The 57,671-nt window shown below is 46.8% G+C and carries 45 protein-coding genes and 3 pseudogenes (1 of these 48 running past the window's edge); 23 read left to right on the top strand and 25 right to left on the bottom strand.

Annotated features, from left to right (window positions below):
• On the top strand, window positions 1-126 hold the 3' end of the coding sequence (locus K7I13_RS13235; RefSeq protein ID WP_255946436.1) for an ABC transporter permease. The gene continues 786 nt to the left of window position 1, outside the view; the window shows 126 of its 912 coding nt (coding positions 787-912); its start codon lies beyond the left edge, outside the window; it ends in the stop codon at window positions 124-126.
• Window positions 113-907, top strand: coding sequence for an ABC transporter ATP-binding protein (locus K7I13_RS13230; protein WP_255946435.1), 795 nt, complete (start codon window positions 113-115; stop codon window positions 905-907). The genes K7I13_RS13235 and K7I13_RS13230 overlap by 14 nt, the downstream gene beginning before the upstream one ends.
• A gap of 193 nt (window positions 908-1,100) precedes the next feature.
• Here the strand turns inward: K7I13_RS13230 and K7I13_RS13225 are convergent, their stop codons facing one another.
• The gene (locus K7I13_RS13225) at window positions 1,101-1,475 is read right to left on the bottom strand and encodes a hypothetical protein (RefSeq protein ID WP_255946434.1); all 375 of its coding nucleotides are present in this window, start codon (window positions 1,473-1,475) and stop codon (window positions 1,101-1,103) included.
• A 288-nt stretch (window positions 1,476-1,763) separates the two neighbouring features.
• Between K7I13_RS13225 and K7I13_RS13220 the strand changes: the two genes are divergently transcribed.
• From K7I13_RS13220 to K7I13_RS13210, 3 genes are all read left to right on the top strand, one after another.
• Window positions 1,764-2,435, top strand: a complete 672-nt coding sequence (locus K7I13_RS13220) for a hypothetical protein (RefSeq protein WP_255946433.1) — start codon at window positions 1,764-1,766, stop codon at window positions 2,433-2,435.
• A 309-nt stretch (window positions 2,436-2,744) separates the two neighbouring features.
• The gene (locus K7I13_RS13215) at window positions 2,745-3,014 is read left to right on the top strand and encodes a radical SAM family protein (protein WP_255946431.1); all 270 of its coding nucleotides are present in this window, start codon (window positions 2,745-2,747) and stop codon (window positions 3,012-3,014) included.
• Window positions 3,011-4,018 carry an SPL family radical SAM protein gene (locus K7I13_RS13210; RefSeq protein ID WP_255946429.1) on the top strand — a complete coding sequence of 336 codons (1,008 nt, stop codon included), beginning with the start codon at window positions 3,011-3,013 and terminating at the stop codon, window positions 4,016-4,018. The genes K7I13_RS13215 and K7I13_RS13210 overlap by 4 nt, the downstream gene beginning before the upstream one ends.
• A gap of 84 nt (window positions 4,019-4,102) precedes the next feature.
• Here K7I13_RS13210 and lon read toward each other — a convergent pair whose 3' ends face one another.
• Window positions 4,103-6,493, bottom strand: a complete 2,391-nt coding sequence (gene lon, locus K7I13_RS13205) for an endopeptidase La (protein WP_255946427.1) — start codon at window positions 6,491-6,493, stop codon at window positions 4,103-4,105.
• A gap of 202 nt (window positions 6,494-6,695) precedes the next feature.
• Here lon and K7I13_RS13200 point away from each other — a divergent pair, with 202 nt between their 5' ends.
• Window positions 6,696-7,196, top strand: coding sequence for a deoxycytidylate deaminase (locus K7I13_RS13200; protein ID WP_255946425.1), 501 nt, complete (start codon window positions 6,696-6,698; stop codon window positions 7,194-7,196).
• A gap of 225 nt (window positions 7,197-7,421) precedes the next feature.
• Here K7I13_RS13200 and K7I13_RS13195 read toward each other — a convergent pair whose 3' ends face one another.
• The 3 genes from K7I13_RS13195 to thrC all read right to left on the bottom strand — a co-directional run bounded on the left by K7I13_RS13195 (window position 7,422) and on the right by thrC (window position 11,068).
• Window positions 7,422-7,838 carry a hypothetical protein gene (locus K7I13_RS13195; RefSeq protein ID WP_255946423.1) on the bottom strand — a complete coding sequence of 139 codons (417 nt, stop codon included), beginning with the start codon at window positions 7,836-7,838 and terminating at the stop codon, window positions 7,422-7,424.
• A 355-nt stretch (window positions 7,839-8,193) separates the two neighbouring features.
• Window positions 8,194-9,309, bottom strand: coding sequence for a patatin-like phospholipase family protein (locus K7I13_RS13190; protein ID WP_255946421.1), 1,116 nt, complete (start codon window positions 9,307-9,309; stop codon window positions 8,194-8,196).
• Window positions 9,310-9,646: 337 nt separating this feature from the next.
• Entirely contained in the window at window positions 9,647-11,068 is a 1,422-nt protein-coding gene (thrC, locus tag K7I13_RS13185) for a threonine synthase (protein WP_255949334.1), read from the bottom strand.
• A 65-nt stretch (window positions 11,069-11,133) separates the two neighbouring features.
• On the opposite strand from thrC, the gene deoC reads away from it, so the two are divergent.
• The 3 genes and pseudogenes from deoC to K7I13_RS13170 form a co-directional block, all read left to right on the top strand.
• Entirely contained in the window at window positions 11,134-11,823 is a 690-nt protein-coding gene (deoC, locus tag K7I13_RS13180; RefSeq protein WP_255946420.1) for a deoxyribose-phosphate aldolase, read from the top strand.
• A gap of 223 nt (window positions 11,824-12,046) precedes the next feature.
• Window positions 12,047-12,556 (top strand): hypothetical protein, encoded by a 510-nt coding sequence (locus K7I13_RS13175; protein WP_255946419.1) that lies wholly within the window; start codon window positions 12,047-12,049, stop codon window positions 12,554-12,556.
• A pseudogene (locus K7I13_RS13170) lies at window positions 12,508-13,503 on the top strand (CotH kinase family protein); the annotation flags it as partial. The gene K7I13_RS13175 and the pseudogene K7I13_RS13170, both read left to right, overlap by 49 nt.
• Before the next feature lie 117 nt (window positions 13,504-13,620).
• On the opposite strand, the gene K7I13_RS15955 reads toward K7I13_RS13170, so the two are convergent.
• From K7I13_RS15955 to purA, 3 genes are all read right to left on the bottom strand, one after another.
• Window positions 13,621-13,746 (bottom strand): hypothetical protein, encoded by a 126-nt coding sequence (locus tag K7I13_RS15955; RefSeq protein WP_439647445.1) that lies wholly within the window; start codon window positions 13,744-13,746, stop codon window positions 13,621-13,623.
• Between the two features lie 29 nt (window positions 13,747-13,775).
• Complete coding sequence (locus tag K7I13_RS13165) at window positions 13,776-15,332, bottom strand: AMP-binding protein (RefSeq protein ID WP_439647444.1); 1,557 nt, start codon at window positions 15,330-15,332, stop codon at window positions 13,776-13,778.
• A 337-nt stretch (window positions 15,333-15,669) separates the two neighbouring features.
• Window positions 15,670-16,893, bottom strand: a complete 1,224-nt coding sequence (gene purA / locus K7I13_RS13160) for an adenylosuccinate synthase (protein WP_255946418.1) — start codon at window positions 16,891-16,893, stop codon at window positions 15,670-15,672.
• Window positions 16,894-17,117: 224 nt separating this feature from the next.
• On the opposite strand from purA, the gene murJ reads away from it, so the two are divergent.
• A complete protein-coding gene (murJ, locus tag K7I13_RS13155) occupies window positions 17,118-18,722 on the top strand; it encodes a murein biosynthesis integral membrane protein MurJ (protein ID WP_255946417.1) in 1,605 nt (534 codons plus the stop codon).
• On the opposite strand, the gene K7I13_RS13150 is transcribed toward murJ, so the two are convergent.
• Window positions 18,719-20,098 carry an MFS transporter gene (locus K7I13_RS13150; RefSeq protein WP_255946416.1) on the bottom strand — a complete coding sequence of 460 codons (1,380 nt, stop codon included), beginning with the start codon at window positions 20,096-20,098 and terminating at the stop codon, window positions 18,719-18,721. The two genes, murJ and K7I13_RS13150, sit on opposite strands and share 4 nt — an antisense overlap.
• 82 nt (window positions 20,099-20,180) lie before the next feature.
• Here K7I13_RS13150 and K7I13_RS13145 point away from each other — a divergent pair, with 82 nt between their 5' ends.
• Entirely contained in the window at window positions 20,181-21,299 is a 1,119-nt protein-coding gene (locus tag K7I13_RS13145; protein WP_255946415.1) for a M24 family metallopeptidase, read from the top strand.
• Window positions 21,300-21,496: 197 nt separating this feature from the next.
• On the opposite strand, the gene K7I13_RS13140 is transcribed toward K7I13_RS13145, so the two are convergent.
• From K7I13_RS13140 to K7I13_RS13105, 8 genes are all read right to left on the bottom strand, one after another.
• Window positions 21,497-22,186, bottom strand: coding sequence for a hypothetical protein (locus tag K7I13_RS13140; RefSeq protein ID WP_255946414.1), 690 nt, complete (start codon window positions 22,184-22,186; stop codon window positions 21,497-21,499).
• Window positions 22,187-22,320: 134 nt separating this feature from the next.
• Window positions 22,321-23,892, bottom strand: a complete 1,572-nt coding sequence (locus K7I13_RS13135) for an alpha-amylase family glycosyl hydrolase (protein ID WP_255946413.1) — start codon at window positions 23,890-23,892, stop codon at window positions 22,321-22,323.
• 142 nt (window positions 23,893-24,034) lie between these two features.
• Complete coding sequence (locus K7I13_RS13130; protein ID WP_439647443.1) at window positions 24,035-24,175, bottom strand: DUF1667 domain-containing protein; 141 nt, start codon at window positions 24,173-24,175, stop codon at window positions 24,035-24,037.
• A 98-nt stretch (window positions 24,176-24,273) separates the two neighbouring features.
• A complete protein-coding gene (locus K7I13_RS13125; protein WP_255946411.1) occupies window positions 24,274-24,417 on the bottom strand; it encodes a hypothetical protein in 144 nt (47 codons plus the stop codon).
• The gene (locus tag K7I13_RS13120) at window positions 24,414-25,703 is read right to left on the bottom strand and encodes an NAD(P)/FAD-dependent oxidoreductase (protein ID WP_255946410.1); all 1,290 of its coding nucleotides are present in this window, start codon (window positions 25,701-25,703) and stop codon (window positions 24,414-24,416) included. The genes K7I13_RS13125 and K7I13_RS13120 overlap by 4 nt, the downstream gene beginning before the upstream one ends.
• Complete coding sequence (locus tag K7I13_RS13115; RefSeq protein WP_255946409.1) at window positions 25,700-27,133, bottom strand: NAD(P)/FAD-dependent oxidoreductase; 1,434 nt, start codon at window positions 27,131-27,133, stop codon at window positions 25,700-25,702. Before K7I13_RS13115 ends, K7I13_RS13120 begins: the two co-directional genes overlap by 4 nt.
• Before the next feature lie 945 nt (window positions 27,134-28,078).
• Window positions 28,079-29,884, bottom strand: a complete 1,806-nt coding sequence (locus tag K7I13_RS13110; RefSeq protein ID WP_255946408.1) for a tetratricopeptide repeat protein — start codon at window positions 29,882-29,884, stop codon at window positions 28,079-28,081.
• 387 nt (window positions 29,885-30,271) lie between these two features.
• The gene (locus K7I13_RS13105; RefSeq protein ID WP_255946407.1) at window positions 30,272-31,807 is read right to left on the bottom strand and encodes a LamG-like jellyroll fold domain-containing protein; all 1,536 of its coding nucleotides are present in this window, start codon (window positions 31,805-31,807) and stop codon (window positions 30,272-30,274) included.
• A 33-nt stretch (window positions 31,808-31,840) separates the two neighbouring features.
• Here K7I13_RS13105 and uvrC point away from each other — a divergent pair, with 33 nt between their 5' ends.
• From uvrC to K7I13_RS13090, 3 genes are read left to right on the top strand one after another with little or no spacing between them, the layout of a single operon-like run.
• Window positions 31,841-33,862: an excinuclease ABC subunit UvrC gene (uvrC, locus tag K7I13_RS13100; RefSeq protein WP_255946406.1), complete on the top strand. Its 2,022-nt coding sequence runs from the start codon at window positions 31,841-31,843 to the stop codon at window positions 33,860-33,862.
• Complete coding sequence (locus tag K7I13_RS13095) at window positions 33,840-34,049, top strand: hypothetical protein (RefSeq protein WP_255946404.1); 210 nt, start codon at window positions 33,840-33,842, stop codon at window positions 34,047-34,049. Before uvrC ends, K7I13_RS13095 begins: the two co-directional genes overlap by 23 nt.
• Entirely contained in the window at window positions 34,049-35,737 is a 1,689-nt protein-coding gene (locus K7I13_RS13090) for a capsule assembly Wzi family protein (RefSeq protein WP_255946402.1), read from the top strand. Before K7I13_RS13095 ends, K7I13_RS13090 begins: the two co-directional genes overlap by 1 nt.
• Here the strand turns inward: K7I13_RS13090 and holA are convergent.
• The 6 genes from holA to rpoN all read right to left on the bottom strand — a co-directional run bounded on the left by holA (window position 35,728) and on the right by rpoN (window position 41,232).
• A complete protein-coding gene (gene holA / locus K7I13_RS13085) occupies window positions 35,728-36,726 on the bottom strand; it encodes a DNA polymerase III subunit delta (RefSeq protein ID WP_255946400.1) in 999 nt (332 codons plus the stop codon). The genes K7I13_RS13090 and holA overlap by 10 nt on opposite strands.
• Window positions 36,726-37,898: a hypothetical protein gene (locus tag K7I13_RS13080; protein ID WP_255946399.1), complete on the bottom strand. Its 1,173-nt coding sequence runs from the start codon at window positions 37,896-37,898 to the stop codon at window positions 36,726-36,728. The genes holA and K7I13_RS13080 overlap by 1 nt, the downstream gene beginning before the upstream one ends.
• On the bottom strand, window positions 37,895-38,161 hold the full coding sequence (locus K7I13_RS13075) for an HPr family phosphocarrier protein (protein WP_255946398.1): 267 nt from the start codon (window positions 38,159-38,161) through the stop codon (window positions 37,895-37,897). Before K7I13_RS13075 ends, K7I13_RS13080 begins: the two co-directional genes overlap by 4 nt.
• Before the next feature lie 42 nt (window positions 38,162-38,203).
• Window positions 38,204-39,193, bottom strand: coding sequence for an HPr(Ser) kinase/phosphatase (hprK, locus tag K7I13_RS13070; protein ID WP_255946397.1), 990 nt, complete (start codon window positions 39,191-39,193; stop codon window positions 38,204-38,206).
• Between the two features lie 103 nt (window positions 39,194-39,296).
• Window positions 39,297-39,590, bottom strand: a complete 294-nt coding sequence (locus tag K7I13_RS13065) for an HPF/RaiA family ribosome-associated protein (protein WP_255946396.1) — start codon at window positions 39,588-39,590, stop codon at window positions 39,297-39,299.
• A gap of 220 nt (window positions 39,591-39,810) precedes the next feature.
• On the bottom strand, window positions 39,811-41,232 hold the full coding sequence (gene rpoN / locus K7I13_RS13060; RefSeq protein WP_255946395.1) for an RNA polymerase factor sigma-54: 1,422 nt from the start codon (window positions 41,230-41,232) through the stop codon (window positions 39,811-39,813).
• Between the two features lie 141 nt (window positions 41,233-41,373).
• On the opposite strand from rpoN, the gene K7I13_RS13055 reads away from it, so the two are divergent.
• The 9 genes and pseudogenes from K7I13_RS13055 (at window position 41,374) to malQ (ending at window position 55,358) form a co-directional block, all read left to right on the top strand.
• Window positions 41,374-42,708: a DUF1015 domain-containing protein gene (locus K7I13_RS13055; RefSeq protein ID WP_255946394.1), complete on the top strand. Its 1,335-nt coding sequence runs from the start codon at window positions 41,374-41,376 to the stop codon at window positions 42,706-42,708.
• 320 nt (window positions 42,709-43,028) lie between these two features.
• Complete coding sequence (locus K7I13_RS13050; RefSeq protein ID WP_255946393.1) at window positions 43,029-44,615, top strand: peptide ABC transporter substrate-binding protein; 1,587 nt, start codon at window positions 43,029-43,031, stop codon at window positions 44,613-44,615.
• A gap of 128 nt (window positions 44,616-44,743) precedes the next feature.
• Window positions 44,744-47,578 carry a DNA polymerase I gene (gene polA / locus K7I13_RS13045; protein WP_255946392.1) on the top strand — a complete coding sequence of 945 codons (2,835 nt, stop codon included), beginning with the start codon at window positions 44,744-44,746 and terminating at the stop codon, window positions 47,576-47,578.
• Window positions 47,575-48,018 carry a dephospho-CoA kinase gene (locus tag K7I13_RS13040; RefSeq protein ID WP_255946391.1) on the top strand — a complete coding sequence of 148 codons (444 nt, stop codon included), beginning with the start codon at window positions 47,575-47,577 and terminating at the stop codon, window positions 48,016-48,018. Before polA ends, K7I13_RS13040 begins: the two co-directional genes overlap by 4 nt.
• A 198-nt stretch (window positions 48,019-48,216) precedes the next feature.
• Complete coding sequence (locus K7I13_RS13035) at window positions 48,217-49,005, top strand: SPOR domain-containing protein (protein ID WP_255946390.1); 789 nt, start codon at window positions 48,217-48,219, stop codon at window positions 49,003-49,005.
• Between the two features lie 192 nt (window positions 49,006-49,197).
• Window positions 49,198-50,328 (top strand): hypothetical protein, encoded by a 1,131-nt coding sequence (locus tag K7I13_RS13030; protein WP_255946388.1) that lies wholly within the window; start codon window positions 49,198-49,200, stop codon window positions 50,326-50,328.
• 433 nt (window positions 50,329-50,761) lie between these two features.
• A complete protein-coding gene (fusA, locus tag K7I13_RS13025; protein ID WP_255946386.1) occupies window positions 50,762-52,849 on the top strand; it encodes an elongation factor G in 2,088 nt (695 codons plus the stop codon).
• A gap of 10 nt (window positions 52,850-52,859) precedes the next feature.
• Entirely contained in the window at window positions 52,860-53,543 is a 684-nt protein-coding gene (locus tag K7I13_RS13020) for a hypothetical protein (RefSeq protein ID WP_255946365.1), read from the top strand.
• A gap of 259 nt (window positions 53,544-53,802) precedes the next feature.
• Window positions 53,803-55,358 (top strand): annotated as a pseudogene (malQ, locus tag K7I13_RS13015) (4-alpha-glucanotransferase).
• 85 nt (window positions 55,359-55,443) lie between these two features.
• Here the strand turns inward: malQ and K7I13_RS13010 are convergent.
• Window positions 55,444-56,172: a potassium channel family protein gene (locus K7I13_RS13010; protein ID WP_255946363.1), complete on the bottom strand. Its 729-nt coding sequence runs from the start codon at window positions 56,170-56,172 to the stop codon at window positions 55,444-55,446.
• A 9-nt stretch (window positions 56,173-56,181) separates the two neighbouring features.
• A pseudogene (locus K7I13_RS13005) lies at window positions 56,182-57,425 on the bottom strand (TrkH family potassium uptake protein).
• Window positions 57,426-57,671: the final 246 nt, after the last annotated feature.

Genomic DNA, 57,671 nt, shown 5'->3' with positions numbered 1-57,671 from the left:
ATTAACCTGACCGCGAATGATCTGAAACTTATTACCGGGGTGCTGATAATCATCTGCCTTATCGTTTCGCAATACGGACACCGGCTTCTGTCAAAAAAGAGGAATAGTTCAAATGCTGAAAACTGAAAATATTTCACTGGTATTCAATTACGGAACTCAGGATGAAAACACAGCCCTGAAAAATATATCGCTCACTATAAACACCGGAGATTTTGTCACAGTCATTGGTTCAAACGGCGCAGGAAAAACCAGCCTCTACAATATTATCGCAGGGACATACAAGCCGACATCGGGGCAGATTTTTCTGAAAGAAAAAGACATAACCCGGATGCCTGAATACAAAAGGGCCCGGTATATTGGAAGGATATATCAGAATCCGCTTTCAGGGACGGCAGGAAAAATGTCGGTTGAAGATAATATGGTAATCTGCCACCGGAAGGGATACAAGGGACTCGGGATAAGTTTGAACAATACCCTGCGGGCGTATTTCAGGGAACGCCTTGCCGAACTTGATATGGGCCTCGAAAACCGCCTGCAGGATAATGTTGAACTGCTCTCGGGCGGACAGAGGCAGGCCCTTACCCTGCTTATGGCAGTCCTTTCCGAGCCGGACATTCTTCTGCTTGACGAACACACCGCGGCCCTGGACCCGCGGAACGCGGAAATCGTCATGAATCTGACCCGGCGGTTCGCCGAACGCTACGGGCTGACGGTCATGATGATAACCCATAACATGAGTCAGGCAATAGAATACGGCAACAGGCTGCTTATGATGGATTCGGGAGAAATCATATTTGACATTAATGAAGAGGAAAAGAAAAAGCTGAGCATTGATGAAATTGTAAAACGGTTCCGCACCCTGAAAAAGAAGGAACTCGTGAATGACGAACTGCTGCTTAACCTCTGACTCCTGTATATGGATGGGGCAAAATAACAGGCCCGGCATCACCATTTAAAAGTTGAGGCCTGTATACCAAGTGCAATCCTGTAATATTGGGGATCGGCAAAAACAACTGAAAATGAAGCATAGAACAAACTGATGCTCACTTTGGCGCCGATTTCAGGCCCGCTGAAATTATAATACTCCGATTGTACTGTGCTTATGTAGTACCCCCAAAAGCTTCAAGTCCGAAAATGCCCAAATCATAGCGGAGCAGTCCGTAAACGGGAATATCTATCAGCGTTTCGGAATCATCACCGGTCCCGGAAGTAATCATATTAAAGCCGAGCTGAACGCCGGCAGTCAGATTGTGCAGCAGCCTGATTCTTCCGCCTACATGCACCGATCCCCGCAAGGTCGATAAAAAAGTGACCACTTTATCCTCGCCGTGATTAGCGGCACCTTCTCTTTCTTCACCCATCAGGCCGAATGAAAGTCCCGCCCCAAGGTCCAAGCCAAACCTGGCTTTTTCCGCGGCAACCACGCCGGACCCTATCATCAAAAGAAAAAAAGACATCAAACAGAGTTTTTTCATTTATTCTCCTCTCCGGACATTTTTCTGTCAATCCGGAACACCTTCAAACCTGTATAAACAACCGCTCGTTTCATTTGCTGCAATGCGGAACAGCATAACAATATTATATAATTTTACTCCGAAAAAACAAATAACGGGTGTAAATTATTTAATTTACACTAATCCTGAATTTGTGCAGAGGATTTCCCGCGGGGAGGTTCAGCTGCATTATCCCCTATTTGACTTTTATTTTTCCCGGCAATATATTTTCTAGTATGGGTTTTCCCATTTTATTCACTGGAGGAAAAAATGAATAAAACAAAACTGCTTTTAAGCACATTTATAGGCCTTACTTTTCTGGCAATCCTCTCTTCCTGCGGAGGACAGACGGTTAAACTGGATGCCCGGAAAAATGTTGTAACAGAAGATCCCGCCGACTATCTGAGCTGGACCTTCAACGGTCAGACATTTAAAGACCAGTATGACGCGGCTTCAGGAGCGAGCAAGTCGGCGTCAACAGCCCGGTTTGATACGGTCCGTTTCGATACGGAAGCGACCAAACAGCCTGCCCTGCCTATGTCATTGCGCAACCTGCTTCTTTTCCCGCTGGCGCCGCCTGAGGTAATGGAAGCTGACGCCCTGACCGTTACCCAGAACGGGAAAGCCCTTCAGGTCCGCTTTGTACACCGGGGAACAGCTTATGAGCTGACCACCGATTCAGACGGAAAATTCGATGTTCTCACCGGCGCAAAGACGGCCTCACGCATTGCGGAGAATATCGGAGGGGAATTTGTACTGCTGCCTGAATATGTAAAAGACGGCGGAAATACGGAAAACATGGCCGACCTTGACTGGAACAAGATAGCACTGATTCCCGATACCTATAATACCGCGGCGTCCCGCTGGTATGAAGGAAAACTTGATTTCGGTTTCGCAAACAATATTCTGACCATCAAGGGAACTCTGAACGAAAAAAAATAATATCCGTTTTCTGCTGAAAATCTTTCAGGTCCGGAAAACCGGAAAGATTTTCAGCAAAGACTCTTTTTCCCGCGGGTAATTCAATTTTCAATATACAAACAAAATCTATTGTGGTTCCCATGCTGGAATAATTCCGAAAAAACGTTACAATAAAATACCTCGCAGCAGAACAGCGAGGTGTTTCGTTCTCCCATGAAATTGGTCTCGGGTTTAACACCATGGAACCTATAAAAATTAAAGTTTTTATAGGTTTTAATAAAAAACGCAGCAGCGCAGCGAGGTATTAAACCCTCGCCTCGAATAAAACGGATGAGCCTTCAGTCTTATAAAACTATTGAAGCAAAAACCGGCATAACCCGGTCAATGCTGCCCGAATCGTTTTTAATTTCCCTGTACCGGGTACTCGCTCCTTACCGGGGCTGTGCCCACGGATGCCGTTACTGTGACGGCCGGGCGGAAAAATATTATGTGGAAGGCGATTTTGAACGGGATATCTGCGTCCGCGCCAATCTGCCTGAACAGGTGTCCGCAGACATGGAAAAAAAGTTACAGCCCGTGAATACGGCGCTCTGTGCATGAGCTCGGGAGTAACTGACATTTACCAGCCCCTCGAGAAAGAACTGAAACTGACAAGAAAAGCACTTGAGCTTCTTGCCCCGGCAGGAGTGCCGATAGTCCTTCTTACAAAAAACGATCTCATTGTCCGCGACTTTGATATACTTGCAGAGTTTCCCCATGTTCTTGTCGGCGTTACCCTGACAACCGCCAATCCGGAAAAGGCCGCTGTTCTTGAACCGGGAGCCTCTCCGCCGCAGGAAAGACTCGAAATTATCAGGAAGGCAAAGCAGAGGGGATTTTCCAGCGGAATATATGCAATGCCCCTCTGTCCGGGAATTACGGGCACGCCGGAAGAAACGGAGCGCCTTTTTTCTGCGGCAAGGGAGGCCGGCGCTGATTTTATATATCCGGGCGGACTGACTCTCAGGCCGGGCTGCCAGAAAGATCTTTTTGTTGAAACAGTAAAACATAATTACCCTGACGTACTGTCCCTGTATGACATGGTATACAGGGAAAACAGGCAGTCGGGCATTCCGCTTCCGGCATATGAGTATCCTCTCATACTAGGCCGGAATAAAATGCTGGAAGAGATGGGAATGCCCCAAATGGTGCCTCACCGTGTATACCGCGATCTGCTTGCCCCGCCGGACAGCCTTTTCGTGCTGCTCATTCACATGGAAAATTTATATTCGCTCCATAAAACAGACACGGCCCCGCTGAAAAAGGCAACAGGCCGCTATGCGGAATGGCTGAAAACCGAGCGGACGGCGCTCAGGCGGAAAAAATATCTCCCGGACGGAAACGGTCCGTTTCCGCTTACCGGTATTCTTACCTCAAAACTTGAACAGGCCTGCGCAGCTTATTATAACACTTATAACAAGACTTATTATAAGTGTTATAATAAGCCGGAAAACAGTATTTCGATTGCGGATATTCTCGGGAATGAAAAACTCGCAGCCTTTGTTTCGGAAATTATTCTGGAAAATAAATATCTTGATTATACAACGCTTACACTCCGGACCTGACGAAATCTGTTTCAGACCGAATGAAAACCGGCGGGAATATTTCCCGCCGGTAATTTTTTGTGTTATTCCGCTCAGCGGGCCGTATTATTTCCTGCCTGTTCCGGCCTTTTTTGCCGGCCCCTTTTTCGCGGAAAAGGTTAACTCGACAACCTCTTCCATCCGCGTAACCGGATGAAAGGTTATACCCTTTCTGACGTGTTCGGGAATGTCATCAAGGTCCCTTAGATTAGCCTTTGGAATTATAATCTCCTTTGTCCCGTTTCTCCGCGCGGCAATGGTTTTTTCCTTGAGCCCACCTATGGGAAGGACCTGTCCGGTCAGGGAAAGCTCGCCGGTCATGGCAAGAGCAGGTTTGATCGGCCTGTTTTTCATTAATGACAAAAGAGCTGTCGCCATCGTAATACCCGCGGAAGGACCGTCTTTTGGGGTCGCGCCTTCAGGTATATGGAGATGAATCTGCTTTGTTTCATACCAGGCCGCGTCAATTTCACCGGACGAAGTCATATAATGTTTTACCCAGGACCATGCGATTGACGCAGACTCCTTCATAACATCGCCCATTTGTCCGGTGAGGTGGACACCTTCCTTGCCGGGATTTGAAATCGCTTCAATAATAAGCGTATCTCCTCCCATACTTGTCCAGGCAAGTCCTACGGCCGTCCCCGGGATGTCCGCTCTTTTTTCGGAATCTTCCCGGAACATGGGCTTCCCGAGAATCTTCTTTATTGCTTCGATATCGGGAGTGAATTTTTCCGTTCCCGGTTTTTCGCCGAATACGATTTCAGTGGCAAATTTCCGGTGGATTTTGTCCAGGTTTTTTTCCAGATTGCGGACTCCGGCTTCCCTGGCATAACCGTTCGCGATAAACAGCAGGGAATCCTTGTCATATTTAACCTGATTTCTGCCGAGTCCGTTCCGTTTGAGACTTCGGGGAACCAGATACTTCCTGGCGATTTCAAGTTTTTCAGTATCAATATAACCTGACAGCTGTATGATTTCGGCCCGGTCAAGAAGAGGTCCCGGAATCGAGTCCAGCGTATTTGCGGTTAAAATGAACAGAATATTTGAAAGATCAAAAGGCAAATCAAGATAATGATCGCGGAACGCCACATTCTGTTCGGGATCAAGCACTTCAAGGAGGGCGCTCGAAGGGTCGCCCTGAAAGCTCTGCCCCATCTTATCAACTTCATCGATCATAAAAACAGGTGAATTTGTCTTTACGATTTTGAGTCCCTGAATGATTTTTCCCGGCATGGCTCCTATGTAGGTCCTGCGGTGGCCCTTTATTTCAGCCTCGTCCCGCATCCCCCCGACCGAAAAGCGGAAAAATTCCTTGTTCATTGCGCGGGCGATGGAACGGCCCACACTCGTTTTTCCGACGCCGGGAGGGCCGACCAGAAGGAGAATGGACCCCTTGGTGTCCTTTTTCAGTTTGCGGACCGCCAGATATTCGATAATCCTTTTTTTGACATCTTCAAGACCGTAGTGGTCGCCGTCAAGTACGGCCCGGGCTTCCTTCAGATCAAAATTTTCATTCGGAGACGGAAGCCAGGGAAGATTCACAATTGTTTCAAGGTAATTGCGGGTAATAATATATTCGCCGGAATTGGTTTCCATCAGAGCGAATTTCTCAAGTTCATTTTCAACAGTTTCCTTGGTTTCTCCTTCAAAATTGAAACTGTCTATTTTGTCTTTGAATTTCTGGTAGTCGGAAGTTTTTGCGTCGGTCGTTATGCCGAGTTCTTCCTTGATTGTTTTCAGTTCCTCACGAAGAAAATATTCCCGCTGGTTTTTCTCGATGCGGTTATTGATTTCGCTCTGTATTTTTTTCTGCACGCGGAGCAGTTCCTGCTCTTTCTTGATATATACCAGCACCTGTTCCATGCGCTGGCGCACATTGGTAATTTCAAGAATGCGCTGCTGGTCATGCTTATCTATGTTCAGAATGCTTGCGATAAAATCGGCAATTTTCCCGGGATGGTCAATATTCACCATATTGAGCCTCATTTCCTCGGAGAACAGCGGATTGTTTTCCGACAGTTCTTTCATTTCTCCGATAAGCGCGCGTGTGAGAGCTTTCACTTCAAAAGTGTCATCTTCCTCATCATCAAGATAATCAATGATGGCGAGCATGGGATCCCGTTCGCTCACTGTTTTCCTGATGCGGAACCGTTTTAAGGTTGAAACGAACACATTCAACCCGCCGTCCGGCAGGTTTATTTTTTTAATAACCCGCGCAACAGTACCTACCTGGCACAAATCGGAAACTGTTGTTGTGTCCGACTCGGTGTTTACCATACAGATACCGATAAAGCCGTCAGTCGAATATGCCTCTTCGACAACTTTTACATCATCCGAATTATTTATCATAATCGGAGTGAAGATGCCGGGGAAAATCGGGCGGCCCGTCAGCGGAATTAAAAAGAGTTTGTTCGGTAATAGTTGTTCAATTGGTACAATGTTTTTTTCTGCCATACTCATAATATCCTGAAAAAGATTGAAATGTCAAATATAGTCAACTTATCCGGATAATTTGACTGTTTCCGGTCGTAAGTGTTTCTGATGCAACGAATTGGTTAATTTTTTACATCAGAAAAGTAAGTAAAAGGAACGGCGTATTTTTACCGGCGCCGGTAAAAAAATTGCATTTCAGGAAAATCCGTGCTAGAATCTGCCTATGGGAAATGAAACAACAGAAGAAAAATACATTCGTCCGAGCTGGGATGAGTACTTTATGGAAGTGTGCAGGGCTATCGCAAAACGGGCTACCTGCGGGCGCGGACGCTCAGGCTGCGTTATTGCCCGTGATCACCAGATTCTGGTAACCGGCTATGTCGGTTCGCCGACGGGACTCCCCCACTGTGATGACGTCGGACATCAGTTCAAAAAAATGCAGCATGAAGACGGGACTGTCACCGAACATTGCGTGAGAACGGTTCACGCGGAACAGAACGCGATCTGCCAGGCGGCCCGTCTCGGAATCGCTATTGACGGCGCCACTCTGTACTGCCGGATGACGCCCTGCCGTACCTGCGCAATGCTTATAATTAACTGCGGGATTAAACGGGTTGTGGCGGAACGGCGTTATCAGGACAGTTCGGACACGCTTTCCATGTTCAGGCAGGCAGGAGTTACCATTGAGCATATTTTTGACGAAGTTCAGCAGTATGAAAAATAAAATACCTCGCCGCAGAGCAGCGAGGTATTTTTCTCTCCCGTGGAATTGGTCTCGGGTTTAACACCATGAGACCTACAAAAACTAACGTTTTTATAGGTTTTTATAAAAACCGCCGCAGAGCAGGGCAGACCTTCGGTCTGAGGGATTAAACCCTCGCCTCGAATAAACGGAACTGAAAAGAGGAAAGGCCGGAAATGTGGACCCGCGGCGGACCTGGGCTTCCATCTAATAGAAAAGAAGTATGGTTTCTTCTCTGCCGTCTTCTCCGGTTACCATAACGGTTTCGCCTTCCATTGCCCTGTTCACCTTATAAAAACCCATTCCAGGCCCGGCGACCATTGTAACAATTATGTTCGGCACACCTGGCTGGAATTCGGAAAAGTAAAAACAGTATTGCAGTCCGTCGTTCAGCGTAATAAAAAAATTGGACCGTTTCGCGCCGGAAACAAAAGACTCACCCAGCACTTCCCTGCAGCTTCTGTTAAAAATGTTGACGGCGAATTCTTCCTGAGGATTGAACTCGGTATAACCGCGTTCCAGCATATAATCACGGATTGCTTCATGTCCGGCGGCCTCCTGTGAAAATACCGGAAACGCGATACAGCAGAAAAAACACAGGACGAAAATTACTCCCTTTTTCATATTCTCCCTCCTTCTTTACATTCAAACACGGCCTTTATCGTGGTATCGGAATTTCTCCGCAGTTATAAACAGAAAGACCTTTCCGGGAACAGCATACATAAAACCGGAAATGGAAGGCCTTTTATATGATGCTTTTGGAAAAGAAAACAGACGGTTGTATTGTATATCAAAGAAGCAAGTACAGCGTTTGAAGCAGGAACATCGTCCATCCAATGCAAAACACACACATATTTTTGTCTTTCCGTATTGAATTTCTGACAGAGTAATATAATTCGGGAAGATACACAAGTCTATAACTCTGCGCGTTTTCTTTTTTTGTCAGTAAAAATTGCAGCAGCACTCGGAAGTCAGTTTTTTACTGCCCGGCAGCACCTTCCTTCATATAACAGGCATAGACGCATTTCGCGTTTTCATACCCATGGCGGAGAATAAGGCTGAAATTTTCAGCGGTAGGCGTTGTCAGGGTTGTCGGATAATTCTGCACGGACAGAGCCTGCTCCGCGGTCATACAGCTGCTTATCAGCTCCCTGGCGGCATCAGGGGATAATCCGCCCGATTCCGAAATTTCAGCGGCAGAATTCCCGATCTTGATAAAAGCTCCTTCATTCTGCTTTACAACATATGAATATATGTTCCGGCAGCGGAGCGAGCCGACCTGGTCCATTGCTATATCAAGAAGTCTTTTCAGATTTGAAGGAGACAGACTGGGCTTCCGTTTTTTTACGGCAATTGAAGCCGACGCGTCACAGACAAGCAAATAGTTGATTTCAGCATCCAGACCGCGGCCGATTTTATAGAGGGCTTCCAGTCCGAGATTATCGTATACGCCTCCGTCCCACAGGTGGTAATAATCATCCAGAGGCGCCAGCTCCTCCCCTTCCCATTTTTGGCTTGTCCAGCGGTAGCCGCGCGCATTAATCCTGTACGGACCAATTAATGCAGGAAACCCGGCTGAAGCCGCTATTACGTTTGCAATGGAAAGCCCGGGGTTCTGGGTATAGCCTGTTTTGAAGTCACCCATATAATCCCGGCGGATACGGAAGCTTTTACCGGTCTCGTATGTTGTACAGTTAATTTCCCAGTACGGCAGAGCGGGTAATTCCTGAAGGTTCCCGTAAATTCCCCATTTCTGTTCCACAACACGGGCAAGGAGTTCAACCCGGTTCCACCAGTATTTCGGGGAAAAAGGAAGATCAAGCAAAACCGAACGCTGGATATTGTTTTCCATTATTGTTTTTTCAATTTCAGGAAGAACCCTGTCAAGGTACTCCGGCCCGGACGGCCATGCAAGGTTATTCTTCGCGAGAACCAGCCCGATGCACAGGCTGGCGCCCGAAACCGAAGAAATACTGGCAATCCGGTTAAAGAGCCCTGCCTCCGCCAGGAATTTAAGAATTCCCAGATGGAATATAGTAGCGCGGATTCCTCCGCCGGACAGTGCGAGTCCCAGTTTCAGTCCGTCTTTTTTCATGCAGTGCCTCCTGCCATACCGGAATAATGTATGGTACGCTGGCTACAAGTATACCGCAGAATATTTTATACCGCCATGTTTTTATTCCGCCGGGCAGGATTTTTACCGGCAACACGACCCCTGCTGTATCGGGGTTTCCAATACCATTATTTTCCGCAGGAAAAAAAAACAGCCTATTGACGGCGGAATAAAATAATTGTTTTATCCGGTCGGGTTTATTCGATAAGAATGAAACTGCCTTTCTGCGGCGGTTCCCGGAACAGGAAGGAAAACAGTATCACTTAATGGGATCATTATAATTATGGAGAATAGTTGTCAGTGTTTGTCCCACTGAATATCACAGTGTTTCAAGCAGCCATTCCCTGAACGCGGTATAATCCGCATCCATTTTTACGGACCGGTCCGGGAGGGCAAGAACCTTTTCAAGGCGCTCGGGTATTGACGGTTCACGGCCTATTGCCTTTTTTACCGTATCACCGAATTTTGCGGGATGGGCTGTTTCCAGGATCATGCCTATACATTTTTTTGCGCTGCAATCAGCCGCCCATTCGGGAGCAATATCTCTTCCGCCGCTCAGACCGGGCATTCCTTCGGGTACGGAAAAACCGGCAAGGAGCCGGGACATCGCGCCGTCCCTTGTATCGGTCCAGGCTTTCCAGCCGACAGCCCCATGAGGGTCAATAATATAACCGGTACGGTCATAACAGGAGCGGATGGCTTCCATTGTGCCGTCATCATCGAGCCAGTATCCGGCCATTATCCGGCGGGCTTCCTCAACCGTATACATTGCGGCGATGCGTTCATAATTGCTCGGGGCCCCGACATCCATTGCGTTCGAAAGCGTCGCAACCGAGGGCCGGGCTTCATATTGCCCGGAAGAAAGCCAGTCAGGAATGGTATGATTTGAATTGGTCGCGGCAATAAAACCCCTGATCGGCGCTCCCATTTTTTTCGCAAGAAGGCCCGATGTCAGGTTTCCGAAATTCCCGGACGGGACGGTTACGATCAGACTGGGCTGGTCAATCTTGTTGTCATGCCAGCTCCGCTGGTGTACCAGCAAAGCGCCATGAATATAATAGAAGGACTGGGGAAGAAGGCGGGAAATATTAATTGAATTTGCCGAAGAAAGCCGCAGCTTTTCCCGGAGCGATTCATCGGTAAAGGCCGTTTTCACAAGTTTCTGGCAGTCATCAAAACTCCCTGAAACAGCCAGGGCCCGTACATTTTCATCAAAGGTCGAAAGCTGCTTTTCCTGCAGGGGTGAAATTCTCCCTGTCGGGTACAGGATGGTAACATCTATTCCGGGTACTCCGTGAAAAGCGCTTCCGACAGCGCTGCCCGTGTCGCCCGAAGTCGCGACCAGAATATGCAGGGGGTCATTTTCATCTCTGTTAAAAAACGCCATAACGCGCGCCATAAACCTCGCCCCGAAATCCTTAAAGGCGCAGGTAGGCCCGTGAAACAGTTCCAGTACATAGGTAGTGCGGTCAATTGGGGCAACCGGGGCCGCAAAGGGATAGGCGTCCACGATGATTTCCATCAGATCGCCTTCCGGTATTTCATCTTCAATATATAGTTTTGCGGTTTCAAAGGCGATATCCCGGAATGAGGGAACCGGATTTCGGTATACAAGGGATTTTGAAAGCTGGGGAATGGTTACAGGCATATAGAGACCGCCTGTTTTATGACTCATTCCTTCCATGACAGCCGTTCTGAAAGAAACCTGGCGGGAAGAATCCCTGGTATCACTATATAACATGCACATACTATATCACAGGAAAAGAATTCGGGCAATGGAAAAGAAAGTGTGGTATACTTTCCGGTATGATTGCTATCAACAATTATATAGACGCCGCCATTCTGAAACCCGAATTTACCGTCCAGGAAGTTGCGGCGGCCATTCAGGACTGTATAACCTGGAATACCAAGACAGTCTGCGTCCGTCCCTGCGATATCGGACTCGCAAAAAAACTTACAGCCGGAACAGATACAGGGGTGAGCTGTGTCCTGGCGTTTCCGCACGGTTCGGTTCCTTCGTCCGTAAAAATCTGTGAAGCTGAAGATTATATCGCGCAGGGCGCGGATGAAATTGATATGGTTGCCAACATCGGAATGATCAGGTCCGGGGAATGGGATTATGTTGCCCGGGATATTTCCGCTGTCACCAAAATATGCAAAAGCAGCGGGATCATCCTGAAAGTCATTCTGGAAGTTTTTTTTCTCACTCCTGAAGAAATAGTCCGGGCGACAAAGGTCTGCGCCGGCTGCGGGGCGGACTTCGTAAAAACTTCAACCGGTTTTGCAGGAGGCGGCGCAACTGAAAAAGCGGTACAGCTTATGCTGGACGCGGCCGATGGACACATCAGGGTCAAGGCCTCGGGCGGCATAAAAACGCAAAAAGAAGCGTTCAGCTTTATTGAAATGGGCGTGGAACGCCTCGGTATCGGATTTGCTTCAAACAGGGCGGTTATTCAGGGACAGCCTGAATCTGATAATCAATCCGAAACCTATTGAGCGGATAAAGCCGGGTTACGGAGACGCCGCGGCAACTGATATAGCATATTTTTGACCGGTACAAAAACTCCGGTTCTTTACGTCAGCCGGGAACGAAACAGAGTAAAAAAACACCGTTACGGATTGTTTTATCAAAAATATGGGGCTATACTTCAAATATCCGGACATAAAAAACCCGCCGGAAAAAGTATATGATGATTATGTAAAGCAGTCGGAGGCCCTTATGAAATGTAAACTGATAAAAACAAAGGCAATTTTGATAACTGCCCTTATGGTTTTATGTTTTTCAGGGTGCGACCAGTCAACTGCTCCTGAAAATAATAATACCAATCCTGTAAATCCGCCGGAAGGGTTCTGGACAGGGACCGATGTCAATCCGAAAGTCGGCAACAGGGAAACCAGTCTCAATGCGATATTCGATAATAGTACTCTTGGTGAGACCGTATTGACCTTTACGGAAGCGGAATGGAATAAACTCCTCCAGTATTATGACCAGAACCCGAAAAATGAAGAATCCGTATACGCAAACTATGCCTACAAAAAGGGAGATTCCGTATGGCGGCTGAATAACATAGGCGTACGTATCAGGGGAAACACCAGCCGCCGGAGGCCCGAGGGGGCCACAGGGGGACGCACAGCAGTTCGAATCCCGCCTACCACCACGCCCATTTCAAGGTCGATTTTGAGGAATGGCTCGATGACGATGATGATAACAAAATGTCCGGAGCCATGAAGGGTGTAAATCTGAAATGGTTTAAGGGCGACCCCATGCATGTCCGGGAAATATACTGTTATGACCTTTTTAAACGCTACGGTGTATGGACGGCCCCGAGAGCTTCATATACAAAGCTTACCATAATAATCGGAGGCGATGTGGCCTATTACGGCGTATACGCCATGATTGAGGAAATAAACAAGCAGTTCCTGAAGGGCCGGAAAGATTTTGACGGCGACGCCGGAAATCTGTGGAAGTGCTGCTGGGCCGGCGGAGCAGGGCCTGATCTCGTAAACAGGGGATATTATTCTGTCGGGGTTGAAGATATCCACCTTGATGAAAGCCAAAGCAGACGTTACGATTATGATCTGAAAACTAATAAAACAGCTCTTACAACCGCATACAATCAGCTGCTCAGTTTTATAGACGGACTCAATAATCTGAATGATTCAAATCCGGCGGAGATAAAAGCGTGGTTTGAATCAAAAATGGATATGGACCTTTTCTTAAAAACTTATGCGGTAAATGTAGTATGCGGTATGTGGGATGATTACTGGAATAACAAAAACAATTATTACCTGTATTTTGATGAAGACGGGAAAGTGTATTTCATTCCCTATGACTATGACAATACGCTGGGAACATCAAATGATCTTTACTATTTTGGCGACGCCGGCACAAAAGACCCGCTCCATTGGGGACAGGACGACGAGCGTCCGCTGCTTACCAAAATTCTGCGGGTTGATGAGTTCAAAGCCAAATATGTACAATACCTCAAGGAACTGGTGAACGACCAGAACAGCTATTTTACCTATACAGCGAGCAAACAGCGCATAGACACCTGGCACGCCATTATAGCCGGTTCTGTGGATAACGATACGGTGGCTGACTATGATTCTGAGAGCTACAAGTCTATTTATGACGCGCCGGCCCCTGGGGAACGACATCTTTTTACCGGCTGCTGAGCGGAGACGATTCAACAAATTTCTTTAAGGCAAAGGCCGCCATGGTCAACGGTGTGCCGTAAATGAATGGAACATCCGGTATTGAATTTTTTCAGCGCCGGATATTTTCAGATACAGTTACTTGTCATCTTTTTTGTCCGGCTCATCCTTTTTTGAATACAGGTAGCGTTTTATTTTCTGGCTTGGTGTTTTTTCAAATTCATCAACAGGTTCGACCTTGTCAATTTTGGAAAAACGGTTCACCTGATTGTTTACAAAGAATTTTATTTCATTCAGGATCGATTCCCGGGTATACTGCAGCCGGTAGGCAACTTCCGATACGGCATCATTAACAAGTCCGGATACGACCTGCCCGGGGTCTGGGGATTTTTTTCAGCTTCTGCTTTCAGCTTGTCTTCATCAAGCTGTACAAGCGCGACGAGTGAGGAATTATCACCCTCAACGACCAGGGAATCCGTAACAAGGGGGTGCTGGTTAAGCACAAATTCAATATCTTCCGGATAAATATTTTCACCGCTTGCTCCAAGGATCATGTTTTTTGAACGGCCCTTGAGAGACAGTCTGTTTTTTTTATCAAAAAGACCGAGGTCGCCTGTTTTAAACCATCCGTCGCCGGTAAATACGGATGCCGTTAATTGCGGATCATTATAGTATCCCTTCATAACATTAGGACCTTTCGCCACAACTTCTCCGACTCCGGTTTCAGAATCGGGATCGAGAATCTTCAGTTCCACGCCGGGCATTGCAAAACCTATTGTTCCGGGCTTCGTCTGCTTCGGGCCGGCGCCGGCAAGCAGGGGAGAAGTTTCCGTCAGACCATATCCTATGGCATAGGGAAATTTTGCTTCTTTCATGAATTTTTCGACCACAGGGTCAACCTTTGATCCGCCGATCCCGAAAAAAACAAGCCTGCTGCCGAAAGTTTTTTTAAGAGACCTCCCTGCGATCCGGTGGAAAATTTTCCTGAACGGAGGCATTTTGTACAGCCGGCGGACAGCAGGTTTTTCCGTGAATGTCGGAACAACCTTGTTTTTATATATTTTTTCTATAATTGCGGGGACACTCAGCATCAGTGTCGGGCGTACAATTTTCAGTGCGCTGAGAAGGCTTGAAACCGTGGGATTTTTTTCCAGGTAAAATATGCAGGCCCCGTTAAGTATAAACATTAAAAAACCTATCGTAAATTCGTATACATGGGATAGAGGCAGGATAGACAGCCCTATATCGAATTTATTTATCCGCTGGAAAAACTGTCCCTGAATAGCCGTAAAAACAACATTCTTGTGGGTCAGCTCCACACCTTTTGAACGGCCGGTGGTTCCTGAAGTATAGATAATTGAAGCCGTCTCGTCTTCCGTAATAAACACTTCAGGAGCATCACCGGTGCGCTGCTCCGCTCCTGAGGTAACTTCAAAGTCATCTATTTTTATCACCGTAGAAACTCCTGCGCCTGAGGGGTCCGGGAGTACGTCCATAAGCCTGGAAGAAATAATGAGGGTTTTTGCCCCGGAATGCTGTACGCAGGCGATAACTTCATTAGTGGTAAATCCGGGTAAAAGGGGAACAGCTATTGCTCCAAGCGAAACTATGGCAAAATAGGCTATCCCCCAGTTCGGACTGCTTGGACTTAACAGGGCGACCTTATCTCCTGCGTTTACGCCAAGCCGGTATAAAAGATTTTTTACCGTGTTTATTTTTTCACCGACCTGGTCATATGACAGGGGCTCACTGGAAACAAAGGCAAGCGCCGGCCTTGGCCCGAATTTTTTAATGCTGTTTTCCAGTAATCCTGTTAATGTATATGCTCCTACATCCTGTATTGTTTCCACCGGTTTCTCCCGTTATCAGTCATTTTTGACAGTTTCAGGTATGTTTAAAACAGACCCTGAATCACTAGATATAATATAATCATTTTATGCTTATATAGCCTATAAAATACAGAGAAGTAACAGTCAAAGTTTATATCCGGGGAGAATATTTTGCCGGCATCTTTGAAAAACGGATAACGGTTTTTTTCAACCGGATAAAATTCTGGAGACAAAGGCGATAGTTATACAGAAATAATCAAGGAAAATTGCGGTTCACATATTTCCTGATCGCATCAGACACAGGACGCCGGGCAGGATATATTCCTCCTTCCCGGCGGTTCAGGGAAAAAGGGTTCTGTTATTTCCAGATATTTTCCCGGACAAAGGTATCATTTCTGTCAAAGCCGACCGAAATAATTCCTATCCGGGTCCCTGTATACAGTTCGATAAAATCCACATATTCGCGGGCTTCTGCCGGAAGATCATCGTAAGACCGGCATTCCTTCAGGGAAGTGTTCCAGCCTTTAAAGGTTTTCAGTATGGGGGTGGCCTTATTGAGATCTTCTATCGAAGCCGGAAATTCTTCCACAATTGTTCCGTCGATATTATACGCTATACAGGCCTCGACAGTATCCAGTGTGTCATATACGTCAAGATGGGTCAGCGCCAGTGTGTCTATCGAATTTGAACGGCAGGCATAACGGAGCGCGACCAGGTCAAGATACCCGCAGCGCCGCGGTCTGCCTGTTGTGACACCGTATTCACGGCCCGTGTCCCGCACAAAATTGTAAAGCTCGCTCTGACTGTCGGCATTGAATTCGGTCGGCATCGGTCCATTGCCAACTCTGGTGGAATAGGCTTTAAAAACGCCCAGAACCTTATCTATTGCGCGGGGTCCTATACATCCGCCTATGGCAGCTCCTGCCGCCGATGAAAAACCAGATGAAACATAGGGATATGTCCCAAGATCAAGATCGAGAAGAGCGCCCTGAGCGCCCTCAAACAGGATTTTTTTGCCGCGGGCATTCCATAATTCTGTTGTCAGATTCACCTTCATTGAAAGCAGCCGGTCGAGATAGGGTTCAAGAAAAGCCCTGTCGGCGTCTTCAAGGTCATCCATTTTTTCTTTCCAGGTCAGATCAGCAAGACGGATGCTGTCTCTTTCACTTTTAAGGGCGTAGGTAATGCCGATGCCCCGGCCCGTTGTTCCTATAGGCCGCTTCCGCATTGAATCACGCTGTATATCAAGTTCACGGTAACGGGGCAGTACCAGATGGGCGCGGTCTGAGATAAAAACCCTCCCCTCCCAGTTAATGTTATGTTCTTTCAGCATAGCAAGTTCATTAAAAAGAGCTTCAGGATCGATAACCATTGCGGCGCCAAGATATACCGTATTATTCGGATGCAAAATACCGGATGGGACAAGATGCAGGGCATATTGTACTCCATTGTTTACAATAGTATGGCCGGCGTTGGCACCGCCGGAAAACCGGACAATGTACTGGGACTCATTGCCCAGATAGTCAACTACTTTTCCCTTACCTTCGTCACCCCATTGGGCTCCAATAACTACTACATTCATAATTCTGCATCCTTTTCCGGAACCCGGACAGTGGATTACCGGAATCATATTCTCTCCGGTTTTTCCAAGCACAAAAAAACCGGCTGCCATTCAATAGGCAAAACCGGAAGTTTGTTACACAGAAGAGTGTAACGGAAAAAAGTTTTTGTGTAAACGGACGGAATGGAAAAAGGAACTGCGACCCTCTTCAATAATGAGGTTCCGTGTGATATGCTGGTTTGATTATGGCACAGTCACTGGTAAAAAGCGGATCAAAACTTTCATTGCTTACATTTATTTCCCGTATTCTGGGCCTTGTCAGGGAAATGACAAAGGCTTCCTTTTTGGGGACCTCAGCGCTTTCGGACGCTTTCACGGTGGCCTTCATTATTCCCAACCTTCTGCGCAGGCTTTTTGCCGAAAACAGTATTTCAGTCGCCTTTATTCCGACATTCAGGCATTATCTCGAAGCGGACAATAAAACAGAAATCAAGGATTTCCTTTCCGCGGTGTTCACGCTTGTTTCTTTTTTAACAACTGTGGTCGTTATCATCGGCATCCTTATTGCTCCGCTGATCATCCCCTTTTTCGGAACAGCCACTTCGGAAACCATCCTGCTTACAAGAATCATGTTTCCCTATCTTGCCGTTATTTCAATTGCTGCTTTTTTCCAGGGGATACTCAATAGCATACGGATATTTTCACCGTCAGGTTTTACTCCCATCCTTTTTAATCTCTGTGTTATTGGCTGCACGTATTTATTGCATGAAAAGGCGGGAAACCCCGCCCGTGCGATGGCGATAGGAGTATTGATTGGCGGTATTATTCAGGCTGGTTTTCAGCTGCCCTTTGTGCTGAAAAGCGGCTTCCGGTTTTTCTTTGTTTCCCTGAAAAAAGCCTTTTCAAATCCCGGCACCAGAACTGTTCTGAAACTGATAGCGCCTACCATAATCGGGATGGCTGCATACCAGCTGAATGATCTTGTTTCCACCCTGCTTGCAGGCAATGCGGGTCCGGGTGTTGTTTCAAGCCTCCAGTATTCGCTCAGGCTCCAGGAACTGATATTGGGCATTTTCGCGGTTTCAATAGGGACCGTCATTTTGCCGGATTTATCGGGGCTTGCCGCAAGAAAAAACTGGGAATCATTCAACACCCTTTTGCTCCAGGCAATGAATACCATAGCCCTTATTACCATTCCGATAACATTTTTTTCCCTCGTTTCCGGAGAGAATATTATCATTCTCCTGTTCAAAAACAGAAATTTTTCGGAGGAATCAGTTTTTCTGACTCTTACCGCCTTTAACTGGCACATCAGCGGACTGTATTTTATTGCACTCAACAGGATTATCGCGCCCGCATTTTATGCCCAACAGGATACAAAATCGCCTACCATAGCCGGGGTTGTTTCTTTCAGCGTCAACATTATTATGGCAATTCTGCTGGTTAAGCCGATGCGGGGCGGAGGTATCGCGCTGGCCCTGAGCTTTGCGAGCGCGGCGAATACGGTTTTGCTGGTTTTCTTTTTGCAGAAAAAAGACCCGGAAGCATTCAGAAAAATAATAGTCCCGACGCTGCTTTACGCCGTTAAAATGCTCGTTTTTTCGGTTATTGCCGCATTGCCTGTCTGGTATTTTAAATCCGCAATATACCAGCCCTTTGCAAGCCTCGGCCGAATAGCCGGGCAGACAATTCCTCTCATCTGCAGCGCACTCATTTTCGGCCTGGTAGGGATAATCCTTCTTAAAATAAGCAGAGACCCCATTCTCGGCAGGGTCGCCGCTGCAGTTGGAGGAAAACTCCGGAAAACAAAAGACACGGATAAGGATAAAACAGACAGCGGCGAGAATTAATCCTTGTTAACAAACAGGGTCGCGACTTCACGTTCACGGTAGCCGAATAAAAACAGAAAGCCGATAAAAGTGAAAATGGCAGCAATAATCAGTGTAAGCCGAAGTCCGAAGTGGCTGGGTTCGGTCCCGGGACTGACAGATTTTGCCCCCAGCCCGATAATCACCGGAAAAAGCAGTGTCGAAAACATTTCTCCCGTCTTTTCAGCCAGGGCATGAATTCCGAAGTACATTCCGCCCCTCTGGTTGCCTGTCAGGTTTTCGGCCGCAACAGTCAGATCGGATACAACCGCATTCGGTATTACCGTAAAAACAGAATATGGAATGGATACAAGAATTGCGAGGACCAGCCCCTGCGCATAAGGATTAATTGCGAACCTGCCTGCAAAAATAGCTGTAATTAAAAACAGCATATACATAAGCGCGGCAAAAAACAGGACTTTGCGTTTTCCGTACCGCTGCGCAAAAAAGGCGACGGGAAAGAAAATCAGCAGATTAATGAAAAAGATCAGGGAATTGAGGGCAAGCGCAGTATCGACGGATAATCCCAGCAGCCGCGTTATATACCAGAAAAACCCCGCAATGGTCGAAGCAAAGGCAATCCGGAACATAATGTTTGAAAGTAAAAAGGAACGGAAATATTTATCTTTCAGTACGGCCCGTCCGGAAAGACCCAGTGAATCGCGGACAGGCTTGCTATCGCTTATTTTTACCTCATTAATTAACAGGGCGGGCAGGAGCATGCAAATACACGAAATCACCGCATAGATGGTAACAATTGCCTTAAAAGATGTTACCGGCTGAACAGCGTACCGCATGGCCGCAACTTCAATAAAATATATGATCCGGCTTCCGAGAAGGGAAGCAAAAGATGTGGCGCAGGCAAGCAGAGTGGCAAGCAAAAGGCGGTCTTTCGGACGCTGACCGAGTTCGGTCATAAGCGCGAGATAGGGAGTTGCATAACATGAAAGCAGAACATAAAAAAGTACGGTTATTACCAGTACGTAAACGGAATTCAAATCTATGTTTATTTCCGAAGGAGGAAAAAAAAGCATAAAAGAACAAATGGCGAGCGGGACCGCGGAAATAAGCATAAAACTGACCCGCCGCCCTTTTTTGAATCTGCTGCCGTCTGATTTCCATCCAAAAAACACGCCGCCGAGGGCATCAACAATTTTTCCCAGCGCAATAATCAGACCTGTAATTGTGAAAAAACCGAAAAAATACCGATCATTAAGCAGAGGAGGAAACAGGGTCGTACCTGAGAATCCCCGCGTAACATAAAATGATATAAAAAGATTGCTCGCACTATAGGCACAAAGTACCAGACCGAATTGACCGAGTGCATATAAACACTTCTTGGGAAAAGAGACGTTCATGCACCTTCCTCCAGTAAATATTGTTTATATAATACCGTATTTGCTTTACCCTGTCAAAGAAATTGCATATAGTAGAGTTATTATGATTACCTATGATAAAAGAAGAGCTGAATTATATACATGGATGGCCAGGAACAGTATTTCCATGGCGGTCATCGAAGATACCGAAGGCAGAAGGAATCCTGCGCTGAGGTATTTTTCCGGGCATCCTTCAGACGCTATGCTTATTCTGACTATAACAGGTCATGCCGTTTTATGTCCCTGGGATGAAAATCTCGCAAAACAAATGGCTGCCGTTGATGTAGTAGTACCGTATACCGAATTCGGGAGAAATCCCGTTAAAACAGTCAGGGGAATCGCCGAAAAAATCGGACTTCCTGAAGGGTCGCATATCGAAATCCCGGGAAATACCCCTTACCCGCTGTTTTTGCAGTATGTTGAGGCCCTGCTCGAATATGATGTTTTGTGCCGGGAATCAGGGATTTGGACTGAAATAAGTTCAATGAGGGCTATAAAGGACGAAGAAGAAATTACACTGCTCAGAAAAGCCTGTGAAATAACTGATTCAATAATCGATTTGATTGAAAAGCAGGTAAAAACGGGCAAAATAAAATCAGAAATGGACGCCGCTCTGCTGATAGAACGGGAATCCCGTGCCGCAGGCGGAGACGGCACCAGCTTTGAAACGCTGGCGGCGGGTCCTGACCGGAGTTTTGGAATCCATGCCTTTCCGGCATATACGGCGGCACCTTTCGGAACAAAAGGGCTTTCAATCCTTGATTTCGGTATAAAGTATCAGGGCTACGGCAGCGACGTGACTTTGACGATTGCGGCCGGCGAATTAACAGAGGCCCAGGAAAAAATGCTGTCTCTCGTTGAAAAAGCGTATGCGTCCGCCCTCCCCCTGTATAAACCGGGAACCCCGACAAAGGAGGCGGCAAGGAAAGTTGATGATATTTTCCGCAGGGGGAGAAAAAAAATGCCCCATAATCTCGGCCACGGTATAGGGCTGGAGGCCCATGAAGGACCCTTTATCAAAAACCTGGAAGAAAATCCCTGGATATTTGAAAATGGTATGGTTGTTACTCTGGAACCCGGGCTGTATGATCTTGCGCACGGCGGCTGCCGTCTTGAAAACGATATACTTATAACGGAAACCGGAAATGAAGTTTTAACCCGGTCACGGATTATCCGGATATAAATCTTTCCCGGTTCGCCGGATTCAGCCACAGGAATGTTTGACGGCGCACTTTTTTTACTCAATAGTGAGTGTGCCGGATTCCTCATCATAAATCAGTATCCTGTATACTTTTTGATCCTTATAATAAACTACCCCGTACTCCGCACGGGGTAGTTTGTTCTCCCGTGGAATTGGACTCGGGCTTAATACCATAGAACCTATAAAAAAACAAAGCTGGACTTATTCATGGTATTAAACCCTCGCCACGAATAAACCGTCCGGTCAAAAAAACCATTGTCTTTCGTTGATATGCTTTCACAGATTATTTCATTATCTTTTACAATTGTCTGTTTTTCAAAAAAGTAGTTTTGATTTTTATCTTCCTGTATAACAGTCATTTTATTCGGCAAATATATTCTGACTGTTTCAAAAATCCCGTTCCGGTCATTATCAATACATTTTTCAAAATGATAATTGCTTATTTCGAGATAAGTGTTTACTTCCCGCAAATCTTCTGACCATTTGTATATAAAAGGTTCATGCCGGACTTCAAGGACCCGCCTGATTTCATTCAGTGACTTTCTCTGCGCGATTATTATGAAAAGCAGGATCAGAACCGCAAGAATCAGCAGGATATTTTTCATTATGCTATTGCGTTCTTTTTCTGTTCGTTCTTCCGCTGCAGCTTTTTCATTTTTTGGGAGTCCCGCTAAATCCAAATAAATTTCGATTATCCGTTCTTTGTTTACCGCATCGGAAAAAATGACGGCAAAGGCGTCTGTGCCTTTGTTTATTGGCAGGACAGCTGTGTTTATTTTTTTGACCAGATACTCGATGTGTAATGTATCGAGTTCGGCAGTCAGCAGGCCCAGCAGTATTTCATTTTCAACTTCAAGTATTTCAACCATCTTTTTTATCCGGGGAAAAATATCCTGTCCGCATGGGACCAGGCGCATGCAAAATGTGTTTTAAACTGCTTTTCCGCCGGTACCGGAACAGGTAAAACGCGGAGGTATGTTTTTCACGGGAACAGGCACGGAGCCTATATGTTCATCCTGTATATACAGCAGCTTTCCGGAGGAACAGTAATTACGTCATCCTTAATTACGGGAACTCCGCCGATATCCATCAGGACTTCTGCGTCGGCAAGAGAAAAACCTGCTTCATCTTTTGCAACAGTCTGGGGTTCTTCCGAAGGATTCATGATGATTACAAAACGGAGCGTTTCGGTATTTCTGCTGTAAATAAACGGATACAAATTTTCCCTGGCATACAGTACGGAAAACTCGGCGTCACTGCCGAGCGCAGCATGTTCCCGTTTGAATCCGATCATCTTTTTTACGAAATTCAAAAGAGACGCCGGATTTGCTTCCTGCTTCTCCACGGTCGGAAAATCGGGGTCGGGATCTATGGGCAAATACATCTTGTCTGCATCCGCCGAAGAGAAGCCCGCATTTTTTCCCGCTGTCCACTGCATTGGTGTCCGCGAACCGGTTCTGCTGTATCCGCCTTCTTTTGATATCAGTCCTTCCACATACTTCATTCCGATTTCATCACCATAGTAAATAAAGGGAACTCCGGGAACGGTCAGCAAAAAGGCAAAGGCCAGCTCAAGCTGCCTCTGGCTGCGGTCTTTTGCGAGACGGACCATATCATGATTACCGGTCTGAAAAGAAATATATCCGGTACTGTTTGTTTCACGGAAAAGATCAATATATTCTTCGGTAAAATACTTTATATTGCCGAGGCCTTTTTCGCTGAAAAAGCTCCGTTTGCCGTTGCGGAACAGGGCATTATAACCGCGGACGCCGAAATGAAGATAAAAATCCATATGGAAACCGGCGGTAATTGCCGATGTGGGCCAGCCCCATTCGGATACAAAAGCGGCTTCAGGATAATTTGTTTTCATCTCGGGAAGGATTTCCTGCCAGATTTTTATGGTTTCACGCCTTCCCAGGTCTTTTTTTACAAGGGAATGGGCCATGTCGACACGGAAGCCGTCGCAGCCCTTGTCAAGCCAGAAACGCATTATCTTTTTCAGTTCTTCGCGGGTGGCTATCGCGGACGGATGATATACGGGAAACTGCCAGTCATATTCAGGTTCGGCAAAACCGTAATTCAGGGCTGGCTGGAAGGAAAAGAAATTAACCGCATACGCGCCGGGACGGTCGGTCATGCCGTACATACCCCGCATATTCTGCATATCGTCAAATTCCTGTTTGGTCCAGATAAAACGGTCGGAAAACTCGTTCCGCTCCGGTTTGGAGGATTCCTTGAACCAGGGGTGCTGGTCGGAAGTATGGCCCGCCACCAGATCAAGGATAATATGCATACCGCGTTTGTGGATTTCTTCAAATAACTGCTGCAGATCGTCCATTGTACCGTACCGGGGTGCAACCGCATAATAGTCGGAAACATCGTAGCCGGCATCCCTGAATGGAGATTCAAAGCAGGGGTTCATCCAAATTGCATTACAGCCAAGATTCTTAACATAATCAAGCTTCTGTATGATTCCCTGGAGATCACCTATTCCATCCCCGTTTGAATCATAAAAACTCTGCGGATAAATTTCATAAAAAATGGCGTTTTTCAGCCAAGCTGGCGTTTCTGGCATAGTAATATTTTTCCTCACAAATATATTATCATGTACAAAGCAGATTTTGCAAGAGTTAATTGCTCAAATATCCGAAAACTATCCCTTTCCGGAGTTTTGGACCGCATATTTTACGCGGACATGGATTCAGCTACCGGAATTCCTACCCCGCATTTCCGGTAGCTATAACAGATATATGCTGTCCCCTCCAGTTTTCGATAATGGTGTCCCCGATACGGACCGGAAGGGGGACCGCGGTTCCGGCTATGTCCCTGACCAGATCAAAAATATCTGATTTCGGCACTGGTTCCTTTGTTTTCACCGGAATACGTCTCGGTAATCCGAGATTTGCATATCCGGCTCGCTCTTCTTCGGAAGCAAAGAGGATCGGACAGGTCGCGGTTACGACCCGCCTGGGGATTCCATTTCTTCCCTGCCGTACGCGGCCCCGCGCGGACAGAAATTACCGGTCACCTGAAAGCCGGGAGCGTCCCCTACACTCAGGTGACAGCCGCGCGGACACAGAATGCAAATCATTTCCGTCATTTTTTGTCCTCACTTTCAGCATTATACAGCGAAACGGTAACCGGTGAATTACCGGAAGACATTTTATTTGAGGGTATTGTACCCGGCGGAATATCCAGCTGGATCATTTCGCCGGGGCGGACCCATGATATTTTTTTTGAAAAAAGCTCCCTGCCGTTCTGCTCGAGTCTGACAACCGCCCGGTCAATTATAACCATACTTCTGAATGAAATCCGCATATTCTGTTCCGGAATAATCTGTGAAGGGACTGTATAACGGATGTTGAGCCCCGGTTTCAGCTGAATTCCGGACGGAACGGCCGTTCCGCCGGAATCAAGCCAGTCCGCACAGGCGCAGCCCGCCCGTTCCGCTTCTTCGGCAACCCTGTCGACCAGATCATGAATATGCAGCACATTGCCGGCGGCAAAAATACCGGGTACCGAGGTCATCAGATTAGCCCTGACAATGGGTCCGTTTGTGACCGGATTCAGTTCCACTCCTGTTTTTGCGGAAAGCTCATTTTCAGGAATCAGTCCGACCGACAGCAGGACCGTGTCACATGGAATCGAAAAAGTTTTTTCCTGGTTTACGGTGCCGTTTTCGAGCGGGGCAACTTCAACTGAGGTTACCCGTTCCCGGCCGTTTATGCGTGTGGTCGCATGGGAAAGATACAGGGGGATATTATAATCCTGAAGACACTGCACTACATTTCGGGTCAGTCCGGAGGGGTACGGCTGGATTTCAACAACAGCAGCGACTTCGGCCCCGGACAGGGTGAGCCTGCGCGCCATAATAAGGCCTATATCGCCCGAACCGATAATAACGGCCTTTTTTCCCGGCAGATATCCGTCAATGTTAATAAGCCTCTGGGCGAGGCCCGCAGTATATATTCCCGCCGGCCGGTCGCCCGGGATCCTGATATTTCCCCGGTTCCGCTCCCGGCTGCCCATCGCAAGAACAACCGCCGGGCAGATAATTGTCCGGAGGCCGTCTTCAGCTGAAGAAACAAGGAGTCTGAACTCCGATTCCTGTTTTTCTATGGAAAGGACAGTAGTCCGGGACAAAAACGGAATGCCGGCCTTTTCAATCTGTTCTTCAAGGCGGAAGGCAAATTCGGGGCCGGTCAGCTCTTCGTTATACCGGTGTAGGCCAAAACCGTTGTGAATGCACTGGAGCAGAATGCCTCCGGTGAATTCTTCCCGGTCAATGAGAACAGGATGGTATCCCCGGTCCGAGAGGGTCGAGGCTGAAGCCATTCCCGCCGCTCCCGCGCCGATTATCGCAGCGTCATACCGGATTTCCGTCATAATTCACCTTCCAGAATCAGGCTGTCGCCGCCGCGCTTTGTTATTTTATTGTATGGGATTTCTGTTTCCCGCTGTATCAGCCTGATTATTTTTCCCGTACAGAAACCGCCCTGGCACCGGCCCATTTGGGCTCTTGTGTAAAATTTGATGCCGTCGAGCGTTGTATGACCGTGGCGGATTGCTTCGACTATTTCGGCTTCGCTGATTTCTTCACAGCGGCATACAATATTGCCGTAAGCCGGGTTTTGTTCCACAAGTTCGGCCCGCTTCTCTGCCGGAAGGGTTCTGACCGGAACAGTCTGACGGATAAAAGGATCATAGGAGGGGTCTTCGGATAATTCCAGTCCGTCTTTTAAAAGCATGTCTTTTACCATGCGGGCTATGGCAGGCGCGGCAGTCAGGCCCGGAGACTGGATCCCGGCCACCTGCAGGAACCGGGGGACTTTTTCCGAAAAGGCAATATAAAAATCGTCGTTCAGGGCGGGCCTCAGCCCGGCAAAATTCGTAATCGCGTCCTGTTCCGAAACCGAGGGGACCAGCAGTTTCGCGGACGCGGAGATAAGGGCAAGATGGTTTCCTTCTGTTGCCTTATCTTCCTTATTATCAACATGGTCCGCGGTGGGTCCGATGAGGGTTGTTCCTTCAACAGTAGGAATAACCAGCATCCCTTTGGAAATCCGCGAGGGAACAGGGAAAACAACCCGCTGGGGATGGCCCTCGGCCAGCCGGTCCAGCAGGAAATACGCACCTTTACGGGCTTCAATAGTATATTCTTCAGCTCCGAACATTTTTGAAATGTTGTCGGCGTAAAGTCCCGCCGCATTGACCGCATACCGGGCCAAAATATTCCTGCCGTCCGAGGCTGTTATATTCCAGCAGTTTTCAGCCCATTCGGCATGACTGGCTTCAAATTCCGTATATACTGTGGTTCCGTTTTTTACGGCGCTTTCAAGCAGGGAAAACACAAAGCGGTAGGGTTCAATGATTCCTCCGGATGGCGCATATACGCCGCCTACCACATTCTGTGAAAGTTTCGGTTCAAGCTCGAGCATCCGCTCTCTGGAGCAGAATTCGATTCCGGGCGCGCCGTTTTCCTGTCCCTGCCGGAACAGATGGGCCGCGGCTTCCATCTCGTCATGGTGCATGGCGGCGACCAGAATGCCGCAGCGGCGGAACGGAAAACCCAGTTCCCGCTGGAGCTGGTCAAACATGGCAGCCCCGGAAATTTCGAGCCTGGCTTTGAGGTATTTTTTATTGTGATGAAAGCCGCCGTGAATAATACCGGAATTTGCCTTTGAAGTACCAAAGGAAACATCCGCTTCTTTTTCCAGAAGTGCAATCCGTAATTTATAGCGGGACAGCTTTCTTGCTATGGAAGTCCCGGTTACACCTGCGCCGATAATGGCGACATCATACATTGTCCTGTTCAATTTTGGTCCTGATCTGTTCAAGATGATTGCGTAGGGCACCTGCTAAACCCTGATCCGGCAGCATGGTTACAAGCGATTCAAGGAAAGTAAAGGTCTCAAGCAGGCCGGGCTGTTTTGTCCGGTGAAGAGCATACTTTTCCCTGATTTCTTTTATCCTTTTATCTTCCCTGATACCGGGATTTCCTGAAAGGCAGTCAATAACATATTCCAGTTGAATGCGTTCATCGCTTATAAGATAATCGGCGAGCGTATCTTCCGGAAGAGCAAGAATAATCTGTTTGAAATATACAAGAAGGCCCAGCAGTTCTTCGCTTGAAATTCCGGCCAGTATTTCCTCAAAGCGTTCATCGTCAGGAAGTCTCGATGGCAGCGGCATATCGGGATGGCCGGCGACAGCCTCATCAGAGATTATATCAGAGACAAAAATCAGCCCCTCCGCCCCTTCTTCCCCGGAAACGCCGGTATCATCTCCGGCAGGCTCAAATTCCGTTTCTTCGACGGCGGGAGCGTCATGAATATCCGGTTCAGGCTGCGAATCTGCCGCAGGAAACCCCGCTTCCCCAGCAGGCTCCCGGGCGTTATCCGCCGGAATCTGTTCCGGATTTCCCGGCCCCGGCATATCAGCGGGCGGTTCGGGTATGGATTCAGGTTCAAGATTGAGGATTTCCTGATCCATATCGGAGCCTATCATTTCGGGGACATCTTCAGTAATAATATCTTCTTCCGCAGGAAAAGAGTCTTCCGCAAATTCTTCTCCGCCGTCAGGTATTTCCGCTTCGGGCCGGGAATATTCCTGCGGAGATTCGACCGGTTCACGAAGCCCGGTGTCCCGGTCCGTTTCTTTCGGCGGTACAGATTCAGCAACGGCAGGAGGTTCCTCGGAAGGAAGGGTAAGGGAAGATTCCTCAGTCCCCGGTTCGGGCTGCGGTTCCGGAATAAAAGGACTCAGCTCTTCGTCAAAAAAATCTTCGCCGGTGAGCGGAAGTTCTTCATCGGCTGCCAGGCTGTCCAGCGAATCGGGAGATATATCTTCTTCCCCGTCAAGCTGGACAAGTTCATCAAAGGGCAGATCCTCATTTTCCGCGATTTCTTCATCAAAGGAAGACACATCCACCGTGTCCTCGTCCGCGGGAACAAAGGGCTCTTCTTCAGGAAGCGGAGCGGTTTCGGCGCCCGCTTCTTCCTCATCCTGGGGCGGAGCATATCCAGATTTTTGCCGAGTACCCCGGGATTGCTCATGCCGTAACGGTTTACAGCCTGCTCATATAGCTCAAGAGACTCCGAAAGTTTACTCAGATCATCCTGGGTTCCCCGGCTTCCCTGAAGATTTACTATTTCATCCGCAAGCTGGACCGCGTCCATATTTCTGCCGGTCCTCTGGTAAACAAGAGAAAGGGCTGCCCTGGCGTCGGTATTGTCCGGGTCCGAACGCAAAACCTGCCGATAGGAAGAAACGGCCTTTTCATTGTCCCGCATTGTTTCATATAAATTGCCCAGCTTAATGCGGGCAGCATTGTCTCTGGGCCGTTCATTGAGATAGGCAAGATACTGGTCCTCGGCTTCGGGAAGCATTCCGGATTCGGTCAGCTGATCGGCAAGATCAAGCCTGAAATCGACCCCGGAGGGATCCTGCACAAGCATGCGGGAAAAATATACTTCGGCCTCCTCAGTAGCACCCTGCTGGGCATACATTTTTCCCTGCAGGCGGAGCGCGTTAATATCGTTGGGAGCGATCTGTTCAACTTTTTTGAAAACTCCCTTTGCCTCGGGATATTGCTGGAGCTGTACATAAAGGCCGGCAAGCTGAAGCAGTATTTCCACAACATCTGGAAATTTCTGTTCAAAGGTGCGCAATTCAGCGACGGCGTCATCAAAACTTCCGCGTTTTTCCAGAATCCTGACCAGCCCAAGCATAGCTTCAACATTTCCGGGATTGCTGTCGGCAGCTTTCCGGTAATATGAAAGGGCTTCCTCTTCATGCCCGTTCTGCAGGGCGGACTGCCCGAGTCCGGACAGGGCCTTTGCATCAGTTGAATCAACAGCGAGAATACGGCGCAGAGTATCCCGGTAATTCTGGCCATTGTTCTGTTTATCATATAAATCGGCAAGTTCCCGCAGCGCTTCCACCCAGCCGGGTTTAGTTTTCAGGGCGGCAGTATATTCCGCAATGGCATCAGGAATGCGGTTGAGTACTTTATACAAATGTCCGAGATTAAAATGGATAAACGGGTGATTCGGGTCAATCTGAAGTCCCCGCTGATAGGTTTGAATTGCCAGTTCGGGTTTATCGCTCATAGCGTAAATGCTTCCGAGATGGTTATAGGCAAGGACATCATCAGGCTTCAGCTCAATGGCTTCCTGAAAACATTCCGCGGCTTCCTCGTAGTTTCCCATTTGTTTATAGGTATTTCCGAGATTATATATGACTGTTTCAGGATCTTTTCCGGTTTGCCGGGCCTCAGTCAGTACGGCTATGGAATCATCATAGCGCTCAAGCCGCCGGTAAATAATCCCGAGGCTATTCAGAATGTCAATATCGTCCGGATATATTTTTGCCAGTTTTTCATATACTGAAAGGGCGTTTTCAAAACGCTCGCTCCGCATATAGACGAGTCCGAGAAGGGAAAGAACTTCAGGTTTGTCAGGATCCTGCTTAAGCAAACCGGTAAGCAGTTTTTCAGCAAAAGGAAAATCGCGGGCAATAAGTGCCGAATTGGCACGCTCCAGTACAATCTCGGTTTGATCAGCCATGAAAAATCTCCAACACTTGAGCCATTCGCAAAAAAAAAGAACATTCTGCAAATAATCTACTTGAATATATATAATATAGCAGAATACCGCAGATATTTCAGCTATTTCTGCATATCTGAAAATATTTTTATACTCCGTTAATTAAAGTTCCTGATATACAGAATTAGATAATTCTGTATATCAGGAACACTTACAATTGGAAATAGTCAAATAATTTTAATTATTTGACTATAAAGCATTCCGGGAACGTGAATTAACAGGGGCTGCAGGATTTCTCCTGCTTTAATTCCGTAACTTATTCCCATCTTTATTAGGAATGACGGGAGTTCCGATTGGAAGTGTTTGTCAGGCAAGGAAGTACTGTAAACGTGCCTGACAAACCCAAGTCTATGGAGCATACGGGGAATCGGCCCCGGCTTCGCTTTTTCGCACTGCAAGGGGACGGGCATATACTTCACGGGAAAGAGGCCCCGGATAACCGGGACCGGAATCATCATAAGCGGCAATGCTGAAATAGTATTGCTTTCCATTTTTTAAACCGGTAATCGTATAAGAAAGATTTTTGCCGGCGTCCAGAGGGGACCCCGGAGCAAGGTATTCACCGGAATGTTCTCCATAATAAATCAGATATCCTGCGGTATCGGAGTCAATGGAAGAAATCCAGCTGAGGGTCACCGATGCGTCGCCTGCAACCGCAGACACCCGCGCCGGAGGCAGGGGAAGACTGTCCTGATCGTAATACAGGCTCAGGGAGGTCAGGTAGGGACTCAAATCACCATTCCCGTCAGGATACAACTCACCTGCGACCTGAAAATACCTGCCTGAAATACCTGTAATCGGTGTTCCGGGCCGCACAGGAATCCATTCAGGGGAGACATCATTCCACTGATAAAAATTATCGCCTGAGCGGACAAAAAAAGCAATATCGGTGCCTTCCGGAACACCTGAAACAACGGTTATTTTATTCAGCGAAGACATAATCCCGCCTGAATCAATGGGCATGGATTCAAACCGACCGCCTTCCGGACGGAATTTTCCGTTTATAGCGTGAATGCGTTCAAGACTTACGGGAGGAGCGGGAGAACGGTATATACGCACCTCATCAAGCAGGCCGGAAAAGTCCGGGGCAAGTTCCACGGCGGCGGAAGTTCCGAAAATTGCCGGATATATATCGCCCCGGGCCGTGCCGGTGGAAGTTATATAGCGGATATCTTCTGTTCGTCCGTCAAGCCGGTATTCAAGGAGTCCGGTATTCGCATTATATGATATTTCATGGAAACTCCAGGTATCCGGCATGAGGTTTTTTCTTCCTGAGACGGAAACATCAAAATAACGGCCGTCCTGAGTCCTCCATATATTTGAAAACCTCCATTCAATATGGTTTCCGCTCAAAACCGCATGAATATACTGATAAATTGATGTATTTCTTTCCAGATTTGACGAGCGCCACTGGAAAAGCATATTTCCGTTTTCGATTACAGAAGGATACATCCAGAATTCTATTGTAAACGATTCAGCCTTTCCCGGATTCGCAAAGAGCGTTCCCGGCTTTCCCTGCAGGACGAGACCTTCGCCCGCAGTATTGCAGAGCGCGGCGCCCCCGCCCTTCCGGGCCCGGGGCGTTTCAATCTGGAGGACCCTGGAAGAAACTACCGAATAATTCCCGGCCTGGTCCGTTATGCCGCCTGAATCAAAGGGGATATACATATCCAGTACTGCGGAATTTTCCGCAGGGACCTTATTATCAAGAATCAGCGATTCAAAGCCAAGCTGTCCGGGACCGCGGGTTATTCCGTCCGAGAAGGAAAGTGCCTCCCAGCCTTTTGCGCCGCCGAGCGTAATGACTTTTTCCTCCGGAAACACGGGAGAAACCATCCAAATGAGACCTATCAGTGTCAGACAAATATATGTAATTCTTCGCATATTACCACTTATCAAGAATATCGGCAGAATGGTATGATAAGTACAATGAAAGAACAGGCAGAAATTCGTCAAAAATTGCATGAAACAGCCCTGAAAGCCCCGAAATCCAGCGGAGTTTATCTGTGGAAGGATGAAACCGGGCAGATAATATATATAGGTAAGGCAAAGTCGTTAAAAAACCGCCTTTTGTCGTATTTCAATTCGGCAAAGGACGTTAAAACAAGAATTCTGGTTTCAAAAGCTCATTCCATTGAATATATTACAACGGACAATGAGTATGAAGCCCTCATGCTCGAAAATACGCTGATAAAGAAACACAAGCCCCGCTATAACATTAATCTGAAAGACGGAAAAACCTACCCCATGTTAAAACTGACCAATGAGGAGTATCCCCGTCTTTTCCGCACGAGGCGCATTCAGAATGACGGAGCAAAATATTTCGGCCCGTTCCCGAACATTCCAGCCACGGATCAGTTTCTTGTTTTTATAAAACGGAATTACAAGCTGCGACAGTGCAGGACGTTTAAAAAACGTGATACTCCCTGTCTGTATTATCATATAGGACGGTGTTCAGCTCCCTGCTGCGGAAAAATTACCCATGAAGAATATCTGAATGAAGTCAGTGAAATTGAACAGTTTTTGAATTCCGGTTCCGAGCAGGCGCTGGAGGGAATGAAGGCTGTAATGCAGGAGGCCGCAAAAAACCTCCAGTTTGAAAAAGCCGCAAGAATACGGGACGGAATCGCGGCGATGCAGGAACTGCAGGAACAGAATGCGGTACAGGATATGGACCCCGAATCCAGGGATTATATTGCCTGGGCTTCAGAAGGCACTATGGTAACCTTTGCTGTTCTGAAAATGAGAAATGGCCGTTTAGTCGCCCGGGATCTGTACCGCGCCCGGACTTTAAAAGATGAAGAAGAGATTCTGCCGGAATTCCTGATGGCTTTCTATACCGACCCCGAACAGGTCCCACCGAGAATTTTTGTTCCCACAGAAGAAGGTCTGTCCCTTGCGGAAAAGTGGTTCAGGGAACAGCTGGGAATTACCACAATGATCCAGGCCATAATTCCTCCCGAACCGAAGGAAAATGAGGAAGAAGGTATTTCTCTTGCCGCCGAGCCTGTTCCGGGATATGGTCAAACGGAAGAAAAACGCCATACTGCGGCTATGTCTCTTGCCCTGTTCAATGCGAGGGAAGACGCTTCCAGGCGGTTGAGGGAACAGGGAGATTTCCCCGCCCTTGAAGAACTGAGGTCAATTCTCAATCTGCCTGATATTCCTTCCAGAATTGAAGGTTTTGATATCGCACACATAGGCGGCAGGCTGCCGGTAGCAAGTCTTATAACCTTCCGCGACGGAAATCCGGACAGGAAGAATTACCGGATGTACCGGCTCCGGACGACCGATGGGGTTATTGACGATTTCGCTTCGCTCAGAGAAGCCACGGCCCGGCGTTACACCAGACTTTTGAATGAAAACAGCGATCTGCCCGATCTTATCCTGATCGACGGCGGGATAGGACAGGTGAATGCGGTAAAGGGAGTTCTGGATTCGCTCGGGGCGGATACCCCTGTTATCGGCCTTGCCAAACAGGATGAAGAAATATATTTGCCGGGAAATTCAACGCCGCTGCGTCTTCCAAAACGTTCGGACGCCCTGCGGCTCCTGCAGCGGGTACGGGATGAAACGCACCGGTTTGCAACAAGCAGAAATCAAAGGCTGAGGACAAAGGAAAATACCCGCCTGATTTTTGAATCGCTTCCCGGTGTCGGCCCGAAAAAAGCGGTGCGCTTACTGAAAGAGTACGGATCCCTTGAGAATCTTGCCGGAAAAATTAATAATCCTGAGGAACAGGTACGGCTGACTGAACTTCTTTCGCTTTCGGAATCAGCCGTTAAGGACCTTATTGCGGCGGTACCCGCCCTTTTACAGTTCAGAAATGATGAGAGGGAAAAAAGAGCGGGAAAGGCAGAAACTCCGGCTGATTCATCCTATATTGATACCCTTGCCCGGCTCGCGGGTGAATCCGGTGAAAAAGAAGAACAAACTTGAAACGCTTTTCTTCAGCGGCGGCTGTGCCTTTTTCCCTCCTTCCATAAACTGTGAGATGGTGGCATACTATGGAAGCGCTCAGGCCTGGTTTTTCAGATTTTCCGGGAAGCGGATTTCCCCTGATTCAGGCCTGCTTTTCAAAAAAATGCATTTTGAAAATGCGGCCAAGACACAAGGAACAGCCTAATGCACGGAAAAAAAAGATATTCACTGATTTTTTTAGCGGGATTGTTTTTGTTTTTGCCCCATTACCATATATTTGCCCAGAACGGTAAAATCCTGAACTCTGCTGATACCCTGCTTGAGTGGGCATATATGGGAATGATTTCCGAAGGCCGGAATATACCTACAACAGTTCAGTCAATTTCAATTGCCGAAGCCGAATATTACGGAATCGCTACGGAAAAAAACCAGGAGGGACTTTTTTTACGCGGGAAGGTAAGTATACAGCCCTTTATTCTTGGCTGGCATGGTCTCGATCTGACTAACAGAATGTCCGATTCATCCCTGATGAACCGGCTCAGACTTGACGATCCCATTCTGTTGGGGGCTGTTGAATTCGGTTCAACATCATTTTACGGTATTTTCCAGCTCGATTTTATTAATGATTCGGTAGTAAAATATGCGGACAGTTCAGGCTTTCTTGCAATCTGGGAACCGCAGGAATATTTGCGCTGGTGGACTTTTCCCGAGGTCGGTTATTTTTCGTGGTCAAATAAGAACGCAACCGTTGTTGCGGGCCGCCTGAAAACGGGAATAGGACTCGGGGAATCAAATCTGTTTTTGAACGGCCAGGCCCGCTGGTATGATCATGTCCAGTTTTCCTGGTGGACAAAATATTTCCGTTTGTTCTGCCTCTGGGGAACATCGGCGTCACATTTAAATGAACAGGAATATTATGTACAAACCTATTCGGAACAGAACGGAAATTCATGGGGATGGGATACAGAAAGCAATCATGATGCGGCGACCCAGAGTTCCGTTCCATTTAAAATGTTCACATATCACCGCATTGAATTCAAACCCTTTTCAAGGGTCGGCTTCGGCGCGGCTGAAATGCAGCTGGTCGGCGGGAAGATTCCTGACCTCTTTAATTTTCTGCCCGCGATTTACTGGCATAACACCTATACTCCCGGAGTCAGCAATGTAATGCTGCTTCTTGACGCCTGGTTTATACCGGTCCGGAATGTTCTTGTGTACGGGGAATTTCTCATGGATGATACCCGGGCACCCTCCGAATCGGAAGACGCAAAGCCGAACTGCTGGGGCTGGGAAATCGGCACAAAGGTTATCCTGCCCATTCCCGCGGCGAACTGGCGGTTCAGTATCAACTTTGAATACAATCATGTTGATGAATGGACCTATAACCGGTGGCAGCCTTATTTAACCATGTATCAGCGGCAGCTTATTACCGGCGGCTGGGACGGCTTTGATATTCCGCTCGGCCACCCGGAAGGCGGTGATGTTGATCAGTTTATGCTGAAGGGCATTGCCCTTTCCCGGGACGGAAAACGGATAGAGGCAGGCTATGTTCTGACAATCAAGGGGCCGGTGTATCTTAACAAAATTGTGCAGGGCGCCGCCGGCGACCCGGATTATATTCCGGTTTACTATGATTATGATTCCGGAAAATGGACTGCGACAAAAGACTATTTTGACGGGAAAGTCAGAAAATATATTCACGGCGTTACCGTGCAGGCTGTCTGGCCGTTTCCGCACAATCTTGAAGCGAACGCGTCAGTTGATGTCAGATATGTAATTAACGCTGAACATATATCAGGCAAAAAGGCCGTGGAAGTGGTATACAAGATGGGCTGCAAATGGTTTTATGAAACCAAAACGCTGGCAAACAGAAATACCGAAACTCAGCCGTAATCGGCAACCGCCGGCTTTTTTCCGTTTTTTTCCAGGATTGCATATAAACACAGTTCCATCTGCAAATCCTGGAAAGCAGAACCGTTTTTTCTGATATCCCCATCGGTCTTTGCGAGAAGCGCGAGAATTCTGCCGGCGGTTTCGGCGTCCCAGCGCACAGCCGCTTTCCGGTACTGGGATATTGCCTTTTTGCTGGTAAAACCGGCTTTTTTCAGGGAGAATTCATCTGTTCCCCCGGAAACAGCCAGGCCGTGCCATTCCGAAAGCCGCCGGAAGCAATAGGTCAGCCCGGCAATTACCTGCACAGGAGCGAATTCCTTTGACAGGGACAGTTTCCGCAGAATTTCAAGGGAAACTTCAAGGTCTCCTCCGGTCAATGCATCAAACAGGGAAAAAGGCGACTCCTCCCTGTTATGGGTCAAAATACTGTCAACATCGTTTTCCGTAATACAGTATCCGGCCGGGAAAAAGAGGAGAAAAAGGGAACAGGCCGTTCGGAGAGCGTCAGTATTATTTTCAACCAGTTCGAGAATTGCAGAAACAGCTTCCTGCTGTATCGAATATCCGTTTTTTCTGAAAAAGCCGTTAATCCACTGTTCTTTGCGGTCCTCAAATAATTCCCAGAAAATTCTTTTCTTATCTTTGGGAATAAGAGCTTCAACCTTTTTATCAATGCCTGTTTCATCCGAAACCAGAACAAGAAAGGCGTCTTTTATATTTTCAGAACCGGATACCCATAATGCAAGCTGTTCAATATCTTCCTTTTTTTTTATCTGCTCGGCATTCCGGAGTACAATAAACCGGGCGTCAGCGAAAAGAGAACCATTTTGCAAAAGAGAAATAACGTCCCCCATTTTTGAATCAGGAAAATAGAGGGAATGACTGTCAAGATTGCCGCAGTTTTTTACAGCGGTTTCACGTATCTGGTCAATTGCGGCTTTTTTTTCTCCGATTTCGGGCCCGGTGAACAGCCAGATTGGTGCAGACATTATTCTTCCTTTGAAAACTGGGGGTTCATTTTTTCCAGCTGCTGCATGGCAGTTTCTATATCGGAAACAGACACCTTTCTGCGGTGCAGTTTTGCTTCTTCCATGCCATCGGCTGCCGCGTTTACCAGAGAACTCAGAGTTCCCAATTCATCATTTTTCTGGGGAACAATCCTGTATGAATAATCCGTATCGGCTATCTTCAAAGCCGCTTCCGACAAAAAGCGGACAGGATCCGAAAGTCTGAAACAGGCGTAATAGGCAAGGAGAAAAACCATTAACAGGGAAGGAAGCAAAAACAGAATGAAAATCCAGAACCCGGCCGCAGGTAAAAGCGGTTCAAGTTTATCCACGACAAGGGTCTGATTATATGCGTCCCGGATTTTTGACATTTTATTGTGATAATCCGCAGGCAGCAGAGAAGTATAAATGCATACATATGTATTGTTTGCGTACCGGACGACCTGTCCGTACCGGAGCAGGGGATATTCCGGTGTTACCGCAAAAAGTCCGTTTTTTATGGAGGAAAACTGCTCTTCCCCTAAAAACACTCCTGAATCTCCCGCCTCAACAATCGGAAAATATACATATGATTCTTCCGTTTCCTCAATCTGATATACCTGGCAGGCGGCAGCGTTAGCGTCTATTACCCGCATTTCGCTCATCCAGTCAGGATGAAAAACCCGGTAGGTCTGTATTGCCAGCCCGTTAAAGTAGCGGGTCGAAATATTTTCAAGCTGATGTTCCCTTTCATCAATATATAATCGCGCAAATTCCTCCGCCGAGTGCATGGCCATAGTAACTGAATTATTAAACCAGGTTCCGAGGGCGGCGCCGACAAATTTACCGGTAAGGACAGTCTGGGGAATAACAGCCGCGAAACAGAGCGCGGCAAATATACAGAATATCTTAAACCCGAAACGCCCGAGTCCGCCTGCCCGCATGGCCCTGCTTATCATCAAATATATGAGGAAACCGGCCGCGGCAAGCACTGTAATCGGTAAGGCGACAAAAAGCAGAATCCCCCTGGGGGTTGTAAAAAGAGTCGCGGCGAACAGACTTTCAAAGGATTCAACCGCGATTAAAAATGAAATTAAAAATACAAGTACAGCTGCGGTAACTAAAAAAGGCAGAGTATATTTAACGGGAAAAAAAGCAAGACGGAGCTGTTTCACTCTTCTTCAAATTTATTTTCAAACAGGGACTCAAGGGCGGCAATGGCCTCAGCTTCATCGGTCCCTTCCGCACAAAGGGTTAACTGGGTATTATAACTGGCAGCCATCGTAATAATACCCATTATCGACTTTGCGTTAATGCGGGTATCATCCCGTTCAATTACGATTTCCGAAGCGTACCGGTTGGCGGTTTGCGCAATAAGCGCCGCAGGCCTGGCGTGGATGCCTGCCCGGTTTTTAATTGTCACAGTTTTTCTTGTCATCTGTCTGTGTCCCCTCTGGTAAACGAGGCAGTACCTCAATTTTTAATATGAATCTTCATCGCCGTAGTATGGAGCCCGGGCTGCATCCGTTTCAATCCATTTAAGAACATTTTGATTGAATTCTTTTGCAGAAAAATAGCCCATACTTTTCAGGCGTTCATTCATTGCCGCTGTTTCAAGAATAATCGGAACATTTCTTCCCGGTTTAACAGGAATTTCCAATTTTGGTACCTTGACCCCAAGAATATCCATTGTTAATTCATTGGTACCTATTCTGTCATATACCTTATTTGCGTCCCATTCTTCCAATTGGGCTACAATCTGGACTTCCTTGCTTTCCCGGATGGAACCGACGCCGTATAACTGGGTTATGTTAATAATCCCCAGCCCCCTGATTTCCATGTGGTGTCCGATAACCTTATTGGCACCGCGGCCTATAAGGACGTTTCCGTTAACACAGGAAATTTCAACCACATCATCCGCGACAAGGCGGTGGCCCCTTTCAATGAGTTCCAGAGCGGTTTCACTTTTTCCTACACCGGAATCACCTGAAATGAGAATTCCGAGTCCGTATACTTCCACCAGAACACCGTGAATGGTAATTCTCGGCGCGAAAATATTTGACAGAATTCTGAGCAGCCTCGAAGAAAATTCACTTGAATCAAGACTGGTCTGGAGTACCGGACACCCCACTTCCTCTGCCAGATCCATCAGTATCTGAGGAGGCTCCAGGTTATGCGTAAAAATACAGCAGGGAAGCGGAAAAGAAAAAAGCTGCTGTATTGTTTCGGTTTTTCCTTCGGAGACGATTTTATTCAGGTAGGCCATTTCTCCCCGGCCGAAAAGCTGAACCCTCTGATAGGCAAATGAATCAAAAAAGCCTGATAATGCGAGTCCGGGCCGGTTTAAATCAGGAATTGTAATAATCCGCATTAAACCGCGCCGCCCGCAGAGGCACCTCAGGTCAAGAGAGTCATGTTCCTTGAGGTCAAGAGCTAATAAATCCAGCACGGAAAACCGTTTTACAGGCATATCGAACTATACCCTGCTATATTCTTTCTTGTAAAGTACATTGCCGGAAACACCGCTTTTTTTGGCAATATCCGGCATTTTGAAAATGCCGGACAGTCTCAAATTACTTGTTTTTCTCCTGGACCTTATCTTTTTCCTTTTTTACCTTTTGGTCAAGAACATCCATCAGCTTGTTGATTCCCGCGTTAAATTCATAATCTTCCGCTGAAACATGGGCATTTCCGCCCCATCTGAAATTTACCGTACAATCATAGGAAAATTTCCTGTCAAATTTTATAGTTAAAAGTATATCAGTTATTAGATCCTCCGCATATTTAATCCGTTCGAGTTTCCTGTCAATAAATGTTTTCTGATCCTCATCCAACGTAAACTTTACTGCCTGCACATTGATATTCATGGCTGGACCTCCTGATAATAACGTCCCGGGTTAAGCTCAACTGATGCAATCCTCCGGGTACTTTACCCTAAATAATAATACGGTTTCCGGTAATTTGCAAAAGTAAGTTTACATAATCCGCGCGGTCTTTTTAATATATACCCGGCGGTTTATTTTTTGTATTTCTGATTTCAGGGGAATATGGTTTCACAAATAGAAAGGTACCTTTCTATTTATTTTTTTACCGGTCATAGGATGAACCTATGGTCAATTCGGCACGGTATTTTGCGACTGTACGGCGGGCTATTTTGATGCCCCGGAGCGCCAATTGGTCGGCAATTTTCTGGTCCGAAAGCGGCTCCGAAGAGTTTTCGATTATCTGGCGGATTACTTCCTTAACGCTCTGGCGGGAATGCTGTCCGGCGGAAGAAGAAGTTCCGGAACTGCGGGGCGAACCGACCTGGGTACTGAAAAAATAACGTATCTCAAAAATACCCCAGCTGCACTGCAGATATTTTCCGTTTGCGGCGCGGGACACAGTGGCCTCATGCATACCGATTTCCTCGGCAACATCCTTCATTCTGAGAGGGGCAAGACGGGAGGGCCCATATAAAAAGAAATTCTGCTGGAAATCGACAATGGCGGAAGCAACTTTCCGTATTGTCTGGTTCCGTCTTTCCAGCGTATGAATAAACCAGCGGGCTTCTTTTACTGACTCGCGGACAAATTTCCGTTCGGAAGAGGTCTCCTTTGCATCGATCCCCTGCGCATGTTTTTCATTTTCCATTTTTTTAAAAAAGGGAGAAATTCCCAGAACCGGGATTTCTTCATCATTGATGACAATAGAAAAACCTTCTTCCGTCCTTTTTACAAATACATCGGGAACAATGTAGGAATCGGGAGCGCTGTCAAAGATACGTCCGGGAAAAGGATCAAGGCTGCGGATAATGGTTAAAATTTCTTCCGCTTCCGCCAGAGTTATCACAAAATCGGGAGGGCTGTTTTTAGCAAAGTTTTTTACAAGGACCTCCGGACGGGCCTTTTCAAGCAGGGAAAAATGATTTTCCAGGATGTATATCGTTTTATCAATGATGGAAATAATACGGGGAGAGGAAGTATCCTGTTTCAGGAGTCTTGCCTGTACAACAAGCGATTCCTGAAAGCCGCAGGTTGCACAACCCGGCGGGTCCATTCCCTGAACAAGAAAGACCGATTCCTCAAGCAGTTTTTTGTTCTCAGCCCCGGGAAGCTCTTCAGGCGGCACAATATTGAAACCGTCTCTGTCAAGGTTTTGAATTACAAGGGCGCTGAAGTCCGCAAGCGGCCCGGATACAGACATTTCCCCAAGCTGTTCAAGCAGGTGGGTTTGAAGGGTTTCGCCCCGGGACAGCGCATTTTCAATGAAATCAAGGTGGCGGTCGCTTTCTTCCTGCCCTCTTTTGGAGGCCAGGGATAAAGTCTTTACCGGCGCCGCAGGCATCTGCCTGTTTGAGGTTTCAAAAGGATCTGAAATCACTTCCAGGGCCGGGTTTTTTTCAAGTTCTTCAAAAATGGTTTCACGCAAATCGGCAAAAGGCATAGCCATCAGCTTGATTGACTGCATAAGCTGGGGGCTGAGGGAGAGACGCTGCTGCTGCACTAGTGTCTGTTTTTGCCTCTGCATGGTAAGTATCAGAATAAGGAAGAAAAGCGGGAAAGGTCAAGACAAATAAAAAGAAAATCATCGGCCCGGCTATCAGGGATTATTCAGATTTTGCATACTTTTTACTTGTCTGTGTGCCTGTTTTTCCGTATGATGACTCTTATGGACTATAGTGAAACACTGGCTGAATTAGGAATTCATGTGCCGGATATTCTGATTCCGGAAAATACCCATGATCTCTCGCGATGGGCTGTTGTTGCCTGCGACCAATATACGCAGGACCGCAACTACTGGAAAACTGCCGCCGACTATGTTGGCAGAGCCCCCTCAACCCTGAATATCATTCTGCCTGAAATTTATCTTGAAGATGATGACAGGGAATCCAGACTGGATTCCATCCGCGGCAAAATGAAGGAATATCTCGGTTCTGCAGAAAATACTGCCGATACCGGAATTTTTGCAAAACCATTGCACGGATTCATTTATATAGAACGAAAAACCGCGTACGGACGGACCCGCAAGGGATTAGTTGCCGCAATAGATCTTGAAGCCTATGACTGGCGGCCGGGATCAAAGGCCCTGATCAGGGCCACCGAGGCCACGATTGTAGACAGGATTCCTCCCCGCATGGAAATCCGCAGGGGCGCTCCTGTAGAACTGCCCCACATTATGCTGCTGATAAACGATCCGGAAAAAATATGTATAGAAGAGGCGGGAATACAGGCAAAAAAACATCCGCCCCTGTATGAAACGCCGCTGATGGCGGACGCCGGTTCAATCACAGGCTGGGAAATCTCCGGCACACAGGCATTCAGCCGCATAGCGGACGCGTTCAACCGTATTGCGGAGAAAAACACTTCAGATGATGGTTCATGTTTTCTGTTTGCGGTCGGAGACGGAAACCATTCCCTTGCAACCGCGAAGGCAGTATGGGAAGAATTCAAAAAAGAAAACACAGCCGCGCCGGATATTGAAAAGCATCCGGCCCGTTTTGCCCTTGTTGAAATTGTAAACCTGTTTGACGAAGGACTGACATTCGAACCGATCCACCGGGTCCTTTTCGGAACGGATTCAGCTGAGGTTTCGGCGTTTGTGCAGAAAAAGCTGGGAGGGACGATCCTCCCCTGCGGCTCTGAAAAAGAGCTTGCGGAACTGGTAAACACTGATGATTCAACCAGGTTCGGATTTGTTTCCGGCGGAAAATTGTCCTGCCTCGAAACGCCTGATTCCGCTCTTGCGGTAAGCAGGCTTCAGCCGGCGCTTGATACATTTCTGGAGAAAAACCCCAAAGTAAAAATAGATTATATTCATGGGTCAGAAGAGGTTTTCCGGCTTGGAAAGGAACAAAACACGACAGCAATTCTGCTCCCTCCGGTTGAAAAGGAATCCTTTTTTATGACTATAGGAAAACGGGGGCCTTTGCCCCGGAAAAGTTTTTCTATGGGTGAAGCCAGCGAAAAACGGTTTTACTTGGAATGCCGCAGACTCTTTGGATAAAAAAGGATAACTCAAAGACCCGGACAGAGTTACGCTTGATATAATTAAAAAAAAGGTATATCAGTTATAAAAGCGGTAACCGATTTTAAAGAAAGGAGTTGCAATTTCAAAACTAACCGGGTTTTGAAAGAAACTCAGGGTGTATCATACTAGTATCACCCGGATAAACTTTGAGAACCGGTCCGGTTACTTTTATATCTTTTTGGTGTTTTTCATGGGTATGGTTTTCAAATGACAGCCCGGTCCCTGAAAATCACAGTATCTTTCCCGGGTTCGGCAGAAGCGTACATAGTTAAAGCCTGCCGAAAAATGGAGTATCTATGTCTAAATTCCGCTGGGCGATTCTTTTTGCCGTTATTTTATGTGGCGCACCCGCCTTTTCCGCAGAGCCTGACTTTCCTCAATCCGAACTTGTTGTCAATATTTCAGCTTCTTTTCCTGATATGCGGCCCCATTTGGCCTATAATGCCGATGAAGCCCAGGTTATGACAGCCATGTATGAAGGACTCTTTGTATATGATCCCTATAATCTCGACCCGGTTCCGGGAATTGCGGAATCGTGGACTGAAAGCCAGGACGGACTGGAATGGACCTTTACTATAAGAAGAAACGCACGTTTCAGTAATGGAGATTTTATAACAGCCCGGACTGTCCGTGATTCATGGTTAAATCTGCTCAGACCTTCAGTCAATGCGCCTTACGCGTCATTGCTGGACTGCATCGAAGGGGCCGCGGATTACAGGACCGGAAAAACATCAGATCCCGCGGCTGTCGGCATACGGGCTGATTCAACATATAAACTCACGGTAAAACTTGCCATGCCCGCACAGCATTTGCCGAAAATACTGTGCCACCACGCATTCAGCGCTGTTCACCCCTCAAATTTCAAGGCCGCAACGGAAACCAAAAAAGGCCCCGGGTTCAAACCGGTATCAAGCGGTCCGTTCAGCATTGATTCGGTAAGCGATACGGAAATATATTTTGTAAAAAATCCCTACTATTGGGATAAAGAACAGGTATATCTGCCCGGTATAAGGGTCATTATTGATAATGACGCGGAGTCCCTGACTGCCCGGTTCAACCGGGGAGAAATTCAGTGGCTTGCCGGCGCAATGCTCCTGAACAGAATACTCGATATTTCCTCAATTCAGATTGCTCCCATGTTTTCAACAGAATACTTATTTTTCCGCACAACATGGGGTCCGTGGCAAAATCCAAAAATCAGAGAGGCTCTTTTGCTGGCCGTTCCCTGGACCCGGCTGCGCGAAGACTATCTTATTCCGGCGACAACCCTGGTATTCCCCATAGTAGGATACCCGGAAGTTCCGGGAATTAATACAGAGGATATGGAAAAAGCCAAAGCCCTGATTGCAGAAAACCTGCCTCCGGAAATTTCCGTTCCGCCGCTGGTTATATACGTCCCTGAATCGGAATATTATTTCGGACTGGCTGAAAAACTGAAACCGGCGTGGGAGGAACTGGGATTTGAAATTGAAGTCAGGAGCCGGCCCTATACAGAATATTATGCGACACTCAGAAAAGATGATTATACGCTTGGGGTTACATCATGGATTGGGGATTTTGCGGACCCGCTTGCCTTTCTTGAAATGTTCCGTCCCGCGTCTTCACTTAATGACTCAGGCTGGAAAAATACTACCTTTGAAAAGTATATTACCGATGCGGCCTCACGGAAAACAGCAAAAGAACGGTACGAATTGCTGGCCGACGCGGAAAAAGTCCTTCTGAAAGACTCGGTTATTTTACCCCTTTCACACAATCCCTCTGTAAATGTAATTGACAGGGAGGGGCTTGCAGGCTGGTATGCAAACGCGCTTGATATTCATCCCTTTAAATTCATGTATTTTATACAGCGGCCTCCGCTCCCCGGCGTAGTTCTTGCCTATTGAAAAACAGGGAGAAGGCGCAAAAACAATATAAGCCGGCTTCGTACTCCGGCTTCACAGCCAACTGCAATATCTGACTGTTTTTTCTGAGGGAATCGTCTTATTCAGGAAAATATGCTATACTTTGCAGTATGAAAAAGCCCTTATACACTCTTGACGCCTATGGCCTCATTTACCGGTCATACTTTGCTTTTATTTCCAGGCCGCTTGTAAACAGTCAGGGAAAAAATGTTTCAGCAGTATTCGGTTTTTTCCGGAACCTGCATACCCTCTTCCGTGAATATTCACCGGAACTTTTTATTGCGGCCTTTGATTCGCGCACACCGACTTTCCGGCACGAGATGTATGAGGAATATAAGGCAAACAGAGCAAAAACACCGGAAGATCTGCGTGAACAGATTCCTGTTATTGAGGAAATCCTCACCGCACTTGGAATTCCCATCGTCAGGCAGGACGGATTTGAGGCGGATGATATAATAGCTTCCGCGGCTGTCCGGTGCAGGGAAGAAAAAAGGCAATGCATTATTATCTCCGGCGATAAGGACCTGATGCAGCTTGTCGGTGACCATGTTTCAATACTTAAAACGGACAAATCAGGCGGGTGGAAAAAGATAGGTTCAGACGAGGTTTTTCAGGAATGGGGCGTTAACCCGGAACAAATGCTCGATCTCCTGTCCCTGACCGGAGACGCTTCTGACAATGTTCCCGGAATAAAGGGCGTCGGTGATAAAACAGCCGTTAAAATGCTTGACACCTATCATTCGCTTGACGGAATTTATGAACATGAAGATGAACTGCAGGGAGCAATAGGTAATAAAATAAAGGAAGGCAAGGAGTCTGCCTATTTTTCCAGGCGGCTCATTGAGCTGTGTACAAATGTTCCCCTTGAAAAGGATATTGATACCTATTCAAGTACCTCTCTTGACAATATCGCGGCGGCCAGGCTTCTTATGCGGGAAGGAATTCCCAGCGTTGCCCGGCTTTATTCCGGCGATGAAAAAATCTTATCAACCGGGACCGCCGATTCAGAAGGCAATGCAGAAAAAGCCGCCGGCAGCAGCGGAAAATCAAAAGGAACTGTTTCGCTCCAATATGCGAACCCTCTTTCAAACTTGCGCGCGGAAACCGATTTAAAACAGAATACCGGAAAATACCGGACCCTGACCGACCCTGATGAATTTTCCGGTTTAATAGACGCAATTCTTGCCCAAAAATACGCGGCCTTTGACTGCGAAACGACCGGACTCAATGTCAGGGAAGACCGCCTCGTCGGTTTCTCTCTGGCTCTTAAAACAGGAGAAGCTGTATATGTGCCGGTCCGCGGACCGGCACCGGAACTCGGAGAGGAAGCTCCGGTGTTAATGCCTGAAAAGGCCGCATACGCGGGCCTTTCACGGCTTTTCACGAACAAGAAACTGCTGCTTATTACCCATAACGGCAAATTCGATTATCAGATTATGAAACAGCAGGGCCTTTTTACTGACTGTCCGGGAAATACCCTCAGATGTACATTATTTGATACCATGATCGCGGCGTGGCTGCTCGACCCTGACTGGTCATCGTTCGGCCTGGAATCCCTTGCAGCGAGCCAGCTCGGATTAAAAACAACACCGTATAATGAAATTGTCCCGAAGGGAAAAACATTTGAGGATGTTCCTATCCCGACCGCAACAGCCTATGCAGCCGAAGATGCGGACCTGACCCTGCAATTGTATGAACGTTTTGCGCCAAAACTGAAAGAATATAAACTGGATAAACTCTTCACGGATATGGAAATGCCGTTGATACCCATTCTTGCAGATATGGAACTTGTCGGTATACGTTTCGAAAAAAGCGCCCTTTCCGACTTTTCTGTTGAACTGGAAAAAGAAATTGATCAGACGGAAAAGGAAATTTTTACAATCGTCGGGCATGAATTCAATATTGCGTCTCCCAAACAGCTCCAGGAAGTACTCTTTAATGAACGCAAGCTCACGCCCGGCAAAAAAACGAAGACAGGCTTTTCAACCGATACATCGGTTCTTGAAGATCTCGCTTCCGAAGATATAGTCCCCGGAAAAATTCTTGATTACCGGGCTCTTGCAAAGCTGAAATCCACCTATGTTGACGCCCTGCCCGCCCTTGTGGATAAAGAAGGAAGGATCCACACAAATTTTATCCAGACGGGAACAGCTACGGGCCGGTTGTCCAGCCGGGACCCGAACCTCCAGAATATTCCCATTCGGGATGATAACGGAAGAAAAATCCGGCAGGCATTCCGCGCCGCAGACGGATACGAACTTATTTCAGCGGACTATTCACAAATCGAACTGGTTATCCTTGCACATCTTTCAGGCGATACGAATTTACAGCAGGCTTTTCGCGACGGAATAGATGTTCACCGCAGAACGGCAAGTCTTATTTTCGGAGTCAGCCCCGAAGCGGTAACTCCCGAAATGAGAAGGGCCGCAAAAACAATCAATTTCGGCGTTATGTACGGAATGAGCGCTTTCCGGCTTGCAAATGAACTGCGAATTCCCCGGGGAGAAGCGGCAGGTTTTATTAACACCTATTTCAAAACCTATTCGGGTGTTGCGTCATATATCACCGAGATAAAGGAAGCGGCGGCTAAAACGGGATATGTGGAAACTATTATGGGCAGACGGCGGTATATCCGGAATATCAACAGCTCAAACAGAATTGAGCGGGCCGCGGGCGAACGTATTGCAGTAAACACACCCATACAGGGGTCCGCGGCTGATATTGTCAAAACAGCCATGATAAAAATTTCCGGCGGGCTTGAGAAAAATGACTATAAAACCAGACTGCTTCTCCAGGTTCATGATGAGCTTATTCTTGAGGCACCCATTCATGAGACAAAGGAAGTAAGAGAATTTGTCCGCAATGAAATGGAATCAGTTATTGCACTGGCCGTACCGCTCAGCGTAAGCATTGAATCGGGCCGGAACTGGGGAGATTTTCATTGAGCGACTCAGGGGCGGATAAAAAGAACAGGCCGGCAATAGGTCTTGCGGGACCAATGTGCGCGGGAAAAAACCGCGCCGCTGAAATACTCGAAAAACATGGCTTTACCGTCGCCGATGCCGATATAATAGCCCACGAAGCCCTGGATAATGTACAGGAGAAAATAATTGCTGCATTTTCTGACAAAGCGGGACATCAGGGAATCAGGCTTGTCAACGAAAACGGAAAAATTGACCGGCGGGAGCTTGGAAAAATAGTTTTCAGCGATCCCGGCCTGCTGGCTCTTCATGAATCAATTATTTATCCCGAAATAAACAATCTGCTCTATAAATTCATACAGGATAATTCCGGTAAAAAAATAGTCATTAACGCCCCCTTTTATATAAATCCCCCATACTTGAAGAGTGCAAATTCGTCATTTTTATTGACGCCAACCCTGTAATCCGCTTTTTCAGGGCACTTTTTGGCCGGAAAATCCCACCCGGTCAGATAATTTCCCGATTTTCCGCACAAAAAATTCTCTTTGCTAAATTCCTCGAAAAAGATACCGATATAGAAAGAGTGTGTAATCAGGGAAGCATTCGAAAACTCGAATTGAAACTTGAAAAACTACTCTCATATAGGGGAATTGAGGCCTAATATGGAACAGAAAAAAATATTGTGGATAGTTGCTGCAGTGACCTTGTTTGTAATGATTATTTTCGGTACTGCTATAATCCTTTACTCTCCATCAAAAAATACCGGCCCGTCACTTAATCAGGCAAGGACTTTTGCGCCTGAAATTACTCCCGGAAATGTGCGGAATCCGCTTGATCATAATCCCCCGGAAAATATTGATCCTGACTCCTGGGTCAGGGAACCGGAAAAAACGCCGGGTCCGGACACTCCGCTTACCCCTCCGTCGGGAAATATCAATCTTACCATTGTCCAAAGCGGAACCGTAATTCCCGGCTACAGCACCCTTGATGTTTCAGGAATTACCAGGTCGCCCGACCAGCCGCCGGCGCCGCAGACACAGCCTGGTACAACCGCTTCAGGACAGGAAATAAAACCGCCGTCAACCCAGGTGGCCTCAACAGGGACCGCAGCGCCCGTGCCGGCAAAACAGCCGGTAAAAACGGAACCGGAACCAAAACAACCTCAGACAAAGCCGCCGGCCCCGCCTGCTAAACCGGTCACGGTAACGGAATACTGGATACAGACAGGGTCTTTTTCAAACAAACTGAATGCGGAAAAGGCAAGGGACAAGCTGACCGCCCGTTATTTGAACGCAGAAATTTTTACGAAGGAAGTGAATTCCTCAACAACATACCGGGTCCGCGTGGGTCCTTACAAAACAAAGGCGGAGGCCGATTACTGGCTTGGAACTGTCAAAGATATGCCCGATTTTTCCGGAAGCTATGTTTCGGAAGTAAAAACTAAACAATAAAATACTCCGCCGCAGAGCAGTCAGCTCAAAGAGCTGCAGACCTTCGGTCTGGAGTATTTTTCTCTCCCGTGGACTTGGCCCCGGGTTTAATTCCATAAGCCCTCGCCTCGAATAATCCGGATTTAACAGAACGGAAAAATAAAAATACCTGCTTGTTCAGGCAAAAACACTGATTTTGCTGAATAAGCAGGTATGTGTTTTTTAAAACCGTTTCAACCCGGAATTCTTTTTTTTCTGGTTTTTCTTGCGGGATTCAATCTGCAAAACAATCCTGTATCAGGTGTATATGCCCTCAGTTTTTCGGCGGCATTCAGCCATGCGGGTGATGCCATACAGGAAGGAAAATCCGACATAAAGTTTTCAGCAAAGATAACGCCCTTTTCCGGGTTTTTGCTGCTGAAATCAGATAATCCCGCGGATATAACCGATGTTTCAGTCTATTCCTTCGGCATCAGATTTACACCGAAGGTTTTTCTTGATATGAAATGGTCGATAACCGCAGGGAGCGTCGGGGTTTCAGGACTCCCCGCCCGCGCGAAAAACCCGGTCAGTCACACGTATTCACCCGAATATAAATTCCTCAGAACCCACTCATATCCGGTATTCAGTTCAGGAAATACAAAAACGCCTTCAATTACGGATAGTGAAATAGGCATTGAGCTATTCATTAAAAACTGGAATTTTGCAGCTTATTTAAATCCGTTTCAGCCGCAGGAGGAACCCGCATGGCTGTTTGTTAATAAGGAATTTTCCGGCCTGCCGCTTAATTCTTCCCTGCTTGTGTCACTGTTCGCAGGCACACGGAAAACCATTCCGTCATCGAATTCCTCATGGCTTCTGCCGCAAATTCAGGTACCGGAAAGCAGACTTTTTATTCCCGCAGGGGAAATAGTTTTTCACAGCAAGCTGCTTACCTGGAGCGCCTCATTTTTCGCGAACGCTGGGCCTCTGCAGCATATAAAAGGAGCTCTCAATTCGGCGGTTACCCTTCATTTCAAATATGCGGATATTTCTGCCGGACTTTTCCGCGCCGACAGGGAATATATTACCCTAAAAGGTTCGATTGAAACGATCCCGGAACGGTATTTTGTGTCTTCAGCGTTCACCATTCCGGTTAACCGGAAACTGGTAAAAAAAATAGATTTCAGCCTGCTTGCTTCATACAACCGTTATTGTGCTGATAAATTTGCATCGCAGGATACAATCTGTTTTTATGCGGGCGGAGTCATAAAAATAAGCTCAAAGTATGTAAACGGAAAATTTTCCCTGGAAAAAAAGATAATATCCTCGATACGGAAGGCAGAACGGCCTTTACTATTCTGAAATCGGGCACAAAAATTGAGGGTAAATATAAAGTAAAAATTACGGATCCCGGTACTGAAGAAAGATTACAGAATGTAAAATTTTCCGCGGGACTGCGTCAAACTATACACAAAGACTATATTTTCGGGTTATATTATAGTATAGAACAAAGAGAAAAAGTATATGATCCTGTTCATCAGATAGATCTCTCGGGTTCAGCATATTTTAAGATTTCCGGAAATTCCGCAAATTTCTCAGGACGGGTCCAGATTTTCAGCGACAGCAGCCCCGTCAGCGCAACTTTTTCACTGGAAATTTTAATTAAGTAAAAAACCAGGAGCCGGAAAAGGGCATCACTTGCAATGCCTCTTTTTTTTCGGTATACTGCAAACAATAACATGTTTTGGAAAATATTTGCGTTTATCGCAAAAAATAACGAGTGAGGTATAAAAATATGTCAGTTGATATTTCTAAAATGAGGAATATCGGTATCAGCGCACACATTGATTCCGGAAAAACAACTCTTTCCGAACGTATTCTTTTTTATTGTAATAAAATACATGCAATACACGAAGTCCGTGGAAAAGACGGAGTCGGGGCTGTCATGGATAATATGGAACTGGAAAGGGAACGCGGAATTACGATTCAGTCCGCGTCAACCCAGGTACAGTGGAAAGATAACACAATAAACGTTATTGACACTCCCGGACACGTTGACTTTACCATAGAAGTGGAAAGGTCTCTCCGGGTTCTGGACGGCGCAATTCTGGTCCTCTGCTCCGTAGGCGGGGTGCAATCGCAATCCATAACAGTCGACCGCCAGCTGAAACGCTATCATGTACCGAGAATAGCATTTGTAAATAAATGCGACCGGACAGGGGCCAATCCCCTTAAGGTCCGTATGCAGCTCCGCGAAAAACTCGGTCTCAATGCATATATGATGCAGCTTCCCATCGGTCTCGAAGATAAGCTTGAGGGCGTTGTTGATCTGGTAAAAATGAAGGCTATCTATTTTGAAGGCGATAATGGTACGGAAATCCGTGTAGCGGAAATTCCTCCCCATCTTGTTGCAGAGGCCCAAAAATACCGGGAAGAGCTTATAGACGCAGCTTCCATGTTTTCTGATGAGCTTGCGGAAGCCTTCCTTGAAGGCGCGGAAACGGAAGAAATGATTCACGCGGCAGTCCGCAAGGGGACTCTGGCGGAACAGCTTGTTCCGGTTTTTCTCGGATCTGCATATAAAAACAAAGGAATCCAGACGCTTCTTGACGGTGTCAGCATGTACCTGCCGGACCCGACCGAGGTAAAAAATGTCGCGCTTGATCTTGATAAAAATGAAGAACCTATAACGCTTGACAGCGACGGAACAAAACCGACTGTAGCCCTTGGCTTTAAGCTGGAAGATGGCAAATACGGACAGTTAACCTATGTCCGCATATACCAGGGAATGCTTAAAAAAGGCGACGAGTTGTATAACACCCGCGCCCGGAAAAAGTTCAAGGTTGGACGTCTGGTCAGAATGAATTCATCGACCATGGAAGATATCAATGAGGGTTTGCCCGGCGATATAGTAGCGCTTTTCGGTATTGACTGTGCTTCCGGAGATACTTTCTGCGGCGGCGGTTTAAATTATGCGATGAGCTCAATGTTTGTTCCGAATCCGGTTATAGACCTTTCCATTACTCCGAAAGACAAAAAATCAGCGGACCAGATGGCAAAGGCCCTGAACCGGTTTATTAAAGAGGACCCCACTTTCCATTCCTATGTGGATCCTGAATCAAACCAGACCATTATTCAGGGTATGGGCGAACTTCATCTTGAAGTTTACATTGAACGCATGCGCCGGGAATATAACTGTGAAGTTGAGACAGGCCAGCCCCAGGTCGCCTATCGTGAAACAATCACGCAGCGCGCGGATTTCAATTATACACATAAAAAACAGACCGGCGGTTCCGGACAGTACGGACGCGTCGCAGGATTTATCGAGCCGACATCGGAACACGATTACGAGTTTGTCGATTTGATAAAGGGAGGCGCAATTCCCAATGAATTTATACCCTCCTGTGATAAAGGTTTCAAAGAAGCGGTCAAAAAGGGTTCTCTTATCGGATTCCCGATTGTCGGCGTAAAAGCCACTATAAACGACGGTCAGTCCCATCCTGTAGACTCTTCCGATATAGCCTTCCAGCTTGCCGCAATCGGCGGTTTCCGTGAGGCATATCCGAAAGCAAAACCGGCTATTCTCGAACCGATTATGAAGGTTTCAGTTGAAAGTCCTGAAGAATTTCAGGGAAATATATTTGGACTTATCAATCAACGCCGTGGTATAATTCTTTCGTCTACTGAAGACGATAATTTTACCCGTGTTGATGCAGAGGTCCCGCTCAGCGAAATGTTCGGTTTTTCGACCATTCTCCGTTCATCAACTCAGGGTAAGGCAGAGTATTCAATGGAATTTGCCAAATACGGTAAGGTACCGCAAAGCGTATCGGAAACTCTTATAAAAGAGTATGAAGAAAAACGCAGGGCAGAACAGAAGTAAGGAGACAGCAATGGTTAAACAGGATCTTATTGAACGCAGCGCCGTAAGAATTTTTGAAAAGGAATTACGGGGCGGAGTAAAACCGGGCGAAATCGGCGTCATTATATCCCGGAAAGGCTTGGGCAAGACATCCATTCTGGTCCAGATTGGAATTGACAAACTGCTCCAGGGCACCGGAGTAGTGCATGTTTCCTTCAACCAGCAGGCTGATCATATAATTACCTGGTATGAAAACATTTTCGACGAACTTGCAAAAAAGAAAAACCTGGACAAGGCTGGGGAAGTTAAAAACGAGCTGGTAAGCAAGCGCATTCTCCTTAATTTCAATCAGGACACGGTGCGGACCTCCCAGGTAATCAAAACAATAAAAGCCCTTATGGACAGCGGAATAAAGCTGGAATCTGTTATTATTGACGGATTTGACTTCTCAAAGGCAGTTCCGGATGCAATGCAAAAGATGAAGGAATTTGCGAAAGAAGCAAACCTGACAGTCTGGTACAGCGCGAACACGGAAAAGACTGAAAAAGGCGTTCCTGACGCGATTAAAGCCTATGAAAATGACATCGATGTAATTCTGTACCTTGAACCGCTTCCCGATTCGATTACCCTCCGGGTTATAAAAGAACACGATAAAACAGATTACACTACAGATCTGAAACTGGATGTTAAATCCCTTCTGCTTGCGGAAAAATAATCCGTAATAATACGCAGTACTGAAAACCGCCGGACCCTCCGGCGGTTTTTTGTTTTCCGGAAATCCGTCTATCCGTTTATGCTTGCAGAATTAAAATTTATCATTTATAGTATTCACAGGGTATTTCGCTGCCCAAATATAATAAATTCTTGTCTTAACCCAGCCCGCCCCGCATATCTGCTGTATTATGTCCGGGCAGGAGCGGTAAAGATCTATTAATTAACTTAAAACCGGACCATCCGGGAAAAGGAGAATCTCCATGAATCTGAAACGTTCCAGCGGTATATTGCTTCATCCAACTTCCCTGCCCAGCACACCGGGGATAGGGACAATAGGAAAACAAGCCTTCTTTTTTGTTGACTGGCTGAAAGAAGCAGGTCAATCCCTTTGGCAGATACTTCCCCTGGGGCCGACAGGTTATGGCGATTCACCCTATGCGTCTTTTTCAACTTTTGCAGGCAATCCCCTTCTTGTTGATCTTGATATACTGAAAGATCAGGGATATGTTACGCATGATGATATTTACCCGCCCGAATATATATCATATAACGGGCCTGTCGATTTCGGGTCTGTAGTCTGGTGGAAAATCCCGGTGCTTGAAAAGGCGGCAAAGAATTTCCTCGCGAAAGGAAAGAACACCGATTTTGAAAAATTTAAAAAAGAACAGGCAGACTGGCTTGATAATTACGCGCTCTTTATGAATATAAAGGCTTTTTACGATAAAAAAGCCCAGGACGAAAACCTTTTTGGAAAATTATGGAACAACTACTGGCCCAAAGACCTCGCAACATATCAGGAAAAAGCCATAACTGAGTGGAAAGAAAAAAACGCCGAAGGAATAGAACTCCAGCGGGTCATCCAGTTCTTCTTCTTTACCCAGTGGGAAAAACTGAAAAAATACGCAAACGATAACGGTATTTCAATAATCGGGGATATCCCGATCTTTGTCGCGCCGGATTCCGCGGACGTATGGGCGAACCAGAAATTATTCCAGCTTAATAAAGACGGCACTCCGAAATTTGTCGCGGGGGTTCCGCCTGATTACTTCAGCGCAACGGGACAATTATGGGGGAATCCGCTGTATGACTGGGATGAAATGAAAAAAGACAATTACGCCTGGTGGAACGCCCGGATCAAATCGATGCTTTCAATGGTTGATTATATCAGAATCGACCATTTCCGCGGATTTGAAGCGTACTGGGCAATCCCCGCGGGCGAGGAAACCGCGATAAACGGAGAATGGATAAAAGGCCCGGACCACGATTTTTTCAACGCTATTAAGAAAACCCTTGGAGACCTTCCCATTCTTGCCGAAGACCTTGGACTCATAACTCCTGAAGTACGGGCGCTGCGAGACGATTTTGATCTTCCCGGAATGAAAGTCCTGCAATTTGCCTTTGATATAAATGAAGCCGGCAAGGACGGATTTACCAATTCCTTCCTGCCGCATATGTATATCCCGAACTGTCTCGTATATACCGGGACCCATGACAATGATACCATGCAGGGCTGGATTGACCATGCATCCCAGGAAGAAATTGATCTGATTATCAATTATCTTGGGGAAATATCACAAAGGGAACACTGGTCCCGGAACTGATTCGGACAGCCCTCATGTCTGTCGCGGTTTTTGCGGTTTTCCCCATGCAGGATATTTTTGCGCTCGGGTCCGAGGCAAGAATGAATACTCCGTCAACACTGGGAAATAACTGGAGCTGGCGGATGACTCCGCAGCAATTTGACAGGGAAAAGGCACCATGGCTCAGAAAATATTCATTTATGTACGCCCGCAATATGCCTGAGAAAGAAAACTGATACTTGAACCGGCTGCTAGGTAAATCCCTTTTTCCTGAAACCAAGGCAGCCCTTAAACCTTGACTGAAAAGCCTGTATAATAACACTATACAGGCTTTTTTGTATGTGAAGAAAATAAATTTCTGAAAAGCCCGGCACTGTGAGGCTGCGGCAATTCCTTAAGCTGGCGGGAAAAGTTCAGAAGGTTTTCCTCTTCGCCCGCTACAAGCAGAATATCATCCTCCATAAAAACATATGACGGATTGTTGATAAAAACAAAATCATCATCATTTTCTTTCCTGAGCGCAAGGATATTCAGCCCGAACAGCTGGCGTAAATTCGCGTCCCGGATGGATTTTCCTATACAGGCTTCATTAGCCCTGATTTCCGCAAGAGCCAGCTTGGGCGAAATGGGCATAAAATTGAAAAGCAGGGAAGACGCAAGCATGGGAGTAATCCTCTTTGCCGCTTCAAGGTCCGGAAAAATCACCCGCGTGGCTCCGACAAGCGTAAGGACCTGCCCCTGCTCATCGCTCTGGGCCTTCGCGATAATAGTTTTTATCCCCATCTTTTTTAAATAGCTGATTGCCATTATTGAACTTTCCAGCTTGCCGCCCAAATCCACAATAACTGCATCGATTTCCGGAGGAATAATCTTTGTCAGCGCTGTTTCATTTATAACATCTGCGATATAGGCGGCCTTTGCCATATCGGTATATTTTTCAATGATTTCCCGGTCTTTATCAATAATAATTATTTCACTCGTAATGCCGAGAAGTTCATCAAGCATTCTCTGTCCGAACGCTCCCAAACCAAGAATTGCAAACTGCTTCATAACCGACTCCTATCCAACCAATAGTTTACCAGAAGGAAATTCAACAAATTTTTCTTTTTCACTTTTTACAAAACCAAGTACTAATGCAAATATGCCTATTCGGCCCAAAAACATCGTAAATATGAGAATAAGTTTCCCGGCAATGGAAAGCGACGGTGTCAGCCCTATTGTCAGCCCTACCGTACAAAACGCGGAAACAGACTCGAAAAGCAAATCAAATATCCCATAATGCCCTGCTTCCAGCAGAGCCCTTTCCGAAAAAAGAAGAAGCAGCACGGAAATAAAAATGCAAAGCATGCTTTTCATAACTATGTTAAAAGCTTTTTCAATTGTGGCAGTCGCGATTTTTCTGTTAAACAGATTTATATTTGTTTTTTCAGCGTTTCCTTTTATGATATACATAAACACGATAAAAAATGTTGTTGTTTTGACGCCGCCGGCAGTTGACCCTGATGATCCGCCAATAAACATAAGTATAACTGTAATCAGTTTGGCTGGCGCGGCAAAAAACCTCTGAGGTATAATTTCAAAGCCCGCGGTCCGGGGCGTTACCGCCTGAAAAAAAGAAGACAGGATTTTTTTCTTCAAAGGCATATCAGACAAAGCGGAAAAATATTCGGTACAGAAAAAAAACAAAGATCCTGATACAACAAGAATTGCTGTGATAAGTAAAACCATCCTCGAATGAAAACTGAGCCGCTTTTTTCTCAGTATTATGCTGTGAAATAAATCATAAAGTACCGTAAAGCCGAGCCCTCCGGTTATTATCAGAAAACTTACTACCAAAACAACCGTAATATTCGTGCCGAAACTGCCGAGATTGTCGTTGTATGGTGAAAAACCGGCATTGCAAAAAGCTGACACCGCAAGAAAAAAGCATCGAGAAGGGGGTTTTCAGCGCCGGAGGTTCTCATTGAAAAGAATAAAATAATGGCACACAGGAGCTGGATGCCAAAGGTAAAAATCGCAATTGTCCGGATGATCTTTTTAGGATCGGTTTCAACATCTTCGATAAAATAATCGCGGATTACCGCCCTGTTTACAAGCGAGACTTTCTTTTTCGGAATAGCAATATACCATAGAAAAAAAGTCACTAACCCGAGGCCTCCCAGCTCTATTAATATCATAATAGTTATCAATCCGGCAGGAGAATATATATCCATTGGCAGCGTAGAAAGGCCGGTAACACAGACAGCAGAAACAGAAGTAAAAAGGGCATCAATATATGAGGCCGGTTTTTCGGAGACATACATAACAGGCAGAGACAGCAGAGCTGATCCAAGCAGGGCAATACCGATAAAATAAGAAAAGAGCTGAATCTTATCTGCCGACAAGCGAAAGCGCATATTTCTTTATAGCTTATTTGATAAAAAGAATCCAGTTATTTATCAGATGGAAAAACGGATAAAAAGTCTTCTTAAAACAGAGCAGGAAAAATCACCGGCATCATCATAAAACTGCAGATTTGTTATCTGTCTGTACTGAGCGGTTCCCGCGCA

Origin of the sequence: Brucepastera parasyntrophica (assembly GCF_022376835.1) — a bacterium.
Taxonomy (GTDB): Bacteria; Spirochaetota; Spirochaetia; order Treponematales; family Treponemataceae; genus Brucepastera; species Brucepastera parasyntrophica.
Note: the sequence above shows the minus strand (reverse complement) of the source record. Positions and strands in the feature narration are given on the sequence as shown.

Coding starts and splice junctions, on each gene's coding strand:
- K7I13_RS13230 (WP_255946435.1), top strand. CDS start 113: ATGCTGAAAACTGAAAATATTTCACTGGTATTCAATTACGGAACTCAG.
- K7I13_RS13225 (WP_255946434.1), bottom strand. CDS start 1,475: ATGAAAAAACTCTGTTTGATGTCTTTTTTTCTTTTGATGATAGGGTCC.
- K7I13_RS13220 (WP_255946433.1), top strand. CDS start 1,764: ATGAATAAAACAAAACTGCTTTTAAGCACATTTATAGGCCTTACTTTT.
- K7I13_RS13215 (WP_255946431.1), top strand. CDS start 2,745: ATGAGCCTTCAGTCTTATAAAACTATTGAAGCAAAAACCGGCATAACC.
- K7I13_RS13210 (WP_255946429.1), top strand. CDS start 3,011: ATGAGCTCGGGAGTAACTGACATTTACCAGCCCCTCGAGAAAGAACTG.
- lon (WP_255946427.1), bottom strand. CDS start 6,493: ATGGCAGAAAAAAACATTGTACCAATTGAACAACTATTACCGAACAAA.
- K7I13_RS13200 (WP_255946425.1), top strand. CDS start 6,696: ATGGGAAATGAAACAACAGAAGAAAAATACATTCGTCCGAGCTGGGAT.
- K7I13_RS13195 (WP_255946423.1), bottom strand. CDS start 7,838: ATGAAAAAGGGAGTAATTTTCGTCCTGTGTTTTTTCTGCTGTATCGCG.
- K7I13_RS13190 (WP_255946421.1), bottom strand. CDS start 9,309: ATGAAAAAAGACGGACTGAAACTGGGACTCGCACTGTCCGGCGGAGGA.
- thrC (WP_255949334.1), bottom strand. CDS start 11,068: ATGTTATATAGTGATACCAGGGATTCTTCCCGCCAGGTTTCTTTCAGA.
- deoC (WP_255946420.1), top strand. CDS start 11,134: ATGATTGCTATCAACAATTATATAGACGCCGCCATTCTGAAACCCGAA.
- K7I13_RS13175 (WP_255946419.1), top strand. CDS start 12,047: ATGAAATGTAAACTGATAAAAACAAAGGCAATTTTGATAACTGCCCTT.
- purA (WP_255946418.1), bottom strand. CDS start 16,893: ATGAATGTAGTAGTTATTGGAGCCCAATGGGGTGACGAAGGTAAGGGA.
- murJ (WP_255946417.1), top strand. CDS start 17,118: ATGGCACAGTCACTGGTAAAAAGCGGATCAAAACTTTCATTGCTTACA.
- K7I13_RS13150 (WP_255946416.1), bottom strand. CDS start 20,098: ATGAACGTCTCTTTTCCCAAGAAGTGTTTATATGCACTCGGTCAATTC.
- K7I13_RS13145 (WP_255946415.1), top strand. CDS start 20,181: ATGATTACCTATGATAAAAGAAGAGCTGAATTATATACATGGATGGCC.
- K7I13_RS13140 (WP_255946414.1), bottom strand. CDS start 22,186: ATGGTTGAAATACTTGAAGTTGAAAATGAAATACTGCTGGGCCTGCTG.
- K7I13_RS13135 (WP_255946413.1), bottom strand. CDS start 23,892: ATGCCAGAAACGCCAGCTTGGCTGAAAAACGCCATTTTTTATGAAATT.
- K7I13_RS13125 (WP_255946411.1), bottom strand. CDS start 24,417: ATGACGGAAATGATTTGCATTCTGTGTCCGCGCGGCTGTCACCTGAGT.
- K7I13_RS13120 (WP_255946410.1), bottom strand. CDS start 25,703: ATGACGGAAATCCGGTATGACGCTGCGATAATCGGCGCGGGAGCGGCG.
- K7I13_RS13110 (WP_255946408.1), bottom strand. CDS start 29,884: ATGGCTGATCAAACCGAGATTGTACTGGAGCGTGCCAATTCGGCACTT.
- K7I13_RS13105 (WP_255946407.1), bottom strand. CDS start 31,807: ATGCGAAGAATTACATATATTTGTCTGACACTGATAGGTCTCATTTGG.
- uvrC (WP_255946406.1), top strand. CDS start 31,841: ATGATAAGTACAATGAAAGAACAGGCAGAAATTCGTCAAAAATTGCAT.
- K7I13_RS13090 (WP_255946402.1), top strand. CDS start 34,049: ATGCACGGAAAAAAAAGATATTCACTGATTTTTTTAGCGGGATTGTTT.
- holA (WP_255946400.1), bottom strand. CDS start 36,726: ATGTCTGCACCAATCTGGCTGTTCACCGGGCCCGAAATCGGAGAAAAA.
- K7I13_RS13075 (WP_255946398.1), bottom strand. CDS start 38,161: ATGACAAGAAAAACTGTGACAATTAAAAACCGGGCAGGCATCCACGCC.
- hprK (WP_255946397.1), bottom strand. CDS start 39,193: ATGCCTGTAAAACGGTTTTCCGTGCTGGATTTATTAGCTCTTGACCTC.
- K7I13_RS13065 (WP_255946396.1), bottom strand. CDS start 39,590: ATGAATATCAATGTGCAGGCAGTAAAGTTTACGTTGGATGAGGATCAG.
- rpoN (WP_255946395.1), bottom strand. CDS start 41,232: ATGCAGAGGCAAAAACAGACACTAGTGCAGCAGCAGCGTCTCTCCCTC.
- K7I13_RS13055 (WP_255946394.1), top strand. CDS start 41,374: ATGGACTATAGTGAAACACTGGCTGAATTAGGAATTCATGTGCCGGAT.
- K7I13_RS13050 (WP_255946393.1), top strand. CDS start 43,029: ATGTCTAAATTCCGCTGGGCGATTCTTTTTGCCGTTATTTTATGTGGC.
- polA (WP_255946392.1), top strand. CDS start 44,744: ATGAAAAAGCCCTTATACACTCTTGACGCCTATGGCCTCATTTACCGG.
- K7I13_RS13035 (WP_255946390.1), top strand. CDS start 48,217: ATGGAACAGAAAAAAATATTGTGGATAGTTGCTGCAGTGACCTTGTTT.
- K7I13_RS13030 (WP_255946388.1), top strand. CDS start 49,198: ATGTGTTTTTTAAAACCGTTTCAACCCGGAATTCTTTTTTTTCTGGTT.
- fusA (WP_255946386.1), top strand. CDS start 50,762: ATGTCAGTTGATATTTCTAAAATGAGGAATATCGGTATCAGCGCACAC.
- K7I13_RS13020 (WP_255946365.1), top strand. CDS start 52,860: ATGGTTAAACAGGATCTTATTGAACGCAGCGCCGTAAGAATTTTTGAA.
- K7I13_RS13010 (WP_255946363.1), bottom strand. CDS start 56,172: ATGAAGCAGTTTGCAATTCTTGGTTTGGGAGCGTTCGGACAGAGAATG.